Below are 57,175 nucleotides of genomic sequence, written 5' to 3'. Positions count from 1 at the left end.
ACACGCCGCGTGCCCCCTGCCGACTCCGGCAGGGGGCACGCGGCGAAGCGGAGGGATCAGTCGATACCGGGGAGGATGTGCGGCTCCGCGAGGTCGTCCTCGTAGCCGGCAAGGCGGATCGGGGCCGCTTTGGCCCACGAGTCCAGGTTGCTGAGCTTGCGTGGCCTGCCGGCCCGCTCGCCGCCGCGTTCCGCCGGTCGCTTTTCCTGCTTCGTCAAATCTGGTGTCACCGCGCACTCCTCTGTGTCGCGTAACGGAAGGACAAGAGCTGTTCGGTCGCGGTGGCGCCGTTGGTCGGGCGGGATCGCGGCCACGGTTGCAAGCCTGTCCCGGGGCGGCTGAGGGGTGCTTGTGGATCCCCTGGAAGCCGTCCGTTCGCCTCAGATTAACCAAATGAGCGCGCTCGCGCTCTATGGGTTCGGCCGAAGGAGTGGATTTCAGACAGTTGGTGACGGTGCGGGGGTGGCCGACGGGCCGGAAACTCCCCAACGGGTCGACCCCATGGGCCTTTCCGTATCCCCATGGGACCGTACGGGGATGACTTCTGCGCAGGCACGGGAGGGCGCGGTGGCTCTGGTGACCGGAGCATCGCGAGGGATCGGGCTCGCCGTCGCACGTGCTCTCGCTCAGTCCGGACATCGCCTTGTCATCACCGCCCGCGCACCCGACGCCCTTCAGGCAGCGGTGGCCGAACTGCGTGCGGACGGCGCTCAGGCCGTCGGATGCGCAGGCGGCGTGGCTGATTCCGCTCAGGCGCAGGCGTGCGTGGCCCTCGCGATGCGCGAGTACGGACGGCTCGACGTGCTGGTGAACAACGCCGCGACGAACGCCCCCTACGGCGCGCTGATGGACGTCGACCTCACCCGGTGGCGCGCGGCCTTCGCCGTGAACGTCGAGGCCGCGCTGCGCCTGACGCAGCTCGCCTGGCGGGCCTGGATGGGCGAGCACGGCGGCACGGTGGTGAACATCTGCACCGAGGGCGCGTCCCATGTGGGGCCCAACGTGGGCGCGTACGGCACCAGTAAGGCGGCGCTCCTGCACCTGACCGCCCAGCTGGCGGGCGAACTGGCGCCCTTGGTACGGGTCAACTCCGTGTCCCCCGGACTCATCCGCACCGAGATGGCCCGCTTCGTGTGGGACGGCGCCGAGAAAGAGCTCGCCGAGAGCCTGCCGCTCGGCCGCATCGGTGAGCCGGAGGACGTGGCGCGGGCCGTGGCTTGGCTGGTCTCGGATGCGGCCGAATGGGTGACGGGCGCGGATCTGCTGGTGGACGGCGGTACGCGGGTGCGGGCCGCCGCCGCCGACAAGGCATCCTCGTACGCCGTGCACGAGCGGCTGCGCGCCACGACCGGCGAGGCCTGACATGCCGTACAAGACGTACGTTCAAGTACGGATGGGCGTTTAAGTACGGGCGGGCGTTTAAGTACAGGCGGGCGACCGCCCCTCCCCTACCACTTGCCGGGCGCGTAGTCCTTGAGGAAGACACCGAACAGGTCCTCGCCCGCCTCGCCCCGCACGACCGGGTCGTAGACCCGTGCCGCGCCGTCGATCAGGTCGAGCGGGGCGTGGAAGCCCTCGTCGGCCAGGCGCAGCTTGTCGTAGTGCGGGCGCTCGTCGGTGATCCAGCCGGTGTCGATCGAGGTCATGAGGATGCCGTCGCTCTGGAACATCTCCTGGGCGCTGGTCCGCGTCACCATGTTCATCGCGGCCTTGGCGGCGTTCGTGTTCGGGTGACCCGCGCCCTTGTAACCGCGGCCGAAGACGCCCTCCATCGCGGAGACGTTGACGACGTAGGAGCGGCCGCTCGACGCCTTGCCCGCGGCGTCGGCCATCGCCGGACGCAGCGCGCTGATCAGGATGAACGGCGAGGTGTAGTTGCACAGCTGGGTCTCGAGGAGCTCCACGGGGGAGATCTGCTCAATGGTCTGCACCCAGGTGTTGCTGTCGACGACGTCAGGGACCAGGCCGCCCGCGTCGATGGCGGTGCCGTCGAGGTGCCGGGCGATGCTGGCGTTGCCCGCGACGAGGGCGAGGTCGGCGACCTGCTGCGCCTCCAGGCCGCTGGTGCCCAGGGGCAGCGCGGCCAGGCCGTCGACCGCGCCGGAATTGAAGGCGCCGATGACGGAGTGGGCGGGCAGCTCCCCGGCGGGCAGCGGCGCGCCCTCGCCGTCGACCAGGGCGGCGTACGCGGAGGGCAGGCGGCGCACGGTCTGCGTCGCGTTGTTGATCAGGATGTCGAGCGGTCCCGCCGCTGCGACCCGCTCGGCGAGCGCGACGGACTGGGCCGGGTCGCGCAGGTCGATGCCGACGACCTCCAGGCGGTGCAGCCAGTCCGCCGAGTCGTCCATCGCCTTGAAGCGGCGGATGGCGTCCTTGGGGAAGCGCGTCGTGATGGTGGTGTGAGCGCCGTCACGAAGGAGGCGAAGGGCGATGTACATGCCGATCTTGGCGCGGCCGCCGGTGAGCAGCGCGCGCTTGCCGGTGAGGTCGGTGCGGGCGTCGCGCTTGGACCGGTTCAGGCGGGCGCAGTCCTGACACAGCTGGTGGTAGAAGTAGTCGACTTCCACGAACCGGGTCTTGCAGGTGTAGCAGGAGCGCGGGCGCTGGAGTATCCCCGCGATCCGGCCCTCCTCGGTCTGCGAGGACGGCAGCAGACCCTCGGTCTCGTCGTCGATCCGCTCGGCGGAGCCGGTGGCGGTGGCCTCGGTGACGGCCTTGTCGTGCGCGGTCTTGGCGGCCCGGCGGTCCTGGCGGCGGCGCTGCTTCACGGTCCGGTAGATCCCGGCAGTGGCGCGGCGCACCGCGATCGCGTCGGGGTGGTCGACGTCCAGCTCGTCGAGCTCGTCGAGCACGCTGAGGCAGACGGCGAGCCGGTCGGGGTCGATGCCGGGGCCGAATTCGACGGCCTCTTCCGCCGAACCGGCAGCCTCCAGGCTGTCCTCTGTCACCGTCATCGCCGCTGTCCTCGCGTCACTCATGCCGCGGCTCGTCTGGGGGACCGCGGAAGCTCCAAAGAAGAGAACTTTACGTAGCGAGGGACCCCTCTACCAAACTCGGACGCTCTACGCACGCCTCGACGAGCCCCGCGAGCTCCTCACGGACGCTGTGCGCGAGGACATCCAGGTCGGGCACGGCCACCGCGTCCGCGACCAGACCGAAGTGCACCCGGCCCCGGTACGTCGACACCGCGACGGCGAGTGCCTGCCCCTGGGCGAGCGGCGCGAAGGGGTACACGGCGGCGAGCGGGCAGCCGCCGAGTTTCAGGCCGAGGCTGGGCAGCGGGACGCTGGTGACCAGGATGTCGAAGAGCAGCCTGGCGGCCTGCGCGACGACGGGACCGCCGATGCGGTGGCCGAGCGGCGGCACATGATCGGCGAGCAGGGCGACCGCGCCCGCGCCCCGGTTCGGGCCCGCGTCCTTGTTGCGGTCCATGGCCGCCCGCACCGCCCGCAGCCGCGAGACCGGGTCCGGGTCGCCGACGGGCAGCCGGACCAGATACCCGGAGAGCCGGTTGCCCGGCGGCTGCGCGCCGCGCGGCCTGCGCCGGGAGACCGGGACCAGGGCGCGCGGCTCCACGCCCTCGCTGCCGTCGCCCCGCTCGTCGAGCCAGCGCCGCAGGGCTCCGGCGACCACGGCGATCAGTACGTCGTTGACGGTGCCGCCCACGGTCTTGCGCACGCGGTGCACGTCGTCCAGGTCGAGCAGCACCCCCGCGGTGCGCCGCGTGCCGGTGGCCTGTGACGTGAGGGCGGCCGACGACCGTGCGCCCAGGGTCGCGCGGGCGACGGCCGAGCCGATGTCCAGGGCCTGCCCCACATCGGCGACGGTGTCGCGGACCAGACCGGGGAGTTTGCGCGGGTCGGGCAGCCAGGACCAGCGGGAGGCCTCGGGCTCCACGGGCGCCGGACGCGGGGCGGGCAGCTCCACGGGGTCCATGATCGCCGCGGCGAGCATCAGAGCGCGAAGGCCGTCCGCGAGGGCGTGGTGGAACTTGAAGAGGACGGCGAAGGAGGTGCCGTCACGGCCCGGCAGGACGTGCGCCTCCCACGGCGGCCTTTCGCGCTCCAGGGGGCACTGCATGAGCACGCCGGCCGCGTCGTGGAAGTCCCGCACCGGCTCGGCGAGACGGACGTGGTGCAGCGGGTCGAAGGCGGGCGCGGGCGTCCGGACGGCCGCTCCGACCGGCAGCAGGATCGAACGGATCCGCAGTCGCAGTCCGGGCACGGCCGCCGCACGTGAGGCGAGGAGCTGCGCGGCGTGCTCGGCCGCACCCGGCGAGTCCGCGTCGAAGACACCGAGTGCCCCCAGATGCATGGGGTGTTCCGCGGACTCGAGGTTCCAGAAGGCGAGGTCGAGAGGTGCGAGCAGGTCGGAGGGCTCAGCGGTCGGAGTATTCAACGGACTGCTCTCGCGTCGAGGACGATGCGGGGGATGACTGACGTGAAGGAGCAGTCAAGCGCCGTTGCGCGACTACGGTCAAGTACGATCAAGCTACGCACAGTTAACAACAGGTTAAGGCCCGCCTCTCTGGGAGAGGCGGGCCTGGTGGTGCGCAAGTGGCGTATGCCTTAAGTCACTTCAGCAGCCACTTCAGTCGTCACGTCAGCCGTCACTTCAGAGCGGGCGGGGCCGCGCTCGTCGACGTACCCCACTTGGAGGGCTTGTCGCCCACCGTGAAGGAGAGCTCGCGGGTGTCGCGGATGTCCTCGGTCGTCAGGTACGTCTTGCCGTAGTCGGCGCCGTCCGCGCGCGCCGACTGGATGTACCGGGCGGTGTCCGATGTGCCCTGCGCCTTCACCGTGAGGCGCCCCTTCGGGTAGTAGCGGCGGTCGAGAGTCAGATCGACGCGCTCGAAGACGGGCGTCGACAGGCCCCACGTGTCCGTGCCGGGCTGGACCGGGAAGACGCCGATCGAGGACAGCACGTTCCATGCGGACATGGTGCCGAGGTCGTCGTTCCCGGTCATGCCGGTCGGGGTGTCCGTGAAGAGCGTGAGCGCGGCGTGCACCACGTCGGTGGTCTTCCACGGCTGGCCCGTCGACAGGTACGTGTACGGGGCGATGAGGTCGGGCTCGTTCTGCGGGTTGTACTTGTCCGCGTTGTAGTAGTCGTAAGGACCGTTGACCCACACCTCGCGCGCGGTCTTGGCCGGGTCCTTCAGGAGCTCCTCGTAGGCGAAGAAGGAGTCGAGGCGGTCGTTGGTGGCCTGCTTGCCGCCGATGAGGTCGACCATGCCGGGCAGGTCCTGCGGGACGAGCCACTGATACTGCCAGGACGTGCCCTCGTGGAAGCCCTCGCTCTTGGCCGGGTCGGCGGGTCCGGTGAAGGCCCCCTCCGCGTCCCGCGCACGGAAGAACCCGGTCGAGGCATCGAAGATCTTCCGGTAGTTCTGCGCACGGTCCGTGTACCGCTTGGCGTCGGCCTTATGCCCGAGCTCTCCGGCCATCTGGCCGAGCATCGCGTCCGAGAGGGCGTACTCCAGGGTGGCGGAAGCGCCGTGGTCGTAGTCGGAGTCACCGGGCTTGGCGTGCGGGCGGCCCTTGATGTACGGCGCGAAACCGTCGCTCAGGTACTCCTTGTTCGCCTCGCGGCCCACGGGCGCCGAGTCGGTGGGCGGGACGCCGTCCGCGTTCTTCTTCAGCGCGCGGTACGCCTCCTCCTCGTGCCCCTTGAGCAGACCCTGCTGATAGGCGTTGGTGAGGAACGGCGTGACCGGGTCGCCCGTCATGATGTTCGTCTCGACCGTGCCGTAGCCCCACTTGGGCAGCCAGCCGCTCTCCTCGTCGATCTTCAGGACGGAGAGCGCCATGTCACGGGACTCGTGCGGTGCGAGCAGGGAGAGAAGCTGCGCCTGGGTGCGGTACGTGTCCCACAGCGACCAGTTCTGGTAGTACGTGAAGCCCTTGGCCCGGTGGGTTTTCTGATCCCATCCCGTGTACCGGCCGTCGACGTCGCTGCCGATGTTCGGCGCGAGGAAGGAACGGTAGAGGGACGAGTAGAAGGTGCGGCGCACGGTCTCGCTGCCGCCCTGCGCCTTCACGTCGTCGAGCCGGTCCTCCCACGCGCGCTGGGCCGCCTTCTCCACACGGTCGTACGAACGCCCGCCCTCCGTCCGGAGGTTGAGCGCGGCGCCCTTGGCGTCGACGTACGAGAGCGCGGTGGTCGCCTCGACGGTGCGGTCCTTGGAGGTGTCGAACCGGACGTACGCGCCGTTGCGCTCCTCGCCCGCCGACGACTTCTTGGAGCCCGCGGTGACGGTGTCGCCCTTCCAGGTGCCCGACGTGGTGAAGGGCCGGTCGAAGCGGGTGATCGTGTAGACCGTGTACGGCTTGGTGTCCTGGCAGAAGCCGCTGCCGGTGATCGCCGTGCGGACCGTGCGGCTGTCGAGGATCTCGACCTTGGTGCTGCCCGTCTTGTGCAGCGACTGGCCCGCGTTGAGAAGGACGTTGGCCTTGTCGGTGGCGGGGAAGGTGTAGCGCTGCACGCCGGTGCGCTCGGTGGCGGTCAGTTCGGCGTCGATGCCGGACTTGAGACCCACCTTGTACGCACCGGGGCTCGCCTTCTCGTCGTCGTGACTGAACTCCGCCGCGTACTTGGCGTAGTCCGTCTCCTTGACGTCACCCGTGGTGGGAAGCACCGGCAGATCGCCGCCCAACCCGCAGCCCACGCCCGAGAGATGGACGGTCGAGAAGCCGCGGATATGAGTGTCGGAGTGGTCGTAACCGGTGTTGTGCCCGGTATCGGGCGAGAACTGGACCATGCCGAAGGGCACAGCCGCGCCGGGGTAGGTGTTCCCCTCGTTCTCGGTCCCGATGAACGGGTTGACCAGATCGGTCAGTTGACCGTCCCGCGCCGGGGCTGCCTGCGCCGCCGGTATGGCGAGTGCGCCACCGAGGAGCGCGGCCGCAGCCACCGCCACACCCGTACCGCGTAGCCGTCGAGTCCATCTCATGGGTGGGAACGCCTCCTTGGACAACGTTGTCAAAGCGCGGAACGCGATCATTCTTCGGTGGTCGCGTCGCATGCGTCAAGGGGTGGGAGAGAGGGAGAGGAGGCGGCTACGGCTCTCAGGCGGTGTGCAGCCAGATCCGCAGCGGTCCGACCGGGGTGAACCCCTGGCTGACTGCCGCGTCGAGGCTCTCGCCGCTCTCGTATCCGACCACGGGCAGGTCGGGCCAGAGCCTGGCGACCTCCGTCAGGCAACCGGCCCAGGCCGCCTCCTCCGCGCCCGGCATGTCGCCCACCGCGAACAGGTTGGAGATGCCGACCACCGAATGACTACGGCTCGCGACGGCGCCCGCGACGATCGTGCCGTCGACGGAGGTTCCGGCCAGGAACGTCGTGTCCCCCGCGAGCAACTCGGGCCGGAACAGACCGTCACCTTGCTCGCCGTCGTTCCACGCGGTCTCCCAGGCGGGCAGCGAATCGGCGCTCTTGAGCGGCTCCCAGCCGACGACGGGCGTGACGCCGGGCGGGCCCACGGGAGCCGCACCCGCAGGGCGGTGGATCCACTGCGCGTCGAAGAGCACCTCGAAGCCCCTCGGCTCCAGATCGAGGCAGGCGAAGCTGTCCTTGACCGAACAGCCCGGTGACGCCGTGTCGATCCGCGCCACCAGTTCGGCCGCCGAAGCCTCGGGGGTGAGGGAGACGGCGTCCGGATACAGCGGCGGTGTCCGTCGCGCGCTGCTCCACACCTTGGCCCCGAACTCCCCCGACACGCCGTGCGCGCGACAGACCGCGTCGCACCACTCGGCGTTGTTGCGGGCCGCGGCCCCTGCCCACTCGTTCTCGATGATCACAGGCTGATCGTGTCAATCGAAGGGGCCCACGTCCACGGAATAAGCATCCGCGGAAGTCCACGGACAAGCGCTCCGGACCGCCGACCGGTCCGGAGCGCCACGTACCCGGGTCAGGAACCCGAGCACCCCGCCGGGTCCGGCCGCGACGCGTCGCTGATCAAGGCTTCATGTGCTGCCTTGAGCCGCTTCACGTCGGGCTTGACGACCCTGCGGTCGTAGGTGAGCAGACCGTTCAACTCGCCCTCCACATCCGAGATCTGGGTGTAGACGGCGCCGTTGCCTCCCTTGCAGGCGAGCTTGTGCACCTCGTCGAGCTTGGTGAGGTAGTCGTCCGTGTACGTCGCCGGGTCCACGTCGACGTAGCTCTGCTGCACGGACCAGGCGTGGCCGGGCACCGCGAGTCCGAGACCGCCGTACTCGCCGTTGATCTGCGCCCTCACGCCGTCGGGCTTGGGCGGCAGGGCCGGGCTCGGGTAGCCGTGCTCGTCCATGAGGTCGCCGGTGCCGCCGTCGCGCCCGAGGTTGAGGCCCGACATGCCGTTGACCAGGCGGGTCGGGTCCCAGGCCTTGGCCTGGGTGGCGATGCGGCCCTCGTCGTACTGGCCCCAGCCCTCGTTGAAGGTGACCCACATGACGATCGACGGGTGGTTCGTGTGCTCGTCGATCATCTGCTTCATCTCGGACTCGTACTGGGCGCGGGCCGCCGTGCTCGGGTTACGGCCCGCATCCATCGAAGGCATGTCCTGCCACACCATCAGGCCCAGCTTGTCCGCCCAGTAGAACCAGCGGTCCGGCTCCACCTTGATGTGCTTGCGGACGGAGTTGAAGCCCATCTCCTTGTGCATCTTGAGGTCGTACGCCAGAGCCTCATCGGTCGGCGCCGTGTGCAGCCCGTCCGGCCAGAAGCCCTGGTCGAGCGTGGCCATCAGGAACTGGGGCTTGCCGTTGAGCATCGTGCGCGGGGTGCCGTTGACCTTCTCCACGGAGATGGAGCGCATCCCGAAGTAGCTCTTGACCTGGTCGCGGCCGACGGTCACCTTCAGGTCGTAGAGGAAGGGGTCGTCGGGCGACCAGAGGTGCGGCTTGGCGATCTTCAGCTTGAGCGGTGTGCCCGTGCGTCCGCTCTCCTCCGCGACCTTCTTCTTTCCCGCGTACGCGACTGCCTTGACCGGCACTCCGTTGCGCACGCCCTTCGGCTCGACGGTGACCTGCTTGGTGGCCACGTCGGGCGTGATCTTGAGAGAGTCGGCGTGGTCCGCCGCGACCGGCTCCATCCACACCGTCTGCCAGATGCCGGACGACGGGGTGTACCAGATGCCGCTGGGGTCCAGGCGCTGCTTGCCGACGGGCGGGTTCTCGCCGTCCTTGCCATCGGTCGGGTCGTAGACGCCGACGATCAGTTCCTGGGTCTTGCCCGGCTTCAGGGCGTCCGTGATGTCGACGCTGAACTTGTCGTAGCCGCCCTTGTGCTCGGTGACCTTCTTGCCGTTGACGAACACCTCGGACTGCCAGTCGACCGCGCCGAAGTTGAGCTTGAGGCGCTTGCCGTCACCGACCTTCCAGCCCTGCGGGACGGTGAAGGTCCTGCGGTACCACATGCGGTCCTCGTGCCGTTCCACACCGGAGAGCTGGGACTCCACCGGGTAGGGGACGAGGATCTTCTCGGCGAGCTTCTTGCCGACCGGGGGCTTCTCGCCTGCCTTGGCCGACGCGAACTGCCAGGAGCCGTTGAGGTTGCGCCAGGCGTCACGGGTCAGCTGGGGGCGCGGGTACTCGGGCAGCGCGTTGTCCGGGCTCACATCGTCTGCGAACTTGGTGCGCAGCTGGTGCTCGGAGTGGTTGGGGCCGCTGCTCCAGAACTGGGCGACAGCCTTGCCGTCTGCGCCGTTCAGGCCGCCCTTGCCGTCGTAGCGCAGGTCGGCGGTGCCCTTCGCGTTGCCCTTCTTGTTGCCGACCACGGGCTCCTTGAGGGCCACGAGGAGGGCGCGCGGGTCCTTGGGGTCGGCCTTGACCGCGCCGATGGGCCACTTGGCTCCGCCGATGACCGCCTCGATGTGGTCCGCGAGGCCGTTCGGGGGCGCCGCGAGCTTCTGGGCGAAGTCGAGCTTGAGCGTGCGGCCGTCCTTGAGGACCGTGGCGGCCGTGGCGCCGTCGTAGTCGAAGCCGTCGGGGAGGCGGAAGGCGGACTGCGGGATCGCCACCTTGCTGCCGCCGGGCTCGGTCCAGCGCAGGTGGAGGTTGGAGCCGCCGTAGTGCTCGAAGTACTCGACCTTGATGTCGTAGGCCTTTCCGGCCTCCAACTCGACCGGCTTCGCGGTCTGTTCCTTGTCCCAGTCGTCGACCCAGTGGTCGATGGTCAGCTTGCCGTCGACCCAGAGCCGGAAGCCGTTGTCGCCGATCATGGAGAAGGTGTGGGCACCGGTCTTCTCCGGGACGACCTTGCCGGTCCAGCGGACGGTGGCGTCGTCGGCCTTGCCGGTGGCGAAGGCCAGGCGCGGGTCAAGGTTGTCGAAGTCGATCCGCTGGTCGAAACCGGTGGCCTTGAGCTCGTGGAAGTCGAAGGCGCCGGGGGCTGACTGGGTGTAGTACTCGCCCTTCAGGCCGTGTACTTCGGGGGGTTCGTCCGCTGCTGTCGCGGCCGGTACGGCTGTGAGTCCGGCGAAGGCGAGGGCAACGGTGAGCAGCAGTATCAGTCGCTGCCTGACTCGTCTGTGTCGGGTGGGGCGCACGGATCCTCCATTGCTTGAAGCGGTGCTTGAAGGCTGTGGAAGGGGGTGGCGGCTCGCCGCCGCAGTCTGTACAACGAATCTGTACAACGTTGGAAGGAACGGCAGTTGGAATGACAGCACGCCCTCCGGCGCGCTGTCCAGGGCCATGACAAACACCCCGGGACAGGGGTGCATCTCGACGCAGGGAGCTGCACGTGCGGGTTAGCCTCAAAGACGTCGCAGAGCGCGCGGGCGTCTCCATCAAGACCGTCTCGAACGTGGTGAACAAATATCAGCACGTCACCCCGGCGATGCGGGCGCGTGTACAGGAGGCGATCGACGAGCTCGGCTACCGCCCCAACTTGACGGCACGTCACCTGCGAAAAGGCCGTACGGGAATCATCGCGCTCGCCGTTCCCGAGCTGGGAAACCCCTACTTCGCCGAGTTGGCGGGCGCGGTCATCGACGCAGCGGCCGAGCACGATTTCACGGTCCTGCTCGACCACACCCGTGGCGAACGCGAGCAGGAGGTCCTGGTCAGCCAGGGGTTTCGCGCCCGGGTGATCGACGGCCTGATCCTGAGCCCCCTTGAGCTGGAGTCGGACGACCTCCTCGGCCGCGAGGACGACGTTCCGCTCGTGCTGCTCGGCGAGCGCCAGTACGCCCTGCCGTACGACCACATCGCGATCGACAACGTGGCGGCGGCGCACACGGCGGTACGTCATCTCATCAGCCGGGGCCGCACCCGCATCGCCTATCTCGGCGCACGGACGGACTCCGCGAACCAGCCGGCGAACCTGCGACTCCAGGGCTGGCGGGAAGAGTTGACGCAGGCGGGCCTTGCCGCGCCGGAAAGCCTGGTGGGACCGGTAGGCGGCTGGAACCGCTGGGACGGTGCGAAGGCGATGGCGCGGATGCTGGACGCGGGGGTGCGGCCCGACGCGGTGTTCGCGTACAACGACCTGGTGGCGATCGGGGCCATGCGCGTACTCCACGAACGCGGTCTGCGCGTGCCGTGGGATGTGGCGGTGGTCGGCTTCGACGACATCGCGGAGGGGCAGTTCGGAGCGGTCACGCTGACCACGGTCTCGCCGGACAAGCAGGCCATCGCCCGCCTTGCGGTGGCCTCGCTGCTGCGGAGCCTGGAGGGCGGCGCGGAGCCCGAAGGGCGCGAACTGGCCGCTGAATTCCGCCTGGTGGAGCGCGAAAGCACACTGGGCCGACGCTGAGTCACCAGGGGGCTCCCCTTGCGCGGAGGGTTTACAGCGTCCTTTCAACGATGTAAAAAGCTCCCCGTACCGCCGAGTTGACCGTAGTTGCCGATCCTCCCGTGAGCGCTCTCCGCGCCGGGGCCGTGCCGTTTTGGGGACTCCATGAAGCCGACCACACGCCTTAGCCGCATCTCAGCCAGGACTCTCCTTGCCGCCGGTCTCGCCGCGAGCCTCGCGCTCGCCACCGGATGCGCCAAGTCCGAGGACGACGACAAGGGATCCACCGCGCAGGACAAGGGCGATTCGGGCCAGGTCGTCTCGGAACCGAGCGCGGGCAGCGGCGAGACCTGCGCGATAGACGCCTACGGCGGCAAGAAGCTCGACCTCAAGTCCGCCACCGTCGGCTTCTCCCAGTCGGAGAAGGAGGCCAACCCCTTCCGCATCGCGGAGACGGCGTCCATCAAGGCCGAGGCGAAGAAGCGCGGCGTCAAGCTGCTCACCGCCAACGCCCAGTCGCAGTTCTCCAAGCAGATCAGCGACGTCCAGGACCTCATCGCCAAGGGCGCCGACCTCCTGGTCATCGCACCCCTGAACTCCGACGGCTGGGAGCCGGTGCTCCGCGCGGCCTCCGCCAAGCACATCCCGATCGTCACCGTCGACCGCAAGATCAACGCCGAGGCCTGCAAGGACTACGTGAGCTTCATCGGCTCCGACTTCGTCGAGCAGGGCAAGCGCGCGGCCGACCAGATGATCAAGTCGACGGGCGGCAAGGGCGAGGTCGCGATCCTGCTCGGCGCGGCGGGCAACAACGTCACCACCGAGCGCACCAAGGGCTTCCAGGACCGCATCAAGGAGAAGGCCCCCGATCTGAAGGTCGTCTTCAAGCAGACGGGCGAGTTCGCCCGCGAGAAGGGCCAGCAGGTCACCGAGCAGCTCATCCAGTCCAAGCCGGACATCAACGGCATCTACGCCGAGAACGACGAGATGGGCCTCGGCGCCGTCAACGCCCTCAAGGGCGCGGGCAAGAAGGCCGGCGACGTGAAGATCGTGACGGTCGACGGCACGCGCAACGCCGTGCAGGGCATCGTCGACGGCTGGATCGACGGCGTCATCGAGTCGAACCCGCGCTTCGGTCCGCTCGCCTTCCAGACCCTGGACACCTTCACCAAGGGCACGAAGGTCTCGCAGGACATCGTCATCAAGGACAGCGCGTACACGAAGGACAACGCCAAGGCGGACCTCGGCAAGGCGTTCTGAGATGTCCGACGTCCTCGCGGTCACCCACCTCAGCAAGACGTTCCCGGGCGTACGCGCCCTGGACGGGGTCGACTTCACCGCGCGCGCCGGTGAGGTGCACGCCCTGATAGGCGAGAACGGCGCGGGCAAGTCCACGCTGATCAAAGTCCTGACGGGCGTGTACGCACCGGACGCGGGCGAGCTGACGTACAAGGACAAACAAGTCTCCTTCGCCACCCCTCTCGACGCTCAGCACGCGGGCATCTCCACGATCTACCAGGAGGTCAACCTCGTCCCCCTGATGAGCGTGGCCCGCAATCTCTTCCTCGGCCGCGAGCCACGCGGCCGGCTCGGCCTCATCGACTTCCGCCGCATGCACCGCGAGGCGGACGAGGCCCTGCAGCGGCTCGGCGTACGCGTGGACGTGCGCCGCCCGCTGCGCGAACTCGGCGTGGGCGCACAGCAGATGGTGGCCCTGGCCCGAGCGGTCTCGGTCGACGCGCAAGTCGTCATCATGGACGAGCCGACGTCGTCACTCGAACCCCGCGAGGTCCAGACCCTGTTCGGCGTGATCCGCATGCTGCGGGACCGCGGGATCGCGGTGATCTACGTCAGTCACCGCCTGGAGGAGCTCTACGAGGTGTGCGACGCGGTCACCGTCCTGCGCGACGGCAAACTGGTGCACACAGGACCGATCGCGGAACTAGACCGCCTCCGCCTCGTATCCCTGATGCTGGGCCGAGAGGTCGGGGAGGTCCAAGAGGAGGGCGTCACCAAGTTCTCAGGAGACCACGACCCAGAGACCCAACCCATCCTCCAGGCATCCAACCTGACGATGCGCCACCACTTGCACGGAGTCTCCGTCGAGATCCGCCCCGGCGAGGTGGTGGGCCTCGGCGGTCTGCTCGGATCGGGCCGCAGCGAGACGGCGAAGGCAATCGCGGGCGCGCTCCCGACCGACTCGGGCAACGTACTGATAGCCGGAACCCCGGTCCGCACCGGCTCACCCCCGGCGGCCATCCGCGCCGGTATCAGCCTCCTCCCCGAGGACCGCAAGGCCGAGGGAATCGTCCCCGGCCTCTCGGTCCGCGAGAACATCGCACTCGCCGCGCTCCCGGGTCTCTCGCGCTTCGGCCTGGTGAACGAGACAGCGATCGACAAAATCGTCGACACCTTCATGAAGCGCCTGCGCATCAAGGCCTCGGGCCCCCACCAGAAGGTCGGCGAACTGTCGGGCGGAAACCAGCAAAAGGTCCTCCTGGCCCGCTGGCTGGCGATGAACCCCAAGGTCCTCCTCCTCGACGAGCCCACCCGAGGCATAGACATCGGCGCGAAGGCGGAAGTCCAAAAACTGATCGACGAGCTGGCAAACGACGGCCTCGCAGTCCTCCTCATCTCCTCCGACATGGAGGAACTGATCGAGGGCTCGGACCGGGTAGTGGTCCTCAAGGACGGCACGGTGATAGAGGAACTCACCGGTTCCCAGGTCACAGAAGACGCCCTCATGCGAGCGATAGCAGCCACCGGGAGCCCCGGTGACTAGCCCCCACCGCACCCGAGGCCGCCGTTCCGACCGGAGGGGACGTGCCGGTATTTCCGCCCGGAGCACGGTTCGCATCGCTCCGGAACCGAAGCAGAAGAGCGCCCACAAGCGGATGGCGAGGACGGACATACCGGCGCGGCCCCGCCCCCACAGACAGCCAACGGCGCACCCGCACCCGGGCTCGCACCCGCCCACCCCGGAGTTCCCATGACTGACCTAGCCCTGGGAGGCAAAGCCCCCGCCGACCGCGAGCGCGTCCTCCGATACCTCCAGAACTACGGCGTCTACCTAGGCGTAGCCGTCCTCCTGATCCTCAACATCGCCCTCACGCCGCACTTCCTCTCCGCCGAGAACTTCCGCACCCAGGCGGTCCAGGTAGCCCCGGTCCTCATCGTCGCGCTCGGCATGGCCCTGGCCATCGGCAGCGAGGGCGTGGACCTCTCCGTCGGCTCCGTCATGGCGCTCTCCACGTCCCTCCTCTCCCTCTACCTGGGCTACGGGACATGGATCGCCCTCATCGTCGCGATCATCGGCGGCGCGGCCATCGGCCTCGCCAGCGGCTCCCTCATCGCGTTCATCGGCGTCCAACCCATCGTCGCCACCCTCGCGCTGATGGTCGCGGGCCGAGGCCTCGCCCTCGTCCTACTGCCCCAGCTCAAGGACGTACGCGACCCGACCATGGCGTCGCTCGGCTCGGGCGACGTCCTCGGCATCCCCTACCTCGTCCTGATCGCCGCGGCCCTCGCACTCATCGTGGCCTTCGTCGTCCGACGCACCACGTTCGGACGCCAGCTGCTCGCCATCGGCGACAGCCGCCCGGCGGCCCGCCTCGCGGGCCTCCCCGTACGACGCGTCCTGATCCTCGTGTACGTCTGCTCCGGAGCCCTCGCCGCCATCGCGGGCGTCCTGGCGACGGCCCGCCTCACCGCCAGCGATCCCACCTCGCTCGGCAACCTCATGGAACTGTCCGCGATCACGGCTGTCGTGGTCGGCGGCACACCGCTCAGCGGCGGGCGCGTACGGATCGGCGGCACCGTCGCGGGCGCCGTACTGATCCAGTTGCTCACCGCCACGCTCATCAAGCACGATCTGCCGCCCTCCTGGACACAGATCGCCCAGGCCGTAGTGATCATTCTCGCCGTCTACGCGGCACGGGAGAGGGGCAAGCGGTGACCGGCACCGTCCTATCCGAGGCCAAGCCCATGAAGAAGCCGGAGGACGAGGAGACCGGCGCGAGCCGCTCCGACCGCCTCAGCGCACTCGCCCAGCAGCACGGCGCCCTGGTCACCCTGGTGGTCGCCGTCATCGCGGCATCGCTCAGCTTCGACACGTTCCTGACCGGCGACAACCTGGAGAACATGGCGGTATCTTCCGCCTTCCTCGCGGTCGTCGCCCTCGGCATGACGTTCGTGATCGTCACGGGTGGCATCGACCTCTCGGTCGGCTCGCTCTTCGCGCTCGGCGGCGTACTCGCGGCCTGGGGCTCGCAGTACGGGACGGCGGTCGCGCTGCTCCTGCCCCTGGCCGTCTGCGGACTCATCGGCCTCGTCAACGGCCTCCTGATCGCCCGCTCCCGCCTGGCCCCCTTCATCGTGACGCTTGCCGCGATGCTGGGCGCACGCGGCATCCTCCTGTCCATCACCGACGAGGGCTCCAAGACCTACCTGGTCGACAAGGACTCGTTCTTCGCGACCCTCGGCCAGGGGAAGATCCTGGGCATCGGAGCCCCGGTCTGGATCACGCTCGCCCTCTTCGTCGTGGGTGCCGTGGTCCTGCGCCGCAGCCGTTTCGGCCAGTACGTGTACGCGGTCGGCGGCAACGAGGACGCGGCGGCCCTCATGGGCGCCCCGGTGGCCCGCACCAAGGTCACCGTGTACATGCTCTCCGGCCTCTGTGCGGGCCTCGCGGGCGCGCTCAACGCGGCCTGGCTCGTCTCGGGCGTCACCATCCTCGGATCGGGCATGGAGCTTGAGGCGATCTCCGCGGTCGTCATCGGAGGCACGCTGCTGACCGGCGGGTTCGGGTTCATCAGCGGATCACTCGTCGGCGTACTGCTCCTGAAGGTCATCCAGAACGTCATCAACCAGATCGGCTCGCTCGACTCCGCCTACCAACAGGTCGTCAGCGGCGCCTTCCTGGCATTGGTCGTGATCGCGCAGACGTGGCTCGGCCGCAGACGCAGGGTCCTCTAGGGGCTACAGAGGTACGACCTGAAGCTACAAAGGGACGACCTGTCCCTTGCCCAGCGCGATCACACCCCCCTTCGACACCGTGTAGAGCTCTTCGTCCCGCTCAGGGTTGACCCCGATCGTCGCCCCGGGCGGGACGTCCACGTTCTTGTCGAGTACGGCCCCCCGCACCACCGCTCCCCTGCCCACGCGGACGTTGTCGTGCAGCACAGAGCCCTGCACGACCGCACCGTCCTCGATCGTCACACCCGGCGAGAGCACGGAGCGCGTGACCTGCCCCCGGATGACACACCCCGGGCTGACGATGGACTCGCTCGCGATACCGGCCGCGCAGAACTTGGCGGGCGGTAAGCCCCCCGGGTGGGTGTAGATGGGCCAGCGCCGGTTATCCAGGTTGAAGACCGGCTGGTCGGAGATCAGGTCCATGTGCGCTTCGTAGTACGCGTCGAGCGTGCCGACGTCACGCCAGTAGCCGTGATCGCGCGCGGTCTCGCCCGGCACGTGATTGTCGTCGAAGTCGTACACCTGGGCCAGGCCGCGCTCGGTGAGCATGGGCAGGATCGAACCGCCCATGTCGTGCTTGGAGTTGTCGTCCTCGGCGTCCTGCTGGATCGCGTCGACGAGGGTCTTCGTCGTGAAGACGTAGTTGCCCATGGAGGCGAACACCTCGTGCGGCGATCCGGGCAGTCCCGGCGGGTCGGTGGGCTTCTCCAGGAAGCCCTCGACGCGTGTGCCGTCCCGGGCGGGCGTGATGATCCCGAAGGACGAAGCCTCCGAACGCGGCACGCGGATCCCCGCGACCGTCACCCCCGCGCCGCTCTCGAAGTGCTGGTTGAGCATCTGCCGGGGATCCATGCGGTAGACGTGGTCGGCGCCGAACACCGCGATGTAGTCGGGCTGTTCGTCGTGGACGAGGTTGAGCGACTGCAGGATGGCGTCCGCGCTGCCCAAGTACCAGCGCGGGCCCAGGCGTTGCTGTGCCGGGACCGGGGTGACGTAGTTGCCGAGGAGGCTGGACATCCGCCAGGTGGTGGTGACGTGCCGGTCGAGGGAGTGCGACTTGTACTGGGTCAGTACGCAGATCCGCAGGATGTCGCCGTTGACGAGATTGGAGAGCACGAAGTCGACGAGGCGGTACGTGCCGCCGAACGTGACCGCTGGTTTGGCCCGGTCGGCCGTGAGGGGCTGCAGGCGCTTCCCCTCACCGCCCGCCAGGACGATTCCGAGCACCGAAGGTCCACCGCGCATCGCGCCGCCCCCTTAACTGGGATCACTTGGACTCGAGTAACTCCTCGTACACGTCGGTCGTGCGTCGCGCGACCGCGTCCCAGCCGAACTCCCTGACCGCGCGGTCCCGTCCGGCGGCGCCCATCCGGGACGCGGCGCCCGGATCGGCGACCAGTTCGTTCAGGGCCTGCGCGAGCCGCGCCTCGAAGGCCGTCGGCTCCTTCTCCTCGTACGGGACGAGGAGCCCTGTGCTCTTGTCGGCGACGACCTCGGGGATGCCACCGACGTTCGACGCCACGACCGGGGTGCCGCAGGCCATCGCCTCCAGGTTGACGATGCCGAGCGGTTCGTAGATGGAGGGGCAGACGAAGACCCGCGCGTGAGTGAGAAGTTGGACGATCTGCTGACGGGGCAGCATCTCCGGGATCCAGTGGACTCCCCCGCGGGCCAGGCTCAGCTCCTCGAAGAGAACGCGGAACTCGGCGTCGATCTGCGGGGTGTCGGGAGCTCCGGCGCAGAGCACGAGCTGGGCGGCCGGGTCCAACTCCTTGGCCGCGCGCAGCAGATGGGGGACACCCTTCTGCCGGGTGATGCGTCCGACGAACAGGACGTAGGGCCGCTCGGGGTCGATCCCCAGGTGCTCAAGCACGTCCGTGCCGGGGTCGGGGCGGTACAGGCCGGTGTCGATGCCGTTGTGGACGACGTGCACTTTCGCCGGGTCGATGGCGGGGTAGCAGCCGAGGATGTCTTCCCGCATGCCGCGCGATACGGCGATCACGGCGTCGGCGGCCTCGACGGCGGTGCGCTCGGCCCAGCTGGAGAGGGCGTACCCACCGCCCAGCTGCTCGGCCTTCCAGGGGCGCAGGGGCTCCAGGGAGTGCGAGGTCATGACGTGCGGGATGCCGTGCAGGAGCTTGCCGAAGTGGCCCGCGAGGTTGGCGTACCAGGTGTGGGAGTGGACGAGGTCGCAGCCCGCCAGAGCGGCCGCCATGGACAGGTCCACGGAGAAGGTCCGCAGCGCGTCGTTGGCGCCGTCCAGGGCGCTCCAGGCCTGGTGGCGTACGAGTCCTTCGGCGGCCCCCTGATCTCCCCAGCAGTGCACGTCGACGTCGACGAGGGACCCCAACTCCCTTGCGAGGAACTCGACATGGACTCCGGCTCCGCCATAGACGTCCGGCGGATACTCCCGGGTGAGCAGTCCTACTCGCACGCAGAACCTCCCGTCCGTCCACCCCAGCAGTCGGTCGCCCGCCCCCACATGGTCACCCAGAAGCGCCCGGCGGGGAAGAGCCCCGCACCGACCTCTGGCAGGACGCTACGGAAGGAACTTCTCGGCGTGTTCGGTCAAGGCAGAATCTCGACGTATCCGTCGGTTCCGTGCACACGGATCCGCTGCCCGTCCCGGATGAGACGAGTGGCCTGGTCCACGCCCACGACGGCCGGCAAGCCGTACTCCCTGGCGATCACCGCGCCATGGGTCATCAGGCCGCCCACCTCCGTCACCAGGCCCGCGATGCCGACGAACAGCGTCGACCAGCTGGGGTCCGTGAAGGTCGTGACCAGGATGTCGCCCGCTTCGAGGTCCGCCTCCGCCATGTCGAGGACGACGCGGGCCCGGCCCTCGATGGTCCCGGCGGAGACCGGGAGGCCGACCAGGGCCCCGGCCGGCACGTCGTCGCGCCGGTACGCCCCGGTGACGGCCTCGCCGTCCGATGTGAGGACCCGGGGCGGCGTGAGCGCCTGGTACGAACGGAACGCGTCCTTGCGCTCCTGGATGAGCCGGTCATCCGCCTGGTGCGAGCGCGCGATGTCGTGCAGCTCCTGGAACGTGAGGTAGAAGACGTCCTCCTTCTCAGGAAGCACGTCGGCCTGCACGAGGCGTTCGGCCTCCGCCAACAGGGCCTGCTTGTAGACGAAGTAGCGGCTGACGATGCCGTACTTCGGGTACTCGCGGTAGCCGATGAAGGTGCGGACCCGGTCGATCATCCGCTTGGTCTCTTCGGCTTTCGCCTCACCGTCCGGCAGCTCCCGCAAGCGCGACAGCACGTCCTGTTCCTTCTTCCGCGCCTTCTGCCTGCCTTCCTCGAAGCGCCGTTCGGCGGCACCCGGCTCGAAGTTCCGCACGTTGTCGAGGATCGCGGGTACGAGCGTGGTGGGGCGCTCGCTCCAACGCGGCCTCGTGATGTCGATCTCGCCCGCGCAGCGCATGCCGTACTGATCGAGGTAGGCCTCGACGGCATCGCGCGCCTCGGTCCCGCCCTCGACCTTCGCCAGCTCGTCCAGGAAGGTCGTGTCATCTACGTGATCGACGCCCCGCAGGAACGCCACCACCTCCGGCTGCGGGCGGATCACGTCCGCGACGTCGAGCAGCGCGAGGCCCATCTCCGACGTGATGTTGCCGGGGGCGGACAGAGTGAGCGTGTCAGCCGCGTTCTTCTCGCCGAGCCACTCCCGCAGCTTGTCGTTGAGCCACCACGTGGCCTCCATCCCCGCCATGATCGCCTGCATGTTCAGCGGGTCACTGAGGACTTGCTTGTGCTCGTCGAAGGCCTCGAGGAGGAAGTCGAACAGCGCCGGTCCGCTCTTCGTCCGGATCTCGCGCTCCAGGGCGGCGATGGACGTCCGGCTGCGCTCGATCAGCTCGGGGACGACGGCCGGATCGGTCTCGACCGGTGCGGAAGCGGCGCGGACCGGCGGCCCGCCGGGGCCCGCGTCCGGGAGCGAGGGAACGAAGTCGTCACGGTCGAGGATCGTCTCCAGGGCATCCCTGATCAGCGGATCGGATCTCCCCACCATGTCCAGGAAGCCGGTGCGGCTCGCGGGCGAGGCCAGGCGCTGGATGGCGTCGACGAACAGCCTCCCGCCCGCCTCGAGCATCGGCGCCATGGCCGTCAGCTGCCACATGGAGATCCCGAGGGGCTTCATGGGGTCGGTCATCATCTGCTGATGACCGACGGACAGGTAGACGTGGTTGTCCTGGTCGCCGATCTCGGGGACGGGGAACAGCGTCGTGATCGGCCTGCTCTGAACGATCTGGAAGTCGTCGTCGACCAGGCACCATTCGATGTCCTGCGGGCGGCCGAAGTGCGCTTCGATCCGCCGTCCGAGACGCACGAGCCGTACGACCTGCTCATCCGTCAGCGCCGGCTGCTCCTGCCGCTGTGAGTCGATCGCCACTTCCTGCGTGCCGCCGGTCGGCAGGGCGTGCACGGCACGCTGTTTGGCGGCGATCGTCTTGGCGACGACTTCGCCGTGCCGCACCTTGAAGACGTCCGGGTTCACCAGGCCGGAGACCAGCGCCTCGCCGAGGCCGAAACCGGCGTCCACGGTGGCGACCTTCCGGTTGCCCGTGACGGGGTCGGCCGTGAAGAGGATGCCGGATGCCTGCGGGAAGGCCATCTGCTGCACGACGACGGCCATGTGGACCGTACGGTGGTCGATGCCGTTCCTCTCGCGGTAGGTCACGGCCCGCTCGGTGAACAGCGAGGCCCAGCACCGGCTGACGTGCTCGAGGACAGCCGTCGGCCCCACGATGTTCAGGTAGGTGTCCTGCTGGCCCGCGAAGGAGGCCGTAGGAAGGTCCTCCGCCGTCGCGCTGGACCGGACGGCGTAGGCGGCCTGCTCGCCGGTCCTGGCCAGCGCGCGGGTGATCGACGCCGCGATGTCGCCCGGAACGGCGACCGTCTCGATGGTCCGGCGAATCCGCGCGCTGAGCGTGCGGACCGCCTCCCGGTCGTCCCGGTCCAGGCGTGACAGCTGATCGAGCTGATCGCCGATCGAAGGATCTTCCGCCATGATCCGCCGGAAGGCGTCCGTCGTCACGCAGAAGCCGGTCGGTACACGGATGCCTTCGATCCGCGAAAGGCCACCCAGGTGCGCGCCCTTGCCGCCGACGACCGCGACCTGTGTCTCGTCAGCTTCTTGGAGATCCCACACGTACTGCTCGATCATCGCGATGCCTCCGGGCAACAGGTAGTGACCTAGGTCGAGGATTTTGCGCCACCCCCCGGGCCTTGCCGCAAGCCCCCTGGTGCGCTATACGTTGAGAAGGGTAAGGAGAGAGATCTTCTTGCCCTTTTTTCAGCCTGTCGGTCCGGTGACTTCCTGGGTCCCGAGGACGGCGAGCAGGTCGAGGAGACCGGCGCTGTCGGTGCCGACCGCGGGCGTGAACCAGAGCAGCCGCTGCCGTCCGTCCTCGCTGAACAGGTTGAGGCAGTTGACCTCGATCAGGCCCAGTGTGGGGTGGTTGAGGCGTTTGCGGTCGTCGCGCCGGAACGCCACGTCGTGGTCGGCCCACAGGGCGGCGAATTCGGGTGAGGCGCCAAGCAGCGAGCTGATCATCGAGCCTGCTTCGGTGTCTTTGGCATCGCGTCTGGCGGCAGCCGCCCGCAGGTCGGCGACGAAGGCCCGGGACTGGCCCGCATGGTCGGCCTCGGGATACAGCTGCCGGGCGGCGGGGTCGGTGAACCACCGGTGGACGAAGCTGGCCCGAGCTCCCCTGAGGCCTGAGTGGTCACCGAGCAGCGCCACCGCCAGCGGATTCTGTACCAGCGTGACGTGCAGGTCGGTGATGACCTGTGCGGGTGTCGACGTCAGACGGGCGAGCAGGTCGAGCATGCCGGGGTGGACGTGCGAGGCCGGTCCGCCGTGCGCGGGCACCGGGCGGTCCGCCAGGTGGTAGAGGTAGTCCCGCTCGTCGGCGGTCAGGCGCAGCGCCCTCGCAAGGGCGGCGATCATCTGCTCGGAGGGCTGGGATCCCGCGCCGCGTTCGAGTTCGTTGTAGTAGTCCACCGACGCGCCGGCGAGCTGGGCGACCTCATCGCGGCGCAGCCCGGGCACCCGGCGTCGGGGCCCCTGGACGAATCCGACATCGGCCGGGCGGATGCGTGCGCGCCGCGAACGCAGGAAAGCCCCCAGCTCGGTGTATTTCGCAGAACTCATGCCTGCCATTCTGCGTCCGGCCTGGTCACCGACACAGGGGATGACATCCCCTGGTTCCGCCGTCCGGTGCCGCGCATCGTGGAGGACATGACTACGAACCAACCCACCACCGCTCCCACCACCACTCCCCCTCCGGCGGCCGAGCGGGTCGCCGTCGTCACCGGCGGATCACGCGGCATCGGCCGGGCGGTCTCCCTCGAGCTCGCCAGGGACGGCCTGGCCGTCGTGGTGAACTACGCCCGCGACACCGCTGCCGCCGAGGAGACGGTGGCGGCGATCACCGCCACCGGCGGGCGGGCCATCTCGGTGCGGGCGGACGTGGCGGACGAGCACGCGGTCGCCGCGTTGTTCGATCGGGCGGAGCAGGAGTTCGGCGGCGTGGACGTCGTGGTGAACTGCGCAGGGCGGCTCGCTCTGTCGACCGTCGCCGACCTCGACCTGGCGGTGCTCGACTCCATGCACCGCACCAACATCCGCGGCACCTTCGTCGTCGCCCAGCAGGCCGCACGGCGACTGCGCGCCGGCGGCTCGTTCGTGGGGTTCTCGACCTCCGTGGTCGGCACGCGGTTCCCCGCCTACGGCGCCTACGCGTCGAGCAAGGCAGCCGTCGAGTCGCTCACGCTGATCCTCGCCCGCGAGCTGCGCGGGCGGGACATCACCGTCAACACCGTCGCCCCCGGCCCCACGGCCACGGACCTGTTCCTCGAGGGCAAGACTCCCGAGCAGATCGACCAGCTCGCCAAGACCCCGCCCCTGGAGCGCCTCGGCACCCCGGAGGACATCGCCCGGGTGGTCGCCTTCCTCACCAGCGCGGCAGGGCACTGGGTCAACGGCCAGGTCCTGCGGGCCAACGGGGGCATGGTGTGACGCCGGAGCCACCGTTCTGGTCACAGGCCTGGCGTACGGCGACGGGGAGCTCGCTCGAAGCAGCAGTCGCCGCACAGACCGCCGTTGGGGCATCGGTAGTAGAGGCAGCAGCTGCGCCGCCGGAACGCTGTGCCGCTGAGGGTTCCGGTGCCGCGCAGGTCGGGGTGGTCGAAGAGTTCGGCTGCCAGCGCCCTGGCGCGCTCCCCCACTTCGGTACGTCCCGTGCGCCGCGCCCAGGTGTCCAGCTCTCTGGCCGCGCCCGCGAGCGCCGAGCCCGCATTGCCCCACAGCAGCGGTGCGGAGATCCGGTACCGCGTGCGCAGGGCATCGGCCAGGGGCGCCAGATGGCCGAGCTGTACGACGTCCCGGATGCTCGCGGCGTCTCCGGGCCGAGTCGTCACGTCCGTCAGCCACAGGTCGTCGGGGCTGCTGCCGTCCGCGTCCCAGTGCAGCAACGCCGGTTCCAGGTAAGGCACTTCGCCGTGCAGCGCGGCCGATCCGAGCGCCACGGACCACAGCCGCGCCGCGAGCCCGAGGTGCGCCACGGAGACCCCGATCCGCAGATCGGGCGCGCCGAGGCGGTCGGCGACCTTGTCGACGCGGAACGCGAGGGGCCCCTCGTCCCCCGCGTACACCCGTGCCAGGGACGTCACCTGAGCGCCGCCCGGCGGCGCCCCTGTACGCAGGGCGAAGAATCCGCCGACGGACGCGACTTCTGTCAGGTCGAGAGAGGCTTTCACGACAGCAGAGCCTAGGCGTCCCGGCGGAACAGGGCCGTCCACAGGAAGGGCTCGCCGAAGTACGCGGAGTCGGCCGGTTCGTCACGCATGCGGCGCAGTTCGACTTCCGTGAGGTCACAGAAGATCCAGCGCAGGGACTCCGGCGTGTAGGCGAGGCCGCCCTGGAGCGCGGACGCGCGGTAGAAGTCCGCGTCGGGCAGCTCGGAGCCGGAGCCGTCGTCTCCGGCGGCGAAGCTGGTGAGGGCGAGGTGGCCGCCGGGGGCGAGGACGCGGTCGAGCAGCGAGAGGTAGCTGACACGGCGGTGGGGCGGCAGGTGGTGGAAGCAGCCCGAGTCGTGGATCAGGTCGTAGGGACCGCTCAGCTCGGCTTCCGCGAGGGCGAAGGCGTCGCCGCGGTGGAAATGGATGTCCGCCCCGGCCTCGCGGGCCCGCTCCTCGGCCCAGGAGACGGCCGCCGGGGAGAGGTCGACGGCATCCACCCGGAATCCCAGGGAGGCCAGATACAGCGCGTTACGGCCAGGACCGCAGCCCAGATCGAGGGCCCGGCCCGGGGTGAGCAGGCCCCGGTCGACGTACGAGGCGAGGTTCTCGTCCGGTTTCGCCACGAAGAACGGGACCGGCCGCTCGCGATCGGTGTAGAAACCGTCCCACCAGCTTGCCGCGTCAGCGGTCCAGCGGTCGGCTTCTGGCGCGAACAGGCCGTCCATGAGCTTCAGTACGTCGTCGACAGTGCGTATGTTCCGGTTCATCCGGACCCCTTTCCACGAGGGTCAAGAATACGGCCGGGCATCACAAAAGCCCAGGTCAGACGGAATGAACGTAAGTCCGCAGGAGGGTGCTCAAGGGGCTGGGAGCGGCGTAGAAGGGCGGGTGCCCGCGAGAGGTGCGCGGGCGCGCCCGCACCGCGTCCAGTGGCCTGGATGGGGGTGCTCTGAAGGGCCCTCACGCAAGAATTTTCGAGATTCTGGATGATCCAACGAACCATTGCGTAACCCACCCGGGGGAGGACATCTCCCGGGCAGTACTCCATCGGCAGTAGGACCCAATGCCTGCTGAGGTACGACGACGTGGAGCGAAATCCGCGAGATCGTAGGGGGTATGGAAGCCGACCGTTCGCCGCACCGGACGCCCCGGGCCCACCAGGGGGCGCACCACAAGCCGTGGAGCACCTCATGAGTGCCCTCACGCTCGCCGTGCTGCTCTCCCTCGTCTCCGCCGTGGCGTACGCGGGCGGGGCCATTCTCCAGGAGCGCGTCGCCGTGAGCACGCCGGAGCGGCGGTACGCCCCGCTGCGCCGCGGCGCGTGGTGGGTCGCCATCGGGCTGAACGGACTCGGTGCGCTGCTTCACGTGGTGGCGCTCGCGTACGGGCCGCTGAGCCTCGTGCAGCCGCTCGGTGCCCTGACCATCGTGTTCGCCCTGCCGATGGCCGCTCTCTTCGTCCGCCGCAAGGCGGGGGCCACCGCCTGGCGCGGCGCGATCATGGCGACCGTGGGTCTCGCCGGGCTGCTCTCGCTGACGCAGTCGGCCGACGCGCAGTCCCTGGACAGCGCCGAGCGGCTCATGGTGGGCCTGATGACGGCGGGTGCCGTGGTGGCGCTCATCCTCGTGGCGCACGCGGTGCACCGGCATCCGGTGGTGCGCAGCGTGCTGCTCGCCTGCGCGGCGGGTGTCGCCTTCGGTATCGCCTCGGTGTTCACCAAGACGGTGGCGGTGGACCTGGATGCGGGCGTAGCCCTGGCGCAGCAGATCCCCAGCCTCGCCGTGATCGCCGTCCTGGCCGCGGCCGGTGTGCTGATCTCGCAGGCCTCGTACCGGGGCGCGGGCCTGGCGGCGCCGCTGTCGACGGTGACGGTCGTGAATCCGGTCGTGGCGGCCGCGGTGGGCCTCACGCTCTTCGGCGAATCGTTCCGCTACGGCACGGCGGGTACAGCCGTCGCCCTGGGCTTCGGCGTCGTCGCAGCCGGCGGTCTGATCCTGCTGACCACGGAGCGGATCGGCGCGGCGCAGGGTGCTCCGGCACCGACGGTCCCGGTCGCCAAGGGCGGTCCGGCGGCGACGGACGCCGTGCCCGTCGAACCGCACGCCGACGAACTGCACACCGACGAACCGCGTGCCGACGAACTGCGTGCGGTGCCGTCCCAGCTCGCGACCGGGTCGCACCGACGGGCGCCGTTGCGCCACGGTCGCGAGCACATCGGCTCCTGAGCCGGGCAGCCGGGTCGGCCCGCACGTCACGAAGCCCCTGGGGGATCCCCCAGGGGCTTCGGTCTTTCAGGAGCTCTCAGAGCCGGACGCCCTTGGCCCGCAGATAGGCGAGCGGGTCGACGTCGGAGCCGAATCCGGGTCCGGTCCGCACCTCGAAGTGCAGATGCGGGCCCGTGCTGTTGCCGGTGGACCCCGAGCGCGCGATGCGCTGCCCCGCGCCCACCTTCTGCCCGGCCTTCACGGTGAGCGCCGAGAGATGGCCGTACTGGGAGTACTTGCCGTCGGCGTGCCGGATCACCACTTCGTAGCCGTACGAACCGCCCCAGCCGGCCGAGACCACCGTGCCCGCGCCGACGGCCTTCACCGAGGTTCCGGTGGCCACGGGGAAGTCGACTCCCGTGTGGTAGCCCTTGGACCAGGATCCGCCCGCCGCGCGGTACGGGGTGCTCGGCGAGGCCGCCACGGGGGCGGAGAAGCCCTGCGAGGCCTGGGCGGGCTTGGCCTTGTTGGGCTCGGCCTTCGCCTTCTTCGGTTCGGCCTTCGGCTTCGGCTCGGCCTTCTGCTTCGGCTCCGTCCGCGGCTTGGGCGCGGCTTTCTGCTGGTCGGCCTTCTTCTGCGAGGCCTGCAGCGCGAGCCGCTGGCCCGGCGTGATCAGGTCGGGGTCACCGCCGATGGCCTTGCGGTTGGACTCGTACAACTGCCGCCAGCCGCCGCTGACCCGGCGCTCGTCGGCGATCCCGGAGAGGGTGTCGCCGCGGACGACGGTGTACATCTGGCCGCGGCCCGCGGTGGACTGCGGGGTCACTTCGGGCTTGACGTCCTTGGCCTTGCGCTGAGGGGCCTTGTGCTGGGGAGCCTTGCGCTGCGGAGCCTTGGGCTCCGCCTTGTGGCCGCCCATCGGCTGGACGTCGGGCGTTTCGCCGCCCCGCGTCAGGCCCGCCCGCTCCGAGCAGACCGGCCAGGCCCTGGGGCCCTGTGCCTTGAGGACCTTCTCGGCGACGGCTATCTGCTGGTCCTTGGTGGCGCGGTCGGCGCGCGGGGCGTAGGCGGTGCCGCCGTACGCGGCCCAGGTGGACTGGGTGAACTGGAGGCCGCCGTAGAAGCCGTTCCCGGTGTTGATGCTCCAGTTGTTGGTGGACTCGCAGGCCGCGACCTTGTTCCAGGTGTCGACGTCGGCCCCGTGCGCCGTGCCCGTTGCTATCAGCGGGAGCGCCATCCCCGCGCCGCCCGCCGTGACGGTCAACGACGCACGGTTGATCCGGTTCGGCTGATACCGGCGGTGCCGACCGCGTACGGCCATGGGAGCCCCCTCAGTCACACACATCACAGTCACGTCAGACACACGACAAGGCGGCAAGTTAGCCCGTCCGACCCAACCATGACAAGGGCGCGCGACCAAGAGGGCCCGCGCCGGTCAGCCCTTCAAGTGCTCCGGGAGCCAACGGAGTTGGACACTCTGCTGGTAGGGGCCGCCTCCCTCATGATCGTTGAAGGAGTACACCTCCATCGAACGCTCCGACCCGGCATAGGAGTTGTGGGCCGCGAACACGGTGGACGGCGGGCACGTCAGGTCCTCGAGAGCCGCCGAGAAGAGGGCGGGCGCCGTGCCGCGCGCGGCGAAGGACACGCCGTCGAAGTACGAGAGCGTACGGAAGACGCGCTCCTCGACGCCGCGCTTCGCCTTCATGTAGAGCGCGATCTCGCGGTACGGCGGCCGGTCGGTGAGGGTCGTCGCACGCGGGAAGTCGCACAGGAACGGCACGTCGGGCGCGATCGCCGCCAGGTCGGGGACAAGCCCCCCGACGGCGAGCGTGATCCCGCCGCCCTGGCTGCCGCCGACCGCGGCGACGCGCGAGGAGTCCACCAGCGGATGCGAACGGGCCGCCTCGACGGCCCGGACGCCGTCGGTGAAGACACGCCGGTAGTAGTACTCGTGGGGGTCCTCGATGCCGCGCGTCATGTAGCCGGGGTAGGCGGGTCCGCTGCCGACCGGGTCGGGGGTGTCGCCCGCCGAGCCGCCGCTGCCCTGGCCCCGGGTGTCCATCACGAAGTGCGCGAAGCCCGCCGCCGACCACAGCAGACGCTCGTGCGGGAGACCACGGCCGCCGCCGTATCCGATGTACTCGACGACGGCGGGCAGCGGCTCGGTCGTCCCTGCGGGCAGTATCAGCCAACCTTTGACGGGGTGACCGCCGAACCCAGCGAACGTCACGTCGAACACGTCGACCGTGCTCAGGTGCGTCTCGACGGGAACGAAGCGCGCGTCCAGGCCGTGCTCTCGTGCCGCCGAAAGGGTCTTCTCCCAGAAGGCGTCGAAATCCTCGGGCTCGTTCACATCAGGCCGGTAGCGGCGCAGTTCGTCGAGCGGCATGTCGAAATGGGGCACGGGCGGCTCCTCCGTCGGACACAGTGTCGGAATGTCACGCTACGCCGCGGGGCAATACTGGCGAACACCACCGGCACTTCCACTACCAGGAGCCACGGCATGAGCAGCACGTCAGCCCAGATCGGTGTCACGGGCCTCGCGGTCATGGGGCGCAATCTGGCACGGAACTTCGCACGCAACGGCTACACCGTCGCCGTCCACAACCGCACGGCGGCCAAGACCAAGGCGCTGGTCGAGGAGTTCGGCCACGAGGGCGAGTTCATCTCCACCGGGACCGCCGAGGAGTTCGTCGCGGCCCTCGAGCGCCCGCGCCGCCTCGTCATCATGGTGAAGGCGGGCGAGCCCACGGACGCCGTCATCAAGGAGTTCGCCCCGCTCCTGGAGCCGGGCGACATGATCGTCGACGGCGGCAACGCGCATTTCGCGGACACCCGGCGCCGCGAGCGTGAACTGCGCGAGCAGGAAATCCACTTCGTCGGCACGGGCGTATCGGGCGGCGAGGAGGGCGCGCTGCTCGGCCCGAGCATCATGCCGGGCGGCTCCCCCGAGTCGTACGCCTCGCTCGGTCCGATGCTGGAGAAGATCTCGGCGAAGGCCGAGGACGGCGCCCCGTGCGTCACCCACGTCGGTCCGGACGGCGCGGGGCACTTCGTGAAGATGGTGCACAACGGCATCGAGTACGCGGACATGCAGCTGATCGCCGAGGCGTATCAGCTGCTTCGCGAGGTGGCGGGCTACTCCCCCGCGCAGATCGCGGACATCTTCCGCACCTGGAACACCGGCCGCCTTGACTCGTATCTGATCGAGATCACGGCGGAGGTCCTCAAGCACGTGGACGCCGCGACGGGCAAGCCGTTCGTGGACGTCGTCCAGGACCAGGCCGAGCAGAAGGGCACCGGCCGCTGGACCGTGCAGATCGCCCTCGACCTGGGTGTCCCGGTGTCGGGCATCGCGGAGGCGGTGTTCGCCCGCTCCCTCTCCGGCCACTCCGAACTGCGCGCGGCGTCAGCGGACTTGGCGGGCCCGACGGCACGTCCGCTGAACGAGTCCGAGGCCGCGGCGTTCGCCGACCAGGTCGAGCAGGCGCTGTACGCCTCGAAGATCGTGTCGTACACGCAGGGCTTCCACGAGGTCGCCGCGGGCAGCGAGGAGTACGGCTGGGACATCGACCTGGGCGCGGTCGCCGCCATCTGGCGCGGCGGCTGCATCATCCGCGCCGCCTTCCTCGACCGCATCCGCGCCGCGTACGACACGCGCGCGGACCTGCCGAGCCTGCTCTCGGACAAGACGTTCGCGCAGGAGATCGGCGCGGCCCAGGACGACTGGCGCGCCGTCCTGGTCGCGGCCACCCAGCAGGGTGTGCCCACGCCGGGCTTCTCGGCGGCCCTCGCGTACTACGACGCGCTGCGCGCCGACCGTCTTCCGGCCGCGCTCACGCAGGGGCAGCGGGACTACTTCGGGGCGCACACCTATCGGCGCACGGACCGCGAGGGTTCGTTCCACACCCTGTGGGGCGGGGACCGCTCGGAGGTCCAGGCCTAGGGCCTGTCCTGGGACTCCCGCCCGCCGTCAGACCGGCTTCGGCTCGGTCTCGGGCTCCGGTCCCGGGGGCGGGAGCGGGGTGGGCGGCGGACCCGGCGTGGGACGCGGCACCGGCCCGGGGCCCGGTCCGGGCGTGGGGCGCTCGGGGTCGGGCACCGGGTTCGGTCCGCCCGGGTCGGGGATCGGGCTCGGCGGCACGGGGTCGGGGTACGGGACGGTCATGTCTCCTCCATCGAGTCGGAGATCGGTCGTGTCCACTCTCTCCCGCCTCGCGTGCCCACGCCTGCCGAGTTAACGCGTCCCCGTGCCGTGCGACCTCAGTCCTGTCTCAGCCCTGGGTACGGCGGAGCCGCACGACGGGAATGTCGCGATCCGTCTTGGCCTGGTAGTCCGCGTAGGGGGCGAACAGTTCTACGAGGCCCGGCCAGACCCTGGCCTTGTCCTCGGCCGACAGAGTCTCAGCGCGGGCGGAGAACCGCTCCTCGGTGCCCACGCGGAGCCGTACGTCGGGCTCATCGACGAGGTTGCGGTACCACAGGGGGTGCTCGTCGGCTCCGCCGTTCGAGGCCACGATGAGGTAGTCGTCGCCGTCGCGGCCGTATATCAGGACGGTGCGGCGCAACTGCCCCGTGCGCCGTCCGCGGTAGTCGAGAAGCAGGCAGGTGACACCCTGCACCCTGGCGCCCTTCGTGCCGCCGGACTCCTCGTACAGACGGGCCTGGTCGGCCACCCAGCCGGTGGGACTGATCACGGCTTCTTCGCCCTGCTGCGCCATGTCCGCTCCTGTGAAGTCGAAGGGGAGTGCGGGAGGTGAGATGTCGTTCACCTCCCGCGATGAGCCTACGACTTGGCGTTCGCGACGCACCGGAGAACGGCCGCGCGCAGTCCGGGGCGCGGGCTGGAGATGACGGGCACGGGGAGCGAGGTGCGATCCGCCGCTTCCGCCATGGACGCCTGGGCGAGGACGACGGAGTCGACGCCGTCCAGGGCGTCGACGGCGTCCGCGATCAGGCGTGCGTGGCCTTCCCGGTCACCGGCTTCGAACCGCTCCCAGGCGCCGTCCACCAGGACCGTCGTGACGTCGACGGGCCGCCCCGCGCGGGCCGCCTCGTCCTCGACGAGGGCGCGGGTCGGGTCCAGGGTGCTCTCCAGGGTGGCGACGACGGCCACGGCCCGCCCCGCGGCCACGGCCGCGGCAGCCATGGGCCGGTCGACCCGCACGAGGGGCACTCCGACGACGGCGGCGCGGGCCTCGGTGACGGCGCCGATCGTCGAGCAGGTGCAGAGCACGACACTCGCCCCTTCGGCGACGGTCCGTACGAGCAGCTCCTGGATGTCGTCGGCCACCGCGTCAGGACCTTCGACGCGGGCCCGCGCGAGCAGGTCCTCGTGGACGAGGTGTCGCAGGACGAACCCGGGATGGTCCTGGTCCCGCAGCCCCTCGAAGACGGGGACGTGCACGGGCGATGTGTGCAGCAGGGCGAGTGTCATCGGCTCTCCTGGAGTTCGTGAACGGAACGCGGACCACGTGCCGTGTCGTGCCGCGTTTCCTCCTCTGTCAGCCGAAGCCGTCGGAATCGACGCGGAGTTTCTGTGCGATGCGGGCGAGGGCCTTCTGGTCGGTCGTGTTGAGCGAGTCGAGGACGATGCGGCGTACGGCGCGCAGGTGCGTGGGCGCTGCCAGGTGCACGATGCCGAAGCCGGCGTCGGTGAGTTCGGCGAGGGTGTAACGACCGTCGTCCGGGTCGGGGGTCCGTACGACCCAGCCGCGCTGTTCGCAGCGTTTGACGACGTTGGACAGGCGGGGTAGCGACCCGCTGGCGAGGAAGGCGAGTTCCCCCATCCGGAGCTTGCGTCGTGGGGCCTCGGAGAGGTGGCTGAGCACGAGGTACTCGAACAGGGTGAGGCCGTGTTCCTGCCGCAGCGGCGACTCCAGCTTCGCGGGCAGCAGCAGGACAAGGGAGATCAGCCCCGTCCATGCCGCCTTCTCCTGCTCGTCGAGCCATCGCAGCTCCTCGTCGTCCTCGTGTTCACCCGCGCCACTCATGGGCCCTCCCGTGCTGCTCATGGATCTTCCCGCCTGCCGACGAAGTCCGTCATCACTTTACGTATGAAGTCAATGCTTGCTAGTATCACTTTACGCGTGAACTCATACACGAGGAACGCGCCCCTATCCGTGGACAGGAAGAGGAAGCATCATGGGCACCGTCACCTTCGGCATCACTCCTGGCTTCGGCGAGAAGCTGCACGAGGCCTTCGGCTACAGCGGGGCCGTCCGCGTCGGCGACCGGGTCGAGATCTCCGGCCAGGCCGGGGTGGATGACGACCTGGCCATCCCCGACTCGCTGGAAGACGAGATCGTCCAGGCTTTCGACAACGTGGAGCGCACGCTCGCCACGGTCGGCGCGACATGGAAGGACGTCATCCACGTCAACTCCTACCACAAGGTCACACCGGGAGATGACGCCATCGGCGACGACCACAACAGGGTCATGGCCGAGCAGTTCCGTCGTCGCCTCGACGGCCGCGCGCCGATCTGGACCGAGACCGGCGTCACGGTCCTCGGCCTCGCCGCCATGCGCGTGGAGATCCGCGTCACCGCCATCGTCGGCTCGGGGAACTGAACCGCGCCTCTTCGCGGCAGGCGGTCACGTCGAATCCGGGGCGACCGCCTGCCGAGCGCCCGTCCTGGACCGCTGCCGACGAGGGGCTCAACTCCCGCACCGTCGCGGGGATCCTGGACTCCGGTCCCGCCTCGCCGAGGTCGAGAAGCGGTCGGCCGACCACGACGACACATCGGGTGGGGGACAGTGGCCTGATCTCGGCCCGGTGCATCGCCCGGATTCCGGACGGCAACTGCCCTTCGCTGACCTGTGAGTTCATTCGCGGGTCACCTCTCGGCCATATTTTGCACAGCCTTAACTCACTAGCTCTTCAGCAACTACTGCAAAGCGAAAGAAAAATAAGTTCTAGGGGCAACCAAGTGGCCGGAAGGTGGTGCACATCGCGGCCCAAGAAGGCGCACCCTGTGGTGAGTTCACTCAGGTCCGTACCAGGCAGCGTGTTTTGGGTGCGGCGTTCGTCGAGGGGAGTCCATGCAATGGTGCGCGGCAGGGCGAAGGCCGAACGTCTCGCGATGGAGGCGTCCGAACGGCTGCTGTCGGCCGGTCGACTGCTGTCGCGGGCGCCTACGACGCCGGACGGACGGGCGGTCATCCGCCACGATCAGACGGTCAACGACGCCCCGTACCGGGCGCGTTGGGCGCACGACAAGGTGGTGCGCTCCACACACGGGGTGAACTGCACCGGCTCGTGCTCGTGGCAGGTGTACGTGAAGGACGGACTGATCACCTGGGAGACCCAGGCGACGGACTATCCGTCGGCGGGGGCCGACCGGCCCGATTACGAGCCACGCGGCTGTCCGCGTGGGGCGTCATTCTCTTGGTACACATATTCGCCCACACGCGTGCGCTATCCCCAAGCCCGCGGAGTACTCGTCGATATGTTTCGTTCCGCAAAGCAGAAGCATGGCGGGGATCCGGTGGCGGCCTGGGCGGAGATTACGTCGGACCCCGAGATGCGCCGCCGTTATCAGTCCGCCCGAGGCAAGGGCGGACTGGTCAGGGTGGGGTGGGACGAGGCAATGGAAATTGCCGCGGCGGCCCATGTCCACACCCTCCAGGAGCACGGTCCTGACCGGATCGCGGGGTTCTCCCCGATTCCGGCGATGTCGATGGCCTCGCACGCGGTCGGCGCGCGGTTCATGTCGCTGATCGGCGCGCCGATGCTGTCGTTCTACGACTGGTACGCGGACCTGCCGATCGCCTCGCCGCAGGTCTTCGGCGACCAGACGGACGTACCGGAGTCCGGGGACTGGTGGGACGCCGCGTATCTGATGCTGTGGGGTTCGAACGTCCCTGTGACCCGGACGCCGGACGCGCACTGGATGGCGGAGGCCCGCTATCGGGGGCAGAAGGTCGTGGTCGTCTCCCCCGACTTCGCGGACGCCACGAAGTTCGCCGACGAGTGGCTGCACCCGCATCCGGGCACGGACGGCGCCCTCGCCATGGCCATGGGGCACGTCATCCTGCGTGAGTGCTTCGTCCAGCGGCGGGTGCCCTACTTCACCGACTACGTGAAGCAGTTCACCGATCTGCCGTTCCTCGTCGCTCTGGAGGAGAAGGAGACCGGCTCGTACACGCCCGGCGCCTTCGTGACGGCGCGGGACCTGGATCTCGCGAAGGGAGCCGGGGCGGCGGCACGGCGGTGGATGCCGGTCCTCTTCGATGCGAAGTCCCAAGCGGCGGCAGTGCCGGGCGGGACGCTCGGTGACCGGTGGGCCAAGGAGAGCGAGGGACGCTGGAATCTCGATCTCGGCGACCTGGAGCCGATGCTGACGCTCCGCGAGCACACCGGCTCGTCGCCGGCCTCGGTGGTGCTGCCGCGCTTCGACGAGGAGGGCGCGGTACTGCGCCGCGAGGTGCCCGCCGTGCGGGTGGGCGGGCGTCTGGTGACGACGGTCTTCGACCTGATGCTGGCGCAGTACGGGGTGGGGCGCACAGGGCTCGGCGGCGAGTGGCCCACCTCGTACGAGGACGCGTCGACGCCCTGCACTCCGGCCTGGCAGGAGGCGATCACGTCGGTGCCCGCAGGGGCGGTGGTGCGTGCGGCGCGTGAGTTCGCGCGTACCGCCGAGCAGACCAAGGGCCGCTGCATGATCGTGATGGGGGCGGGGACGAACCACTGGTTCCACTCCGACACGATCTACCGCTCGTTCCTCTCCCTGCTGCTGCTCACCGGCTGCCAGGGCGTCAACGGCGGCGGCTGGGCCCACTACGTGGGTCAGGAGAAGGTGCGTCCGTACGCGGGATGGCAGCAGTTGGCCACGGCATCGGACTGGGCACGCCCTTCGCGGCAGATGGCAGGCACGCCGTACTGGTATCTCCACACCGATCAGTGGCGCTACGAGAAGTTCGCCGCCGATGGCCTCGCCTCCCCGACCGCGCCGGGCGGTCTCGCCGGGCTGCACACCGCGGACCTGGTGGCCCGCTCGGCACGCCAGGGCTGGATGCCGTCCTACCCGACCTTCGACGCCAACCCCCTGGAACTGGGGCGACGCGCCCACGAGGCGGGCGGGGACGTGGGGCGCTGGGTGGCGGGCGAGCGCGACGCGGGGCGTCTGGAGTACGCCTGTGAGGACCCGGACGATCCCGCCAACTGGCCACGTGTGCTCACCGTCTGGCGCGCCAACCTGATCGGCTCATCGGCCAAGGGCAACGAGTACTTCCTGCGTCACCTGCTCGGCGCCGCCGACAACGCGAGTGCCCAGGAGGCCGCGCCCGGCGACCGGCCCAGGGAGGTGACCTGGCGGGACGAGGCGCCGCGCGGCAAGCTCGACCTGCTGCTCAGCCTCGACTTCCGGATGACGTCCACGACGCTCCTCTCCGACCTCGTGCTGCCCGCCGCCACCTGGTACGAGAAGCACGACCTGTCCAGCACGGACATGCACCCCTTCGTGCACGCCTTCTCACCGGCCATCGACCCGCCGTGGCAGGCGCGTACCGACTTCGAGATCTTCCACGGCCTCGCGGCCGCCGTGAGCCGCCTGGCGAAGGGACGTCTGGAGAGCGCACACGACCTGGTGGCCACGCCGCTGCTGCACGACACCCCCGGGGAGGCGCCGCCGGAGGGACCCACCCTTCCGCAGTTCACGCTGGTGGAGCGGGACTACACCGCCATCGCCGACAAGCTCGCCGCGTACGGCCCGGTGCCCGACGAACTGGGTGTGACGGTCAAGGGAGTCACCGTGCAGCCCGACGCGGAGCGCCAGTGGCTGGCCACCCGGTGCGGCACAGCTGCCCGGGGTGCCGCGCTGGGGCGTCCGCTGCTCGACACGGACGTCAAGCTGTGCGAGGCGATCCTCGCCCTGTCCGGGACCACCAACGGCCGGATCGCCGCGCAGGGATTCCACCGGCTCGCCGAGCGCTGCGGTCCCGAATCCGGCCTGGACGAGCTCGCCGCGCATGTCGCCGCACGCCGCGTGGAGTTCTCCGACACCCAGGCCCGTCCTGTCCAGGTCGGCGCGAGCTTCGAGTGGTCCGGCAAGGAGGGCCACGACCGGCGCTACTCCCCGTTCACGATCAATACCGAGCACCGCAAGCCCTGGCACACGCTCACCGGCCGCCAGCACTTCTATCTCGACCACGAGTGGATCGCCGAGTACGGCGAGCAACTTCCCGTCTACCGGCCGCCTTTGAACCTCGCAGCCCTCGGTGAGCAGCCCTCCCCCGCCGAAGGCCCTGACCGGTCGGTGACCGTGCGCTACCTCACCCCGCACTCCAAGTGGTCCATCCACTCCGAGTACCAGGAGAACCTGCTGATGCAGACACTGGCGAGGGGCGGCCCCGTCATCTGGATCAGCGTCCAGGACGCCGAGGCGATCGGCGTCGCGGACAACGACTGGATCGAGGCGGTCAACGCCAACGGCGTCGTGGTCGCCCGCGCGGTCGTGTCCCATCGCATGCCGCCCGGCACGGTCTTCATGTACCACGTGCAGGAACGCCTGGTGAACGTGCCGAAGTCGGAGGCCACCGGGCGGCGCGGCGGGGTCCACAACGCCCTCACCAAGCTCCTGATCAAACCCACCCATCTCATCGGCGGGCACGCCCAGTTGTCGTTCGCCCCCAACTACTACGGCCCCACCGGCAATCAACGCGACGCGGTCACCGTCATCCGCCGTCGCTCCCAGGAGGTTCAGTACTGATGCGTGTGATGGCACAAGTGGCCATGGTCATGAACCTCGACAAGTGCATCGGCTGCCACACCTGCTCGGTCACCTGCAAGCAGACCTGGACCAACCGGACCGGCACCGAGTACGTCTGGTTCAACAACGTCGAGACCCGTCCAGGACAGGGCTACCCCCGGGGCTACGAGGACCAGGACAAGTGGCAGGGCGGCTGGAAGCTCAAGCACGGCCGCCTCGTCCCGCGCAGCGGAGGCCGCGCCCGCCGTCTGGCCCGCCTCTTCTCCAACCCCGAACTGCCCACCCTGGACGACTACTACCAGCCCTGGACGTACGACTACGACAACCTGCTCTCCGCCCCGCTCGGCGACGACGTCCCCACCGCCCCGCCCCGGTCCCTGATCGACGGCCGTCCCACGCAGGTCACTTGGGGGCCCAACTGGGACGACGACCTGGGTGGCGGCCCCGAACACCTCGCGGACGACCCGGTGTTGCGCAAGATGAACGAGAAGGTGCGCCTGGAGTACGAGCAGGCTTTCATGTTCTACCTGCCGCGGATCTGCGAACACTGTCTCAACCCGTCGTGCGTCGCCGTCTGCCCGTCGGGCGCGATGTACAAGCGGATCGAGGACGGCATCGTCCTGGTCGATCAGGACCGCTGCCGGGGCTGGCGGATGTGCGTCAGCGGCTGCCCGTACAAGAAGGTCTACTTCAACCACTCCACCGGCAAGGCCGAGAAGTGCACCTTCTGCTATCCGCGCATCGAGGCGGGCGAGCCGACCGTCTGCTCCGAGACCTGCGTCGGCCGTCTGCGCTACCTCGGTGTCATGCTCTACGACGCCGACCGGATCGGCGAAGCCGCAGCGGTGGAGAACGAACACGATCTGTATCAGAGCCAGTTGGACTGTTTCCTCGATCCCGGCGACCCCGAGGTCGCGGCGGCCGCAGAGGCGTCCGGTATCCCGCACGACTGGATCACCGCGGCCCGCCGCTCCCCGGTGTACGACCTCATCAGCCGCTACCAGGTCGCCCTGCCGCTGCATCCGGAGTACCGCACCATGCCCATGGTCTGGTACATCCCGCCGCTCTCCCCTGTCGTCGAGACGCTCACCGCCACCGGGCACGACGGCGAGGACCCGGCCAAGCTGTTCGCCGCCATCGACTCGATGCGCATCCCGCTCGCCTACCTCGCCGAGCTGTTCACCGCCGGCGACCCCGCACCGGTCGAGGCTGCCCTGTGCCGACTTGCCGCCATGCGCGCCTATATGCGGCGCGTCAACCTCGGCGAGGAGAAGGACCCCGCCATCGCCGGCGCCGTCGGCATGGAGTCGCAGGAGATCGAGGCCATGTTCCGGCTCCTGGCCCTCGCCAAGTACGACGAGCGCTACGTCATCCCCACCAGCTACACCACCCCCACACCCGGCGACGACCCCGGCGGATGCAGCCTGGACGGCGCGGGCGGGCCCGGCATGTACGACGCGGACGCCTTCCACGCCCCGCTGATCACGGACACGCCGCCGCAGGCCGAGCACGCGGGAACCTCCCTGCGCGACCGGGTCAACCTCCTCAACTGGAACGGACGCGGCCGCCCCGACGGCCTCTTCCCGAACGGCAAGGAGCGCAAGGCGTGAGCGATACCGCCCCACTGATCCACCAGGCGGCCTCCCTGCTGCTGCTCCACCCCGACGAGGACTGGCCCGGCCGTCTCTCCCTGGTCTCCGGAGAGCTGACGGGCCGACCCGGCGACGAGGCCGCTCTGCTGCGGGCGTTCTGCACCGCCGTAGCGAACACCCCGGTGCTCGACCTGTCCGCCCGCTACATCACCACCTTCGACCGCAGCCGCCGCCGTACCCTCCACCTCACGTACTACACCGACGGCGACACGCGCCGCCGCGGCGAGTCCCTGCTGCACTGGCGGCGGCTCTACGTCAGTCACGGCTGGCAGCCGCCGGCCGACGAACTCCCCGATTTCCTGCCGCTGGCCCTGGAGTTCGCCGCCCGCTGTCCCAAGGCGGGGAGGGACGCTCTCCAGGATCACCGCGCCGCACTCGAACTCCTCCGTCTGGCCCTGCGCGACCACAAGAGCCCCTACGCCGACGTCCTCGAAGCCGTCTGCCGCACGCTGCCCGGCGCCTCGCCCGCGGACAGGGCCGCCGCCCTGCAACTCGCCCGCTCGGGACCGCCCACCGAAACCGTCGGCCTCCTGCCCTTCCCGCAGCTCGCCCCGCACCTACAGGAGGCACCTCGGTGAACCACCTGCATCTCGCGCTGTGGGGCGTCCTGCCCTACCTCACCGCCACCCTCATGATCGTCGGCACCGCGTGGCGCTATCACTACGACCGGTTCGGCTTCACCACCCGCTCGAGCCAGCTCCACGAGAACCGCCTCCTGAGCATCGGCGGACCGCTCTTCCACTACGGCCTGCTCTTCGTGGTCGCCGGTCACGTCATCGGCCTGCTCATCCCGGAATCGCTCACCGACCGCGCCCACGTTCCGGAGTGGCTCTACCACGCCAACGCCCTCCTCGTCGGCGGCACCGCGGGCCTGGCCACCCTCTCCGGCCTCGCGATCCTCCTGTGGCGCCGCCTGCGCGTCCCCGCCGTCCGCGTCGCGACCAGCCGCAGCGACCGTGCCGTCTACCCCGTACTCACCGCCGTCCTGCTCGCCGGGCTCACCGCGACGGCCACCACCCTCCAAGCCCACCCCTACGACTACCGCCAGGGCGTCTCCCTCTGGTTCCGCTCCCTGTTCACCCTGGCCCCGGACGTTCCCGCCATGGCCCACGCCCCGCTCGTCTACCAAGTGCACGCGCTGCTCGCCATGACCCTGTTCGCCCTGTGGCCCTTCAGCCGACTCGTCCATGCCTTCACCGCGCCCGTCGGCTATCTCCTGCGGCCCTACGTCGTCTACCGGTCCCGCGGGGCACGGGCCGCCACGGTCACCCGCCGAGACCTCAACCGGCCCAGCGCCCCGTCAGGAAGGTGAGGGTGACGACCGTCGTGAGCGGGGCGCCCAGGCACAGGCAGATCGTGGTGAACCGCGGGCGGCGCAGGCTCCAGTCGGCCAGGACGATCCAGAGCGGCCACCACACGAGGGTGGCGCGGGGAATGGACATGTACCAGTACGAGGTGCCCAGGGCCCAGAGGTTGAGGGCGAGGTAGAGGGCTTCGGGCCAGCGGCGGCGCCGGATCAGCAGGGCGAGGAGCAGCAGGCCTACGGCCATGGCGAGGAGTTCGGCCTGGAACATTCCGGCGTATCCGGTGGTCTGGACGTGGGAGAAGGCGACGTCCCAGGTGCGGGACCACGCCTCCCACGGGGTGTGGAACACGCGGTGCCAGCCGCGTTCCTGTGCGTGCTGCCAGGCCATCCAGTCACCGGTGTGCGCGTGCAGGTACGCGCTGTAGAGGGCGGCCGGGAGCGCGGGCAGAGCCAGCCACGGCAGTGAGCGCCAGCGCCGGTGGGTGCGGGAGGTCAGCACGAAGTGCAGGGCGATGGCCGCGGCCAGGAAGAGCCCGGTGACCCGGACGGTGCTCGCCAGGGCCGCCAAGGTGGCGGCGAGTGCCCAGTCATGCCGCTGGGCAGCGAGCCAGGCGGGCAGCGCGAGGGCGAGGAAGAGGGCCTCGGTGTAGCCGACGGCCAGGAACACGGCACACGGTGAGAGCAGCAGGAACAGGGTGGTGCGTCGGCCGGCGGACGGGTGCGCCAAGTGGAGACGGGCGATCCGGGCAAGGGCGAGGACGGCTACGGCCCCGGCGACGAAGGAGAGCAGCAGCCCGGCCACGGTCCAGTGCGGCACCACGAGATGGACGGCGCGCAACAGGAGCGGAAAGCCGGGGAAGAAGGCCTCCCGGTTGTCCCAGTCGCTGAGTCCGGGCCCGGCGCCGCCGGGGAAGTAGCCGTCCCGCGCGATGTGCACGTAGTGGGCCCAGTCCCAGCGCTCGAAGGGAGCGAGGACGCTGTCGGGGTGCCGGGTGTCCGGCTTGGCGGGGTAGAGCCAGCGGGCGCAGTAGGCGGTGATCCAGACGGCCACGCGCGTCAGCAGGTACAGCCACAGCACTTCGCGGTCGGCGGGCGAGAGGCGCAGGGTGGCACGGTCGGCGGGCAGGGGTGGCCGGGGCTGCTCCGGCGGCTTGCTGTCGGGGTGTACGGGGACTGCCGGGCGCTCGGAGGGCCGCGTGACCGAAGAGGATATGAAAGGTGACATAAGGGACCCTTCCGGGTGAGTGCGGGCATGCGGCATCGGCCGGTGGGACCCGCCGGGTCACGGGGTGTCGGTACAGAGGGTGTAGAGGGGTGTGAGGAGTGGTCCGTCGGTCGCAGCGTGCGGCGCTCGGCGACTCAGCGCGCGGGCGGGCCCGAGCTCGCGCTGTTGGACGGCGGAGGGCTCGATTCCATTGACGACATGGAGGTGGGCGGCGGGGCGGTGTCCCCCGGGGACGGCGCGGGCCGGGACGGCGCGTTCGCCGGGGGCACCGGCGCCGGATCACCCGGCAGCAGCGTGGCCGCCGCCGCTCCACCGCCTCCCAGGACCAGGCACGCGGCAAGCGCGAACGCGGCGCGCCGACGGCGCTGCGACCTCCTGCCGCGCTCGGCGATCCGCGCGAACGGCGGCGGCCCCGTCTGGGCCTGGCCGCGGTCGGCGGCCTGATGGAACAGCGAGCGCAACGGATCGTGCGGCTCAGGCATCGAAAGCCTCCTCCTCGACGCGCGCGTCCTTGAGGCGGTGGGCGAGTGCGGCTCGCCCACGGAACAGATGTGTCTTGACCGTGCCGCTGGACAGGCCCGTCTCACCGGCGATCTGATCGACGCTCAGATCGCACAGGTAGTGCAGGGTCATCGTGCGGCGCTGCTGGGCGGGCAGGGTGCGCAGCGCGTCGACGAGCACCACCGCCTCCGGGCCGGGGCCCTCGGTGTCCGGCGGTGCGCCGCTGCGCTGCCAGGCATCCGCCGTACGCCGCCCGAAACGCCAGCGGCTCACCGCGAGACGCCAGGCGGTGGTGCGGATCCACGCTTCGGGCTGTCCGTCACGTTCGAGCCGGCGCCGATGCCGCCAGCCCCGCACGAACGCCTCCTGCACGACGTCCTGCGCCTCGTGCAGGTCGCCGAGCATGACGTACAGCTGCCCCGTGAGACGCGTGACCGTCTGCGCATAGAACTTTTCGAACTCCTCGACGGTCAACGGCACTCCTGGATCTCTTTCGCTTCAGTAGGCATACGCCTGCCGGGGCCGATCCGGTTTACATCGACGCAGAGAAAGTGGAGTGACCGTCGTCACGTGCGGCGACACCCACGGAACAGCACTCGCGGAGCAGTACCCGTAGAACAATGTCTTTGGACATACCTATGTGAGGAGAGGTACTCTCCCGTCATGCCCGATCCCAGCGCGTCCGCCCAGGACCTCGACCGTGTGGCCTGTGCGCTCGCGGCGAGCCTGCCCGCGCTGAACCGGGCCCTCGACCGGCATGTGGGCCGGGACTTCGCGCGTCCCAAGCCCCCGGAGGCCCAGCTCGCACTGCTGCGTCTCGTGGCGCAGGAGGAAGGCGCCACCGTCCGCGAGGCCGCCGACGCGCTGCTGATGCGGCCGAACAACGTCAGCGCCCTGGTCTCCCAGCTCACCGAACAGGGCTTGCTGGAACGCCGACAGGACGCGGACGACAAGCGGATCGCGCATCTGTATCTGACCTCCCGCGCCCGGCGTGAGCTGGCCGAGGTCCGGCGCCTCGAGGGTGAACACCTCGCGCGCGCCCTGCAGTTCCTCACCCAGGGCGAGCGCGACGCTCTCGGCTCGGCCGTCGGCGCCCTTGCCTCGCTGACGGGGCAGCTGCACGCCGCGCTCCTCCCGCCCGAGTAGACCCGCTCTCCTCCACGGGGACGATTTCACGGGGACGACTCCGGCCGCGCGCACGGCACCGCCCGCTCTCGACTGAGCCGGGGGCGGTGCCTCTCTCACGTTTCCCGTAACACTCTGCACAGACAAGGCCCCTCCATGCCCTCCACCACCGTGGATCGCTCTCCCCTGCCCGCTCACGCACCACAGGCAACCGGCCGACGCGCCAACCCCTGGCTGACGCTGATCGCCGTCGCGTTCGGCCTCTTCATGGTTCAGCTCGACGCTTCCGTCGTCGCCATCGCCAACCCGGAGATCGGCCGCGCCCTCCAGGCGTCCACCGCGGACCTCCAGTGGGTCACCAACTCCTACCTGCTCGCCCTGGCCGCCTCCCTCATCCTGGGCGGCAAGCTCGGCGACCGCTTCGGGCGCCGCACGTTCTACATCGTCGGCGTCGTCGGGTTCACGCTCGCCTCGGTGGCCATCGGCCTGTCGGGCTCGGTCGACGGCGTCATCGCCTTCCGGGCGGTGCAGGGATTCTTCGGCGGCCTGCTCATGCCCAACACCCTGGGCCTGCTGCGCACCGCCTTCCCGCCACGGAAGTTCGGCATGGCCGTGGGCATCTGGGCCATGGTGTCGGCGGTGTCGACCGCGCTCGGCCCGATCGTCGGCGGGCTGCTCCTGGAGAACGTCTCCTGGGAGTCCGTCTTCTACATCAACGCCCCCATCGGCCTGATCGCCCTGCTGGTCAGCGCCGCCGTACTCCCACAGAGCAAGAGCGACGGCGAGAGCGCCACGGAGTCTCAGCGCTTCGACGTCCTCGGGGTCGTCCTGCTGGCCGTCGCGCTGCTGTGCGTGGTCTTCGGCGTCGTCAAGGGAGAGACCTGGGGCTGGGCCTCTGCGGGCACTCTGGGTTCCGTCGGCGTCGGCGTACTGCTCCTTGTCGCCTTCGGCCGGTACGAGACGCGCGTGCGGCATCCGCTGCTGCCGATGCGGCTCTTCCGCAGCCGGGCGCTGACCACCGGCGCCGTCATCACCGCCCTGAACTTCTTCGTCATGCTCGGCGTGATCTTCTTCGTGATGCTGTACCTGCAGAATGTGCGCGGCTTCTCCCCGGTCGAGGCCGGTGTGCGCACCCTGCCGCTCAGCCTCGCCTCCCTGGTGGCATCGCCGCTTGGCGCGGCGCTCACCGCACGCTTCGGACCGCGCCTCACGATGCCGCTCGGCATGCTCCTCCAGGCCGCTGCCGCGTTCGGCATGCTCACCTGGGACACCGAATCGTCGTACGCCACGATGTGGCCGCCCTTCGTCGCGCTCGGCCTGGGTGTCGGCATGGTCCTTGCCGCGTCCTCCGATGCCATCGTCGGTCAGGCTCCCGTCCAGGACGCGGGTGTGGCCGGTGGGTTGCAGGCCACCGCTCTGCAGATCGGCGGCGCGCTCGGCACCTCCGTCCTCATCTCCCTCATCAGCAGCCGGGTCGGTTCGACGCTGACCGGCGAGCTGACCGGCGCGGGGGTCCCCGAGCCTCTTGCGGTCAGGCTCCATGAGGCCGAGGACGCGGTGGCGATGGGCGCGGCCCCGGTCTCGCCCGACATGTCGGCGGAGGTGAGGGCGGCGGTCGTGGACGGCAGCGGCCAGGCATTCATGAACGGTGTGCACACGGCCGTGACCGTGACCGGGGTGCTCTGCCTGCTCGGCGCCGTCGGTGCGGCGGCGGGTCTGCAGCGGGCGTCCGCCGCGCGGCACTAGGCGGCACTAGGAAGCGCATACAGAACGCGCCGGACCGGCTGGAGTTCCCCAGCCGGTCCGGCGCGTTCCGCGAGCTCTACACCGCGACCTGCACCGCCTTGCCCTTGTCCGCGAACTGCGTGCGGTAGAGCTCCGCGTACCGGCCGTCCACCGCGAGCAGTTCCTCGTGCGTCCCGCGCTCCACGATCCGCCCGGCCTCGACCACGAGGATCTGATCGGCGGAGCGCACCGTCGAGAGCCGGTGCGCGATGACGATCGCGGTGCGGCCCTCAAGGGCTTCGGCGAGGGCTTCCTGCACCGCCGCCTCGGAGGTGTTGTCGAGGTGCGCCGTGGCCTCGTCGAGGATGACCACCCGCTGCCGGGCGAGCAGCAGCCTGGCGATGGTCATCCGCTGGCGCTCACCGCCGGAGAGGCGGTAGCCGCGCTCGCCGACCACCGTGTCAAGACCGTCCGGCAGGGAGCGTACGAGGTCTTCGAGACGGGCCCTGCGCAGGGCGTCCCACAGGTCGTCCTCGGTGGCTGCGGGGCGGGCGAGCAGCAGGTTGGCGCGGATCGACTCGTGGAAGAGGTGGCCGTCCTGGGTGACCATGCCGAGGGTCTGGCGCATGGACGCCGCCGAGAGATCACGGACGTCGACTCCGCCGATGCGTACGGTCCCGCCGTCCGTGTCGTACAGGCGGGGAAGCAGTTGGGCGATCGTCGACTTGCCCGCACCGGACGATCCGACGAGCGCCACGGTCTGGCCCGGTTCGGCGCGGAAGGAGAGGCCGTGCAGGACTTCTTCGCCACCTCGGGTGTCGAGGGACGCGACCTCTTCGAGGGAGGCGAGGGAGACCTTTTCCGCGGACGGGTAGCCGAAGCGGACGTCGTCGAACTCCACCGCCACCGGGCCCGAGGGGACTTCACGTGCGTCGGGCTTCTCGTCGATCAGCGGCTTCAGGTCGAGGACTTCGAAGACCCGCTCGAAGCTGACGAGCGCGCTCATGACCTCGACCCGCGCTCCTGCCAGGGAGGTGAGCGGTGCGTAGAGGCGGGTCAGGAGCAGGGCGAGGGACACGATGGCGCCCGCTTCCAGGGTGCCGTCCAGGGCGAAGTAGCCGCCGAGGCCGTAGACGAGGGCCAGGGCGAGGGCCGAGACCAGCGTGAGCGCGGCGATGAACACGGACTGCGCCATGGCCGTACGGACACCGATGTCCCGCACCCGGCCGGCCCGCGCGGCGAACTCCTCCGACTCGGCGCCCGGACGGCCGAAGAGCTTGATGAGCGTGGCGCCGGGTGCGGAGAAGCGTTCGGTCATGCGCGTGCCCATGGCCGCGTTGTGGTGTGCGGCCTCACGCTGGAGCTTCGCCATCCGGGAGCCCATGCGGCGCGCGGGCACGATGAAGAGGGGGAGCAGGACCAGGGCGAGGAGCGTGATCTGCCAGGAGAGCCTCAGCATCACGGCCAGGGTCAGGAGCAGCGTGACCACGTTGCCGACGACTCCGGAGAGCGTGTTGCTGAACGCGCGCTGGGCGCCGATCACGTCGTTGTTGAGGCGGCTGACGAGCGCGCCGGTGCGGGTACGGGTGAAGAAGGCGACGGGCATGCGCTGTACGTGGTCGAAGACGGCGGTGCGCAGGTCGAGGATCAGCCCCTCCCCCAGGTTCGCCGAGAGCCAGCGGGCGAGCAGTCCGAAGCCCGCCTCGGCGACGGCGATGGCGGCGATGAGCAGGGCGTAACGGACGACGAGCGAGGATTCGCCGTCCGAGACGATCGTGTCCACGACACTGCCCGCGAGGACGGGCGTCGCCACGGCGAGCAGCGCGGTGACGATGCTCAGGAGGACGAAGTAGACGATGCGGCGTTTGTGCGGGCGGGCGAAGGTCCCGATGCGGCGCAAGGTGGCGCGGGCGAAGGGGCGGCTGTCCTGCTCGGCGTGCATGACGCTCTGCAGCTGGGACCAGGCTGTCGTTTCCATGCTCATGAGAAGAACGTAGAACCTCAAGCTTCCTTGAGGTCAAGTGTGGAGAGCCAGGCGCCTACGGGACGTCGAAACAAGAGCCCCGCGCGTCCCTGCCGCATCCCTTGACCCGCATGTACCAGGAACGTACTTTCGCTTCAACTCTTGTGGCCGTCACAGAGGTTGTCGACTTCCTGATGCGAGAAGGCGAACACATGCGAGAGCTACGAAGGCGTACTCTGCTGTCCGCGATCGGCGGCACCGCTGTCGCAGGGGGCGGGTTCACCGCTGCGGGCACCGGGGTCGCCCAGGCCGCGCCGCAGCGACCGAGCCCCCTCAGCCCCCTCGATCCGAAGATCAAGAAGCTGCTCGACCGTATGACTGTCGAAGAGAAGCTGGGGCAGTTGCAGCAGCTCCCGTGGGCCGTCAGCACCGGCCCCGGCGGCAGCGAGACGAAGGACGTCGAGGACGCGGCGCGCGCCGGGCGGCTCGGTTCGGTCCTGAACATCTTCGGTGCCAAGAGCAGCAACGCCCTGCAGCGCATCGCCGTGGAGGAGTCCCGGCTCGGCATTCCGCTGCTCTTCGGACTCGATGTCATCCATGGCCTGTGGACGACGTTCCCGATCCCCCTCGCCCAGGCGTCGAGTTTCGACCCGGAGGTCACCAGACGGGACGCCGAGGTCTCGGCGAAGGAGTCCCGCTCGAACGGCGTGCACTGGACGTTCTCGCCGATGATGGATGTCACGCACGAGCCGCGCTGGGGCCGGATCGCCGAGGGCTGCGGCGAGGACCCGTACCTCACGACGGCGTTCGCCGTGGCCAAGGTGGAGGGTTACCAGGGCGAGAAGGACGACAAGAGCGGGAAGGGGTCGGGGCTCGACGCCAAGGACCGCATCGCCGCCTGCGCCAAGCACTTCGTCGCGTACGGCGGGGCCGAGGGCGGCCGGGACTACAACACGGTCGACGTGTCGGAGTCCCGCCTGCGCAACCACTATCTGCCGCCGTTCAAGGCCGCGTTGGACGCGGGCGTGGCCACGGTGATGGCCTCCTTCAACACCATCAGCGGCGTCCCGGCCCACGGCAACTCCCACACGCTCACCGACGTCCTGTACAAGGAGTGGGGCTTCGACGGCTTCGTCGTCAGCGACTGGAACGGCGTCGACGAGCTCATCGCGCACGGCTTCGCCGAGGACGGCGCCGACGCGGCACGGCTGGCGCTGAACGCGGGCGTCGACATGGAGATGGCGAGCACGCACCTCGCCGAGCAGGGCAAGAAGCTGCTGAGCAGCGGCAGGATCAGCAAGAAGCGCCTCGATGAAGCGGTCACGCGGATTCTGCGCCTGAAGTACGCGCTCGGGCTCTTCGAGAATCCGTACGCCGATGAGGACGACGCCATCGACAAGCCGTCCGCCGATGCCCGCAAGGCCGCCCGTGAGACCGCCGCCCGCTCGATGGTGCTCCTGAAGAACGACGGCAAGGCGCTTCCGCTCAAGAAGTCGGCCGGTTCGATCGCGGTCGTCGGCCCGTTCGGCGACTCCGACGACCTCCTCGGCACATGGACGTTCCCCGGCGCGGCGAAGAACTTCCCCTCGGGAAAGGTCCTCGCCGCGGTGAAGGCCGCGGCTCCGGGGGCGAAGGTGACGTACGCGAAAGGCGTCGACCCGGAGGGCACGGACACCGGCGGCATCCCGGCGGCGGTCGCCGCGGCCAAGAAGGCGGACGTCACCGTCGTCGTGGTCGGTGAACCCCCGGCGATGAGCGGCGAGGCGGCGGCGCGCAGCGACATCAGTCTGCCGGGCGGGCAGGAGGAGCTGATCGAGGCGATCGCCAAGACGGGCAAGCCGTTCGTCGTGGTCCTGGTCAACGGGCGCCCGCTGACCGTCGGCGACTGGCTGAAGTCGGCGCCCGCCGTCCTCGAGGCCTGGCACCCCGGTCTCGAAGCGGGCAACGCGATCGCCGACGTGCTGTTCGGCAAGGTCAATCCGGGCGGCAAGCTGCCCGTCTCGTTCCCGCGCACGGTCGGCCAGATCCCCTGCCACTACAACCACGAGTCGACGGGCCGCCCCTACAACGCGGACAACAAGTACACGTCCAAGTACCTCGACCTGCCCCCGGACCCGCAGTTCGCCTTCGGCCACGGGCTCTCGTACACGGACTTCGAGATCGGTCAGCCGAAGCTCAGCCGCGACCGCGTATCGGCGGGGGCGCTGCGCAAGGGCGACACCCTTGAGGTCTCGGTCACCGTCCGCAACACGGGTGACCGCGCGGGCGACGAGGTCGTCCAGTTGTACGTCCACGACATCGCGGCGAGCATCACGCAGCCGGTACGCAGGCTGCGCGGGTTCCGCCGGGTGACGCTGGAGCCCGGCAAGTCGAGAACGGTCCGCTTCCAGCTCGGCGCCGATGACTTCGGGTTCTGGACGAACGCGGAGAGCGGCGAGTTCCGTGTCGAGGAGGGGGCCGTGGACGTCTACGTCGGCAACAGCTCCGAGGCCAAGGCGAAGAAGAGGCTGACCATCACGTAGCAGTTGTGGAGGGGGTGGGAAGGCCGGGTCCCTGTGGGCCCGGCCCTCGCGTGTCAGCTGCGCATCAGACGCCCTCAGCCGAGTTCGAGCGTCGTCACGCCGAAGACACGTTCCTCGGCCAGCTCCCGCACGGGGCCCGTGTACATACGGGCGGTCGCGAACGTCGGCTTCATGCCGCGCGTCTCGGCAAGGGCCACGGCCTGCGGCTGGGTCTCGGGAACGTCGATGAGGACAGGCGCGCCGTCCGCCTCCGCTGTCAGCGCGTCGAAGAGCTCCTCGGCGTCGGCGCGCGTATCGGCGAACAAGGGCCCGATCCGCAGGGCGCCATGGGCCGGGCGGAGCACGCCGTATCCGGTGATGCGGCCGTCGACGATGCGGGCGAGCGCGCGGTGGCCGGGAGCGGTGAGCCAGGATTCCAGGAAGCGCGGGCGGTCGGCCGGATGGCTCGCGGCGTCGTACGCGGTGATCGCCCGCAGGCCCGCTGCCTCGACCGGCAGGATCTGTGCGGACCTTGCGGCGCCCGGGGGTACGGAGCCCATGTACCGGACGGTGCGGTGAGCCAGCTCGAAGCCCGAGCGGCGGTAGTTGGCCTGCTGTGCGACCACGCCGTCGAGGCCGACGGTGCGGGTTCCCGCGTGGGCGAGGGCCGTCCGCCAGGTGGCGAGGCCGTGTCCGTGGCCGCGCAGATCGGGGCGGACGAGGTAGAAGCCGAGGAAGGCGTACACCTCGTCGTAGTTCACGACCGAGATCGCGGAGACCGGCTCCCCCTCTATGCGGCCGATGAAGAATCCGTCCGGGTCCTGCGCGAAGAAGCACGGGCCGTCCCGCAGGCCCGGGTTCCAGCCCTCGTCCTGCGCCCATCCGCTGACGACCTGCCAGTCGTCGAGCGTCGCCCGCGAGATGGAGAGCCGCCCAGGGACCGAATCCGTCATCGCCACACCCTTCGTACGCCGGAGGGGCCGCCCTCGGAGAAGGGCCGCGCCCCGGTGCGCCCACGATCACCGGCCGCACCGGAACCATCCTTCCCGACTCAAGGTCCCGCTACCCGAGTCATAAGCGCTGCTTTCAGGCGCGCCCAGGTCCGGTATTGAGATGATTTGAGCCCGATATCTGCGGTGCGGGGACTTCCCGGCAGCGGCCCGGGAGGGTGGGCTGCGGGGTCCGGGACCGGCTGTCAGACCATTTCCGGCCCTTTCTCCATCACCTCTGAAAAGAGACCACTTGCGGCCATGGAACAACGCGAAGACGATCGGCGCCGAACGCCATCACGGCGGCCAGGAAAGACCGTTCTTCCAGGAGGCTCAAGTGAACGACCGGCTCGCACTCGGCCCGGATGCCGCACGGCAACTGGCGACGACCACCAAGACCACGCCGCAGATGCGCGGCATCACCCCGCGCTATCTGCTCCGCGCCCTGCCCTGGGTGGACGTCGAGTCGGGCACCTACCGGGTGAACCGCCGCCGGACGTTCGTGCTCGGGGACGACCGGATCACCACCTACGAGGAGAGCGGCTGTCACCGCGTCGTGCCGGGTGACTTACGCGAGGTCTCCTACCTGCGTGACGCCGACGACGCGCTGCTCACAGAGCTGGCCGGCGCCTTCACCGAGGTCACTTTCGAGGCCGGGCAGGTCCTCGCGCAGGAGGGCGACGCCGCCGACCGGCTGTGGGTGGTCGTGCGGGGCAAGGCCGAGAAGCGGGTGACCGGGCGGTACGGCGAGGACGCGCTGCTCGAAGTCATAGGCGACGGGCAGTTCTTCGACCTCGGCGCGTGGACCCGGACCGATGCGATGCCGTACCGCGTCAAGGCGCTCACCCCCGGTGTGGCGCTATGCGCGGACCGCAGCGCGCTCGCGGGGCTCGCCGACCGGGACGAGGCGTTGGGCGGTGCGATCACCGCGTACTGCGCCGGGGGCGCCATGACGCCCGGCGCCGAGGTGCCCGTGGACCTGAGCGCGGGGCATGTCGGGGAGCCTGACCTGCCGGGGACGTTCGTCGACTACGAGGACGCGCCGCGTGAGTACCACATGACGCTCGCCCAGACGGTGCTCCGCGTGCACACAAGGGTCGCCGACCTCTACAACGGGCCCATCGACCAGACCCGCGCACAGTCCAACCTCACCATCGCGGCCCTGCGGGAACGCCAGGAGTCCTCGCTCCTGAACCACCCCGAGCACGGCCTGTTCCACAACGTCTGCGCCGGTCAGCGGGTCCAGGCACGCACCGGTGCGCCCACCCCCGACGATCTGGACGAGCTCCTCACGCGGGTCTGGAAGCAGCCCGGCTTCTTCCTCGCCCACCCCAGAGCGATCGCCGCCTTCGGCCGTGAATGCACGCGGCGGGGCGTGCCCCCGGTGACGGACAACCGCTTCGGCAGCCCGCTCCTGACGTGGCGCGGCGTCCCGCTGCTCCCGTCGGACAAGGTGCCGTTCTCGGGCAGCATGGGCGCTGGAATGGGGACCACCGAGATCCTGCTGATGCGGACGGGCGAGGCCGAGCAGGGTGTGGTGGGCCTTCGTCCCGCCGGTGTCGCGGACGAGGTCGAACCGGGCCTGTCCATGCGGAACATGGGGGTCGACCAGAAGGGCATCACGTCGTACCTGATGACGGCGTACTTCAACACGGCGGTCCTGGTCGAGGACGCCATCGCCGTCCTGCAGAACGTCGAGGTGTCGAACTACCATGACTACTCCTGACGTCACGGCGCGCGGGCCCGGCGTTCCGGATACACCGGATACACCAGATACACCGGGTATGCCGGATGTGACAGCAGTGGTTGCCTCCCCCGGCATGAGCGCGCTCCCGCAGCTCCAACCACCCGGTTTCTCCCCGGAGTCGGCCCGCCGGGACATCCCGATCCTGCACCGCACCGTCAACGGCCACCCCCTCGTCTGGCTCGACAACGGCGCCACCACGCAGAAGCCGCGCCAGGTCATCGAGGCACTCGGCGCCTACTACGGCGCCGTGAACTCCAACATCCACCGGGGCGCGCACACCATGGCGCGCGAGGCGACCCAGATGTACGAGGCGGGGCGGTCCGCGGTCGCGGAGTTCCTCGGGGCCGGGTCGCCGGACGACATCGTCTTCGTACGCGGCACGACCGAGGCCGTCAACCTGGTCGCCCAGAGCTGGGGGCGGGCCAACCTCGGCCCCGGGGACGACATTCTGGTGGCCGTCCTCGAACACCACTCCGACATCGTCCCCTGGCAGCTGATCGCGAAGGAGACCCGGGCCAGGGTCGTCCCGATCCCCCTCACTCCCGAGGGGGCGATCGACCAGGACGCCTACGCCGATCTCCTCTCCTCCCGCACACAGCTCGTCGCCGTCAGCCACGCGTCGAACGTGCTCGGCACCGTGCCACCCGTGAAGGAGATGACCGCCCTCGCCCACCGCTACGGCGCCAAGGTCCTGGTGGACGGGGCGCAGGCCGTCGCGCACTTCCCGGTCGACGTACAGGATCTGGACGCCGACTTCTACGCCTTCTCGGGGCACAAGCTCTTCGCACCGACGGGCATCGGCGCGCTCTACGCGAAGCCGGAGATCCTTCAGTCCATGCGGCCGTGGCAGGGCGGCGGCAACATGATCGAGTCGGTCGGCTTCACACGGACCACGTTCGCGCCGGTCCCGCACCGCCTGGAAGCCGGCACGGGCCACATCGCGGGCGTGGTCGGCCTGCTCGCCGCGCTCAACTGGTTCACGTCCTTCGACCGGGACGCCGTCGCCGCGTACGAGAGCGCACTCATGACGTACGCGCAGCAGGCCCTGTCCACGGTGCCCGGTCTGGAGGTCCTCGGTTCGGCGCCCGAGCGGATCGCGGTCCTCACGTTCACGCTCGCGGGCCAGGACCCGGCAGGCGTCGCGGACTGGCTGGACCGCGACGGCATCGCCATCCGCGCGGGTCATCACTGCGCCCAGCCCGCGCTCGCCCACTACGGCCTGGAGTCGGCGGCCCGCGCGTCGCTCGCGCTCTACAACACGTCCGAGGAGGTGGATCAGCTGGTGACGTCTTTGCGGCGGCTCCAGGAAGCGCCGGAGGAAGCCAGGTAAGGAGGAGGTCGGGTAAGGGGACGGCGCCGGGGGCCCGGTTTCCCGTGGGTCATGGTCGGATAGGCGACGTACATCAACTGAGCTTCGGGAGGCCAGGATGTTCGTCCCGTTCGGGGCCCATGATTTTCTGGACCGCGCCACGACCGTGTACGGGGACCGGGTCGGCATCGTCGACGAGCCGGATCAGCCGGCCGAGCCCTGGCGGGGGCTCACCTACAGGCGCGTGGGTGAGCTGGCCCGGGCCCAGGCCGCCGGTCTCGACGCGCTCGGGGTGCCGCACGGCGCACGCGTCGCGGTGGTCTCGCCCAACAGCGCACGGCTGTTGACGTCGTTCTTCGGCGTCAGCGGCCACGGCCGGGTCCTCGTGCCGGTCAATTTCCGCCTCTCGGCCGAAGAGGTGAGCTACATCGTCGGCCAGTCGGGCGCGAGCGTCCTGCTGGTCGACCCCGAACTGGAGGACCGCCTCTCGGGGGTGGTCTGCAAGCACCGCTTCACGCTCGGGGCACAGGCCGACTCGGAGCTGTACCGGTTCGACACCGAGCCGGAGCCCTGGGAGCCCGACGAGAACGCCACCGCGACCATCAACTTCACCAGCGGAACGACCGCGCGCCCCAAGGGCGTACAGATCACCCACCGCAACATCTGGGTGAACGCCCTGACGTTCGCGCTGCACGCCGGGGTCACGGACCGGGACGTCTATCTGCACACTCTGCCGATGTTCCACGCGAACGGCTGGGGCATGCCGTTCGCCATGTCCGGCATGGGCGCGCGGCACATCGTGCTGCGCAAGGTGGACGGCGCGGAGATCCTGCGCCGCGTCGCCGAACACGGGGTCACGGTCATGTGCGCGGCGCCCGCGGTGGTCAACGCGGTGCTCGCCGCCGCACGTTCATGGGACGGGGAGATCCCGGGCCGGGACCGGGTGCGCATCATCGTCGCGGGAGCTCCGCCGCCCACCAAGACGGTCGAGCAGGTCGAGACCGAGCTGGGCTGGGAGTTCATCCAGATCTACGGACTCACCGAGACCTCTCCCCTGCTCACCATCAACCGCACCCGCGGCGAGTGGGACGAACTGACCTCGCAGCAGCGCGCGGAGAAACTGGTCCAGGCCGGTGCCCCCGCCCTGGGCGTGACGCTGCGTACGTCGGACGAGGGCGAGGTCCTCGCCCGCTCGAACGTGATCCTCGAGGGGTACTGGGAGCAGCCTCAGGAGAGCGCTCAGGCGCTGGAAGGCGGCTGGTTCCACACGGGGGACGGCGGTTCGATCGGCGCGGACGGCCATCTGACGATCAGTGACCGCAAGAAGGACGTCATCATCACCGGCGGTGAGAACGTGTCGTCGATCGAGGTGGAGGACGTGCTGTTCAGCCATGCCGCGGTCGCCGAGGTCGCGGTCATCGGGGTGCCGGACGAGAAGTGGGGCGAGACCATCAAGGCTCTGGTCGTCCTCGCCTCCGGCGCCCATGCCACGGAGGAGGAGCTCATCCGGCACTGCAAGGAGCACCTCGCCGGTTTCAAGGCGCCGACCTCGGTGGAGTTCCGCGACGAACTGGCCCGCACGGCCACCGGGAAACTCCAGAAGTACAAGCTGCGCGACCCCTACTGGGAGGGGCGCGAGCGGGGAGTCAACTGATCCGGAGCACTACCGGTTGATCCGTCCGAAGCGATACCGGAAGCACTACCAGTCGGCGCTCGTGTGCGTCTCGCAGAGCTCGAAGACGGCCTCCCCGGTCTCCGGATCGGACCCGGCCACGGGCCGCACGCGCGCGCCGACCCAGACGAGATGCGGCGAGGCGGCCACGACACGGCAGCGGAACACGAAGCCTTCGGGAAAGCGGACGAGAGACTCGTTGCGTGCGGTCCCCGTGTAGCGGTTGACCACGCTCGACTGTACGACGACGCCCTCGCCGTCGCTCTGTTCGGCCACCAGGTCGCTGGACGCGCACACCGGACACAGCATGCGCCGGAAGGACGCGGTGCCGCACCATCGGCAGCGGTGGTAGATCATGCCGGTTCGCTCGTGCTCTGTCGGCGCGACGCTCAATTCCTGCTGGGACACGTCTCGACCCCCTGCGTTCGGCTCGGATGCGCCGCCGTCGGCGTCGACGCATCCGCACCATATGGCACTGAGTGCCAGAAGGTAAAGGTACTGAGTGCTACTAACTCAGTCCTGGCGCTGCTTCAGTCCTGGCCCTCCTCAGTCCTGGCCGAGGGCCGACTCGACGCGCTGCACCACGCGCCACATGGGCGCGCGCTTGGAGACCACCATGACGACGACATCGTCATCGGCGTCGGCGTCGGCGTCGGCGGCGGCTTCCCCGCCGGTGGCGGCGCTCCCCCAGCCGTTCCGCACGAGCTCGAGCGCATGGTCCACCGCGGTCTCGGCGTCGCCGTCACCGCCCGAACGCAGCCAGGAGCGCAGGGCGTTGTTGTGCGCGGCGACCACGGCGGCGGCGACCACCTCGGCGCGCAGGGAGCCGTCCACGTCCTCGGCGTACCGGCGGCGGAGGTAGCCGGCCATGGTGCGTTCGTAACGGCGCACGACGGAGAGTTCGTACGTGCGGAGGCCTGGCACCTCCTGCGTGAGGCGGTAACGCTGGACGGAGAACTCCGGGTTCGTGGCGTACATGCGCAGCACGATCCGGGCCGCGTCGCACACGGCGTCCACCGGATCATGACCGTCGGCAGCATCGAGGAACGCCGTCATGTCGGCCAGGCAGCTCTCGTGGTCGGGGAAGACCGCGTCCTCTTTTGACGGGAAGTACCGGAAGAAGGAGCGCCGCCCGACCCCTGCCCGCGCCACGATGTCGTCCACCGTGGTCTGCTCGAAGCCCCGCTCCAGGAACAACTGGAACGCCGCCTTGGCGAGCACCTCCCGCATGGGGGCCTTCTTCGCTGGTCCGCGCGCCTCAGTCATGCGGGGAACGTAGCACCGCGAAGGCCTGTATGGCACTACGTACCTTTACAGGGGGTACTGAGTGCCATACGGTCGCCCTAACGAACAACACCAGGTAGGAGAGTCGGCGTGAGCTTGAGGATCGTTGTCACCGTGAAGTACGTGCCCGACGCCACCGGCGACCGGCACTTCGCCGATGACCTGACCGTCGACCGGGATGACGTCGATGGCCTGCTGTCGGAGCTGGACGAGTACGCGGTGGAGCAGGCGTTGCAGATCGCGGACGCGGCCGATGACGCGGAGATCACCGTGTTGACGGTGGGTCCCGAGGACGCCAAGGACGCGTTGCGCAAGGCGCTTTCGATGGGGGCGGACAAGGCCATCCATGTGGAGGACGAGGACCTGCACGGCAGCGACATCATCGGCACCTCGCTGGTGCTCGCGAAGGCGATCGAGAAGGCCGGCTACGACCTGGTGATCTCCGGGATGGCGTCCACGGACGGCACCGCGGGCGTGGTTCCGGCACTGCTCGCCGAGCGTCTGGGGGTCCCGCAGGTCACCCTGCTCTCCGAGGTCTCCGTCGAGGGCGGTGTGGTCAAGGGCCGCCGGGACGGGGACGCCGCCTCCGAGCAGTTGGAGGCCTCGCTGCCCGCGGTGGTGTCGGTCACCGACCAGTCGGGCGAGGCCCGCTACCCCTCCTTCAAGGGCATCATGGCCGCCAAGAAGAAGCCGGTGCAGGCCTGGGACCTCTCCGACCTGGACCTGGAGGCCGAGGAAGTGGGCCTGGAGGGTGCCTGGACGAAGGTCGAGTCGGCCACCGAGCGTCCCGCGCGGACCGCGGGCACGATCGTCAAGG

47 protein-coding genes are annotated in these 57,175 nt (G+C 69.7%); 21 read left to right on the top strand and 26 right to left on the bottom strand.

Annotated features, from left to right (window positions below; genetic code table 11):
* Positions 1 to 56: 56 nt before the first annotated feature.
* Entirely contained in the window at positions 57 to 230 is a 174-nt protein-coding gene (locus ACWFRJ_RS40470) for a hypothetical protein (protein WP_167828876.1), read from the bottom strand.
* 307 nt (positions 231 to 537) lie between these two features.
* On the opposite strand from ACWFRJ_RS40470, the gene ACWFRJ_RS40465 reads away from it, so the two are divergent.
* Entirely contained in the window at positions 538 to 1,362 is an 825-nt protein-coding gene (locus ACWFRJ_RS40465; RefSeq protein WP_453543270.1) for an SDR family oxidoreductase, read from the top strand.
* A gap of 86 nt (positions 1,363 to 1,448) precedes the next feature.
* Here ACWFRJ_RS40465 and ACWFRJ_RS40460 read toward each other — a convergent pair whose 3' ends face one another.
* From ACWFRJ_RS40460 to ACWFRJ_RS40440, 5 genes are all read right to left on the bottom strand, one after another.
* Positions 1,449 to 2,954 (bottom strand): SDR family NAD(P)-dependent oxidoreductase, encoded by a 1,506-nt coding sequence (locus ACWFRJ_RS40460; protein WP_453543267.1) that lies wholly within the window; start codon positions 2,952 to 2,954, stop codon positions 1,449 to 1,451.
* Positions 2,955 to 3,024: 70 nt separating this feature from the next.
* Positions 3,025 to 4,398: a wax ester/triacylglycerol synthase family O-acyltransferase gene (locus tag ACWFRJ_RS40455; protein ID WP_453543264.1), complete on the bottom strand. Its 1,374-nt coding sequence runs from the start codon at positions 4,396 to 4,398 to the stop codon at positions 3,025 to 3,027.
* A gap of 211 nt (positions 4,399 to 4,609) precedes the next feature.
* Complete coding sequence (locus tag ACWFRJ_RS40450; RefSeq protein WP_453543261.1) at positions 4,610 to 6,952, bottom strand: GH92 family glycosyl hydrolase; 2,343 nt, start codon at positions 6,950 to 6,952, stop codon at positions 4,610 to 4,612.
* A gap of 115 nt (positions 6,953 to 7,067) precedes the next feature.
* Complete coding sequence (locus ACWFRJ_RS40445; protein ID WP_453543258.1) at positions 7,068 to 7,799, bottom strand: hypothetical protein; 732 nt, start codon at positions 7,797 to 7,799, stop codon at positions 7,068 to 7,070.
* A gap of 110 nt (positions 7,800 to 7,909) precedes the next feature.
* Entirely contained in the window at positions 7,910 to 10,528 is a 2,619-nt protein-coding gene (locus ACWFRJ_RS40440) for a PA14 domain-containing protein (RefSeq protein WP_453543255.1), read from the bottom strand.
* Between the two features lie 194 nt (positions 10,529 to 10,722).
* Between ACWFRJ_RS40440 and ACWFRJ_RS40435 the strand changes: the two genes are divergently transcribed.
* The 5 genes from ACWFRJ_RS40435 (at position 10,723) to ACWFRJ_RS40415 (ending at position 16,689) form a co-directional block, all read left to right on the top strand.
* Positions 10,723 to 11,736, top strand: coding sequence for a LacI family DNA-binding transcriptional regulator (locus ACWFRJ_RS40435; protein WP_453543252.1), 1,014 nt, complete (start codon positions 10,723 to 10,725; stop codon positions 11,734 to 11,736).
* A 144-nt stretch (positions 11,737 to 11,880) separates the two neighbouring features.
* Positions 11,881 to 12,975, top strand: a complete 1,095-nt coding sequence (locus ACWFRJ_RS40430) for an ABC transporter substrate-binding protein (protein WP_453543249.1) — start codon at positions 11,881 to 11,883, stop codon at positions 12,973 to 12,975.
* A gap of 1 nt (position 12,976) precedes the next feature.
* On the top strand, positions 12,977 to 14,497 hold the full coding sequence (locus tag ACWFRJ_RS40425; RefSeq protein ID WP_453543246.1) for a sugar ABC transporter ATP-binding protein: 1,521 nt from the start codon (positions 12,977 to 12,979) through the stop codon (positions 14,495 to 14,497).
* A 207-nt stretch (positions 14,498 to 14,704) separates the two neighbouring features.
* Positions 14,705 to 15,670, top strand: coding sequence for an ABC transporter permease (locus ACWFRJ_RS40420; protein ID WP_453543243.1), 966 nt, complete (start codon positions 14,705 to 14,707; stop codon positions 15,668 to 15,670).
* Between the two features lie 29 nt (positions 15,671 to 15,699).
* Entirely contained in the window at positions 15,700 to 16,689 is a 990-nt protein-coding gene (locus ACWFRJ_RS40415) for an ABC transporter permease (protein WP_453543436.1), read from the top strand.
* Between the two features lie 24 nt (positions 16,690 to 16,713).
* Here ACWFRJ_RS40415 and glgC read toward each other — a convergent pair whose 3' ends face one another.
* From glgC to ACWFRJ_RS40395, 4 genes are all read right to left on the bottom strand, one after another.
* Positions 16,714 to 17,934: a glucose-1-phosphate adenylyltransferase gene (glgC, locus tag ACWFRJ_RS40410; RefSeq protein WP_453543240.1), complete on the bottom strand. Its 1,221-nt coding sequence runs from the start codon at positions 17,932 to 17,934 to the stop codon at positions 16,714 to 16,716.
* Between the two features lie 22 nt (positions 17,935 to 17,956).
* On the bottom strand, positions 17,957 to 19,123 hold the full coding sequence (gene glgA, locus ACWFRJ_RS40405; RefSeq protein WP_453543237.1) for a glycogen synthase: 1,167 nt from the start codon (positions 19,121 to 19,123) through the stop codon (positions 17,957 to 17,959).
* Between the two features lie 134 nt (positions 19,124 to 19,257).
* Positions 19,258 to 21,864 carry a rifamycin-inactivating phosphotransferase gene (gene rph, locus ACWFRJ_RS40400; protein ID WP_453543234.1) on the bottom strand — a complete coding sequence of 869 codons (2,607 nt, stop codon included), beginning with the start codon at positions 21,862 to 21,864 and terminating at the stop codon, positions 19,258 to 19,260.
* A gap of 129 nt (positions 21,865 to 21,993) precedes the next feature.
* Complete coding sequence (locus tag ACWFRJ_RS40395; RefSeq protein ID WP_453543231.1) at positions 21,994 to 22,863, bottom strand: helix-turn-helix transcriptional regulator; 870 nt, start codon at positions 22,861 to 22,863, stop codon at positions 21,994 to 21,996.
* A 78-nt stretch (positions 22,864 to 22,941) separates the two neighbouring features.
* Here ACWFRJ_RS40395 and ACWFRJ_RS40390 point away from each other — a divergent pair, with 78 nt between their 5' ends.
* On the top strand, positions 22,942 to 23,721 hold the full coding sequence (locus tag ACWFRJ_RS40390) for an SDR family oxidoreductase (protein WP_453543228.1): 780 nt from the start codon (positions 22,942 to 22,944) through the stop codon (positions 23,719 to 23,721).
* Positions 23,722 to 23,741: 20 nt separating this feature from the next.
* Here ACWFRJ_RS40390 and ACWFRJ_RS40385 read toward each other — a convergent pair whose 3' ends face one another.
* Together ACWFRJ_RS40385 and ACWFRJ_RS40380 are read right to left on the bottom strand one after the other, a co-directional pair.
* Entirely contained in the window at positions 23,742 to 24,461 is a 720-nt protein-coding gene (locus ACWFRJ_RS40385) for a (2Fe-2S)-binding protein (RefSeq protein WP_453543225.1), read from the bottom strand.
* An 11-nt stretch (positions 24,462 to 24,472) separates the two neighbouring features.
* Positions 24,473 to 25,210, bottom strand: a complete 738-nt coding sequence (locus ACWFRJ_RS40380) for a class I SAM-dependent methyltransferase (RefSeq protein ID WP_453543222.1) — start codon at positions 25,208 to 25,210, stop codon at positions 24,473 to 24,475.
* A gap of 423 nt (positions 25,211 to 25,633) precedes the next feature.
* On the opposite strand from ACWFRJ_RS40380, the gene ACWFRJ_RS40375 reads away from it, so the two are divergent.
* A complete protein-coding gene (locus tag ACWFRJ_RS40375) occupies positions 25,634 to 26,668 on the top strand; it encodes a DMT family transporter (RefSeq protein WP_453543219.1) in 1,035 nt (344 codons plus the stop codon).
* A gap of 76 nt (positions 26,669 to 26,744) precedes the next feature.
* On the opposite strand, the gene ACWFRJ_RS40370 is transcribed toward ACWFRJ_RS40375, so the two are convergent.
* Positions 26,745 to 27,968 carry a transglycosylase family protein gene (locus ACWFRJ_RS40370; protein WP_453543216.1) on the bottom strand — a complete coding sequence of 408 codons (1,224 nt, stop codon included), beginning with the start codon at positions 27,966 to 27,968 and terminating at the stop codon, positions 26,745 to 26,747.
* Positions 27,969 to 28,082: 114 nt separating this feature from the next.
* Positions 28,083 to 29,054, bottom strand: a complete 972-nt coding sequence (locus tag ACWFRJ_RS40365) for an acetylxylan esterase (RefSeq protein ID WP_453543213.1) — start codon at positions 29,052 to 29,054, stop codon at positions 28,083 to 28,085.
* Positions 29,055 to 29,153: 99 nt separating this feature from the next.
* Here ACWFRJ_RS40365 and gndA point away from each other — a divergent pair, with 99 nt between their 5' ends.
* Positions 29,154 to 30,596: an NADP-dependent phosphogluconate dehydrogenase gene (gndA, locus tag ACWFRJ_RS40360; protein WP_453543210.1), complete on the top strand. Its 1,443-nt coding sequence runs from the start codon at positions 29,154 to 29,156 to the stop codon at positions 30,594 to 30,596.
* Between the two features lie 27 nt (positions 30,597 to 30,623).
* Here the strand turns inward: gndA and ACWFRJ_RS40355 are convergent, their stop codons facing one another.
* The 4 genes from ACWFRJ_RS40355 to ACWFRJ_RS40340 all read right to left on the bottom strand — a co-directional run bounded on the left by ACWFRJ_RS40355 (position 30,624) and on the right by ACWFRJ_RS40340 (position 32,664).
* Positions 30,624 to 30,818: a hypothetical protein gene (locus ACWFRJ_RS40355; RefSeq protein WP_453543207.1), complete on the bottom strand. Its 195-nt coding sequence runs from the start codon at positions 30,816 to 30,818 to the stop codon at positions 30,624 to 30,626.
* 106 nt (positions 30,819 to 30,924) lie between these two features.
* Complete coding sequence (locus ACWFRJ_RS40350; RefSeq protein WP_453543204.1) at positions 30,925 to 31,371, bottom strand: nitroreductase family deazaflavin-dependent oxidoreductase; 447 nt, start codon at positions 31,369 to 31,371, stop codon at positions 30,925 to 30,927.
* Between the two features lie 65 nt (positions 31,372 to 31,436).
* Complete coding sequence (locus ACWFRJ_RS40345; protein WP_453543201.1) at positions 31,437 to 32,087, bottom strand: aspartate/glutamate racemase family protein; 651 nt, start codon at positions 32,085 to 32,087, stop codon at positions 31,437 to 31,439.
* Positions 32,088 to 32,154: 67 nt separating this feature from the next.
* Positions 32,155 to 32,664: a MarR family winged helix-turn-helix transcriptional regulator gene (locus tag ACWFRJ_RS40340; RefSeq protein WP_453543198.1), complete on the bottom strand. Its 510-nt coding sequence runs from the start codon at positions 32,662 to 32,664 to the stop codon at positions 32,155 to 32,157.
* Between the two features lie 130 nt (positions 32,665 to 32,794).
* Between ACWFRJ_RS40340 and ACWFRJ_RS40335 the strand changes: the two genes are divergently transcribed.
* Positions 32,795 to 33,220, top strand: a complete 426-nt coding sequence (locus tag ACWFRJ_RS40335; protein ID WP_453543195.1) for a Rid family hydrolase — start codon at positions 32,795 to 32,797, stop codon at positions 33,218 to 33,220.
* Here the strand turns inward: ACWFRJ_RS40335 and ACWFRJ_RS40330 are convergent.
* A complete protein-coding gene (locus ACWFRJ_RS40330) occupies positions 33,192 to 33,479 on the bottom strand; it encodes a hypothetical protein (protein WP_453543192.1) in 288 nt (95 codons plus the stop codon). The two genes, ACWFRJ_RS40335 and ACWFRJ_RS40330, sit on opposite strands and share 29 nt — an antisense overlap.
* Positions 33,480 to 33,696: 217 nt before the next feature.
* Here ACWFRJ_RS40330 and ACWFRJ_RS40325 point away from each other — a divergent pair, with 217 nt between their 5' ends.
* Genes ACWFRJ_RS40325 through narI form a run of 4 tightly spaced genes read left to right on the top strand, consistent with a single transcriptional unit; the run spans position 33,697 to position 40,323 of the window.
* Positions 33,697 to 37,359, top strand: a complete 3,663-nt coding sequence (locus ACWFRJ_RS40325) for a nitrate reductase subunit alpha (protein WP_453543189.1) — start codon at positions 33,697 to 33,699, stop codon at positions 37,357 to 37,359.
* Positions 37,359 to 38,969: a nitrate reductase subunit beta gene (gene narH, locus ACWFRJ_RS40320; RefSeq protein WP_453543186.1), complete on the top strand. Its 1,611-nt coding sequence runs from the start codon at positions 37,359 to 37,361 to the stop codon at positions 38,967 to 38,969. The genes ACWFRJ_RS40325 and narH overlap by 1 nt, the downstream gene beginning before the upstream one ends.
* Positions 38,966 to 39,589 (top strand): nitrate reductase molybdenum cofactor assembly chaperone, encoded by a 624-nt coding sequence (gene narJ, locus ACWFRJ_RS40315; protein WP_453543183.1) that lies wholly within the window; start codon positions 38,966 to 38,968, stop codon positions 39,587 to 39,589. Before narH ends, narJ begins: the two co-directional genes overlap by 4 nt.
* A complete protein-coding gene (gene narI, locus ACWFRJ_RS40310; RefSeq protein WP_453543180.1) occupies positions 39,586 to 40,323 on the top strand; it encodes a respiratory nitrate reductase subunit gamma in 738 nt (245 codons plus the stop codon). Before narJ ends, narI begins: the two co-directional genes overlap by 4 nt.
* On the opposite strand, the gene ACWFRJ_RS40305 is transcribed toward narI, so the two are convergent.
* The 3 genes from ACWFRJ_RS40305 to ACWFRJ_RS40295 form a co-directional block, all read right to left on the bottom strand.
* Positions 40,292 to 41,542, bottom strand: a complete 1,251-nt coding sequence (locus tag ACWFRJ_RS40305) for a mannosyltransferase family protein (protein ID WP_453543177.1) — start codon at positions 41,540 to 41,542, stop codon at positions 40,292 to 40,294. The two genes, narI and ACWFRJ_RS40305, sit on opposite strands and share 32 nt — an antisense overlap.
* Before the next feature lie 134 nt (positions 41,543 to 41,676).
* A complete protein-coding gene (locus ACWFRJ_RS40300; RefSeq protein WP_453543174.1) occupies positions 41,677 to 42,024 on the bottom strand; it encodes a hypothetical protein in 348 nt (115 codons plus the stop codon).
* On the bottom strand, positions 42,017 to 42,517 hold the full coding sequence (locus tag ACWFRJ_RS40295) for a SigE family RNA polymerase sigma factor (protein ID WP_453543171.1): 501 nt from the start codon (positions 42,515 to 42,517) through the stop codon (positions 42,017 to 42,019). The genes ACWFRJ_RS40300 and ACWFRJ_RS40295 overlap by 8 nt, the downstream gene beginning before the upstream one ends.
* Positions 42,518 to 42,706: 189 nt before the next feature.
* Here ACWFRJ_RS40295 and ACWFRJ_RS40290 point away from each other — a divergent pair, with 189 nt between their 5' ends.
* Both ACWFRJ_RS40290 and ACWFRJ_RS40285 read left to right on the top strand, forming a co-directional pair.
* Positions 42,707 to 43,189, top strand: a complete 483-nt coding sequence (locus ACWFRJ_RS40290; protein ID WP_453543168.1) for a MarR family winged helix-turn-helix transcriptional regulator — start codon at positions 42,707 to 42,709, stop codon at positions 43,187 to 43,189.
* Positions 43,190 to 43,324: 135 nt separating this feature from the next.
* Positions 43,325 to 44,914: a DHA2 family efflux MFS transporter permease subunit gene (locus ACWFRJ_RS40285; RefSeq protein ID WP_453543165.1), complete on the top strand. Its 1,590-nt coding sequence runs from the start codon at positions 43,325 to 43,327 to the stop codon at positions 44,912 to 44,914.
* 76 nt (positions 44,915 to 44,990) lie between these two features.
* On the opposite strand, the gene ACWFRJ_RS40280 is transcribed toward ACWFRJ_RS40285, so the two are convergent.
* Positions 44,991 to 46,877: an ABC transporter ATP-binding protein gene (locus ACWFRJ_RS40280; protein WP_453543162.1), complete on the bottom strand. Its 1,887-nt coding sequence runs from the start codon at positions 46,875 to 46,877 to the stop codon at positions 44,991 to 44,993.
* 191 nt (positions 46,878 to 47,068) lie between these two features.
* On the opposite strand from ACWFRJ_RS40280, the gene ACWFRJ_RS40275 reads away from it, so the two are divergent.
* Entirely contained in the window at positions 47,069 to 49,378 is a 2,310-nt protein-coding gene (locus tag ACWFRJ_RS40275; RefSeq protein ID WP_453543160.1) for a glycoside hydrolase family 3 N-terminal domain-containing protein, read from the top strand.
* A gap of 74 nt (positions 49,379 to 49,452) precedes the next feature.
* Here the strand turns inward: ACWFRJ_RS40275 and ACWFRJ_RS40270 are convergent, their stop codons facing one another.
* On the bottom strand, positions 49,453 to 50,310 hold the full coding sequence (locus tag ACWFRJ_RS40270) for a GNAT family N-acetyltransferase (RefSeq protein WP_453543157.1): 858 nt from the start codon (positions 50,308 to 50,310) through the stop codon (positions 49,453 to 49,455).
* Positions 50,311 to 50,683: 373 nt separating this feature from the next.
* On the opposite strand from ACWFRJ_RS40270, the gene ACWFRJ_RS40265 reads away from it, so the two are divergent.
* The 3 genes from ACWFRJ_RS40265 (at position 50,684) to ACWFRJ_RS40255 (ending at position 55,056) form a co-directional block, all read left to right on the top strand.
* A complete protein-coding gene (locus tag ACWFRJ_RS40265) occupies positions 50,684 to 52,072 on the top strand; it encodes a family 2B encapsulin nanocompartment shell protein (RefSeq protein WP_453543434.1) in 1,389 nt (462 codons plus the stop codon).
* Between the two features lie 94 nt (positions 52,073 to 52,166).
* A complete protein-coding gene (locus tag ACWFRJ_RS40260) occupies positions 52,167 to 53,423 on the top strand; it encodes a SufS family cysteine desulfurase (protein WP_453543154.1) in 1,257 nt (418 codons plus the stop codon).
* 97 nt (positions 53,424 to 53,520) lie between these two features.
* Positions 53,521 to 55,056: an AMP-binding protein gene (locus ACWFRJ_RS40255; RefSeq protein WP_453543151.1), complete on the top strand. Its 1,536-nt coding sequence runs from the start codon at positions 53,521 to 53,523 to the stop codon at positions 55,054 to 55,056.
* A gap of 45 nt (positions 55,057 to 55,101) precedes the next feature.
* On the opposite strand, the gene ACWFRJ_RS40250 is transcribed toward ACWFRJ_RS40255, so the two are convergent.
* Both ACWFRJ_RS40250 and ACWFRJ_RS40245 read right to left on the bottom strand, forming a co-directional pair.
* Entirely contained in the window at positions 55,102 to 55,431 is a 330-nt protein-coding gene (locus ACWFRJ_RS40250) for a Zn-ribbon domain-containing OB-fold protein (protein ID WP_453543432.1), read from the bottom strand.
* A 189-nt stretch (positions 55,432 to 55,620) separates the two neighbouring features.
* On the bottom strand, positions 55,621 to 56,340 hold the full coding sequence (locus ACWFRJ_RS40245; protein ID WP_453543148.1) for a TetR family transcriptional regulator: 720 nt from the start codon (positions 56,338 to 56,340) through the stop codon (positions 55,621 to 55,623).
* A 108-nt stretch (positions 56,341 to 56,448) separates the two neighbouring features.
* Here ACWFRJ_RS40245 and ACWFRJ_RS40240 point away from each other — a divergent pair.
* A partial coding sequence (locus ACWFRJ_RS40240) for an electron transfer flavoprotein subunit beta/FixA family protein (protein ID WP_453543145.1) occupies positions 56,449 to 57,175 on the top strand: 727 nt, incomplete at its 3' end.

The sequence above is a fragment of the Streptomyces sp. NPDC055239 genome (genome assembly GCF_053606205.1).
This window is presented reverse-complemented; position numbering and strand designations above follow the sequence as displayed.

Coding starts and splice junctions, on each gene's coding strand:
- ACWFRJ_RS40325 (WP_453543189.1), top strand. CDS start 33,697: ATGGTGCGCGGCAGGGCGAAGGCCGAACGTCTCGCGATGGAGGCGTCC.
- ACWFRJ_RS40260 (WP_453543154.1), top strand. CDS start 52,167: ATGAGCGCGCTCCCGCAGCTCCAACCACCCGGTTTCTCCCCGGAGTCG.
- glgC (WP_453543240.1), bottom strand. CDS start 17,934: ATGCGCGGTGGACCTTCGGTGCTCGGAATCGTCCTGGCGGGCGGTGAG.
- ACWFRJ_RS40340 (WP_453543198.1), bottom strand. CDS start 32,664: ATGAGCAGCACGGGAGGGCCCATGAGTGGCGCGGGTGAACACGAGGAC.
- ACWFRJ_RS40330 (WP_453543192.1), bottom strand. CDS start 33,479: ATGAACTCACAGGTCAGCGAAGGGCAGTTGCCGTCCGGAATCCGGGCG.
- ACWFRJ_RS40290 (WP_453543168.1), top strand. CDS start 42,707: ATGCCCGATCCCAGCGCGTCCGCCCAGGACCTCGACCGTGTGGCCTGT.
- ACWFRJ_RS40430 (WP_453543249.1), top strand. CDS start 11,881: ATGAAGCCGACCACACGCCTTAGCCGCATCTCAGCCAGGACTCTCCTT.
- ACWFRJ_RS40300 (WP_453543174.1), bottom strand. CDS start 42,024: ATGCCTGAGCCGCACGATCCGTTGCGCTCGCTGTTCCATCAGGCCGCC.
- ACWFRJ_RS40335 (WP_453543195.1), top strand. CDS start 32,795: ATGGGCACCGTCACCTTCGGCATCACTCCTGGCTTCGGCGAGAAGCTG.
- ACWFRJ_RS40370 (WP_453543216.1), bottom strand. CDS start 27,968: ATGGCCGTACGCGGTCGGCACCGCCGGTATCAGCCGAACCGGATCAAC.
- ACWFRJ_RS40460 (WP_453543267.1), bottom strand. CDS start 2,954: ATGACGGTGACAGAGGACAGCCTGGAGGCTGCCGGTTCGGCGGAAGAG.
- ACWFRJ_RS40465 (WP_453543270.1), top strand. CDS start 538: ATGACTTCTGCGCAGGCACGGGAGGGCGCGGTGGCTCTGGTGACCGGA.
- ACWFRJ_RS40345 (WP_453543201.1), bottom strand. CDS start 32,087: ATGACACTCGCCCTGCTGCACACATCGCCCGTGCACGTCCCCGTCTTC.
- ACWFRJ_RS40415 (WP_453543436.1), top strand. CDS start 15,700: ATGAAGAAGCCGGAGGACGAGGAGACCGGCGCGAGCCGCTCCGACCGC.
- gndA (WP_453543210.1), top strand. CDS start 29,154: ATGAGCAGCACGTCAGCCCAGATCGGTGTCACGGGCCTCGCGGTCATG.
- ACWFRJ_RS40285 (WP_453543165.1), top strand. CDS start 43,325: ATGCCCTCCACCACCGTGGATCGCTCTCCCCTGCCCGCTCACGCACCA.
- ACWFRJ_RS40390 (WP_453543228.1), top strand. CDS start 22,942: ATGACTACGAACCAACCCACCACCGCTCCCACCACCACTCCCCCTCCG.
- ACWFRJ_RS40270 (WP_453543157.1), bottom strand. CDS start 50,310: ATGACGGATTCGGTCCCTGGGCGGCTCTCCATCTCGCGGGCGACGCTC.
- ACWFRJ_RS40255 (WP_453543151.1), top strand. CDS start 53,521: ATGTTCGTCCCGTTCGGGGCCCATGATTTTCTGGACCGCGCCACGACC.
- rph (WP_453543234.1), bottom strand. CDS start 21,864: ATGATCGAGCAGTACGTGTGGGATCTCCAAGAAGCTGACGAGACACAG.
- ACWFRJ_RS40280 (WP_453543162.1), bottom strand. CDS start 46,877: ATGAGCATGGAAACGACAGCCTGGTCCCAGCTGCAGAGCGTCATGCAC.
- ACWFRJ_RS40245 (WP_453543148.1), bottom strand. CDS start 56,340: ATGACTGAGGCGCGCGGACCAGCGAAGAAGGCCCCCATGCGGGAGGTG.
- ACWFRJ_RS40355 (WP_453543207.1), bottom strand. CDS start 30,818: ATGACCGTCCCGTACCCCGACCCCGTGCCGCCGAGCCCGATCCCCGAC.
- ACWFRJ_RS40375 (WP_453543219.1), top strand. CDS start 25,634: ATGAGTGCCCTCACGCTCGCCGTGCTGCTCTCCCTCGTCTCCGCCGTG.
- ACWFRJ_RS40250 (WP_453543432.1), bottom strand. CDS start 55,431: ATGATCTACCACCGCTGCCGATGGTGCGGCACCGCGTCCTTCCGGCGC.
- narH (WP_453543186.1), top strand. CDS start 37,359: ATGCGTGTGATGGCACAAGTGGCCATGGTCATGAACCTCGACAAGTGC.
- ACWFRJ_RS40425 (WP_453543246.1), top strand. CDS start 12,977: ATGTCCGACGTCCTCGCGGTCACCCACCTCAGCAAGACGTTCCCGGGC.
- ACWFRJ_RS40450 (WP_453543261.1), bottom strand. CDS start 6,952: ATGAGATGGACTCGACGGCTACGCGGTACGGGTGTGGCGGTGGCTGCG.
- ACWFRJ_RS40420 (WP_453543243.1), top strand. CDS start 14,705: ATGACTGACCTAGCCCTGGGAGGCAAAGCCCCCGCCGACCGCGAGCGC.
- ACWFRJ_RS40395 (WP_453543231.1), bottom strand. CDS start 22,863: ATGGCAGGCATGAGTTCTGCGAAATACACCGAGCTGGGGGCTTTCCTG.
- ACWFRJ_RS40350 (WP_453543204.1), bottom strand. CDS start 31,371: ATGGCGCAGCAGGGCGAAGAAGCCGTGATCAGTCCCACCGGCTGGGTG.
- ACWFRJ_RS40305 (WP_453543177.1), bottom strand. CDS start 41,542: ATGTCACCTTTCATATCCTCTTCGGTCACGCGGCCCTCCGAGCGCCCG.
- ACWFRJ_RS40380 (WP_453543222.1), bottom strand. CDS start 25,210: ATGAACCGGAACATACGCACTGTCGACGACGTACTGAAGCTCATGGAC.
- ACWFRJ_RS40275 (WP_453543160.1), top strand. CDS start 47,069: ATGCGAGAGCTACGAAGGCGTACTCTGCTGTCCGCGATCGGCGGCACC.